Annotated in this window: 46 protein-coding genes and 1 pseudogene (1 of these 47 running past the window's edge); 20 read left to right on the forward strand and 27 right to left on the reverse strand. The window is 42.0% G+C overall.

All coding sequences use genetic code 11. The features are described 5' to 3' along the window. Positions 1-413 precede the first annotated feature (413 nt). A complete protein-coding gene (locus V7K27_RS25845) occupies positions 414-932 on the reverse strand; it encodes a phosphoribosyltransferase (protein ID WP_334951089.1) in 519 nt (172 codons plus the stop codon). A 125-nt stretch (positions 933-1,057) separates the two neighbouring features. On the opposite strand from V7K27_RS25845, the gene V7K27_RS25850 reads away from it, so the two are divergent. Then, positions 1,058-2,509 (forward strand): MFS transporter, encoded by a 1,452-nt coding sequence (locus V7K27_RS25850; RefSeq protein WP_334951091.1) that lies wholly within the window; start codon positions 1,058-1,060, stop codon positions 2,507-2,509. An 807-nt stretch (positions 2,510-3,316) separates the two neighbouring features. Here the strand turns inward: V7K27_RS25850 and V7K27_RS25855 are convergent. Then, the gene (locus tag V7K27_RS25855; protein WP_334951093.1) at positions 3,317-4,921 is read right to left on the reverse strand and encodes a peptide ligase PGM1-related protein; all 1,605 of its coding nucleotides are present in this window, start codon (positions 4,919-4,921) and stop codon (positions 3,317-3,319) included. A 483-nt stretch (positions 4,922-5,404) separates the two neighbouring features. Here V7K27_RS25855 and V7K27_RS25860 point away from each other — a divergent pair, with 483 nt between their 5' ends. After that, a complete protein-coding gene (locus V7K27_RS25860; protein ID WP_334951094.1) occupies positions 5,405-6,286 on the forward strand; it encodes an SDR family oxidoreductase in 882 nt (293 codons plus the stop codon). A 250-nt stretch (positions 6,287-6,536) separates the two neighbouring features. Continuing rightward, complete coding sequence (locus tag V7K27_RS25865; RefSeq protein WP_334951096.1) at positions 6,537-6,794, forward strand: hypothetical protein; 258 nt, start codon at positions 6,537-6,539, stop codon at positions 6,792-6,794. 195 nt (positions 6,795-6,989) lie between these two features. On the opposite strand, the gene V7K27_RS25870 is transcribed toward V7K27_RS25865, so the two are convergent. From V7K27_RS25870 to V7K27_RS25895, 7 genes are all read right to left on the reverse strand, one after another. Continuing rightward, positions 6,990-8,540, reverse strand: a complete 1,551-nt coding sequence (locus V7K27_RS25870) for a mercuric reductase (RefSeq protein ID WP_334951098.1) — start codon at positions 8,538-8,540, stop codon at positions 6,990-6,992. A 787-nt stretch (positions 8,541-9,327) separates the two neighbouring features. Next, positions 9,328-10,101, reverse strand: coding sequence for a TVP38/TMEM64 family protein (locus V7K27_RS25875; RefSeq protein ID WP_334951100.1), 774 nt, complete (start codon positions 10,099-10,101; stop codon positions 9,328-9,330). Between the two features lie 467 nt (positions 10,102-10,568). Then, positions 10,569-11,279, reverse strand: coding sequence for a TIGR04283 family arsenosugar biosynthesis glycosyltransferase (locus V7K27_RS25880; protein ID WP_334951102.1), 711 nt, complete (start codon positions 11,277-11,279; stop codon positions 10,569-10,571). 187 nt (positions 11,280-11,466) lie between these two features. Beyond that, complete coding sequence (locus V7K27_RS36580; protein ID WP_442947648.1) at positions 11,467-11,574, reverse strand: DUF433 domain-containing protein; 108 nt, start codon at positions 11,572-11,574, stop codon at positions 11,467-11,469. Continuing rightward, complete coding sequence (locus tag V7K27_RS25885; RefSeq protein ID WP_334951103.1) at positions 11,575-11,796, reverse strand: hypothetical protein; 222 nt, start codon at positions 11,794-11,796, stop codon at positions 11,575-11,577. A gap of 60 nt (positions 11,797-11,856) precedes the next feature. Further along, positions 11,857-12,420, reverse strand: a complete 564-nt coding sequence (locus tag V7K27_RS25890) for a DUF2808 domain-containing protein (protein WP_334951105.1) — start codon at positions 12,418-12,420, stop codon at positions 11,857-11,859. Positions 12,421-12,442: 22 nt separating this feature from the next. Next, entirely contained in the window at positions 12,443-12,880 is a 438-nt protein-coding gene (locus tag V7K27_RS25895) for a DoxX family protein (RefSeq protein ID WP_292765289.1), read from the reverse strand. Between the two features lie 505 nt (positions 12,881-13,385). Between V7K27_RS25895 and V7K27_RS25900 the strand changes: the two genes are divergently transcribed. Next, the gene (locus tag V7K27_RS25900) at positions 13,386-15,560 is read left to right on the forward strand and encodes a DEAD/DEAH box helicase (protein ID WP_334951108.1); all 2,175 of its coding nucleotides are present in this window, start codon (positions 13,386-13,388) and stop codon (positions 15,558-15,560) included. Positions 15,561-15,826: 266 nt separating this feature from the next. Here V7K27_RS25900 and V7K27_RS25905 read toward each other — a convergent pair whose 3' ends face one another. After that, entirely contained in the window at positions 15,827-16,696 is an 870-nt protein-coding gene (locus V7K27_RS25905; RefSeq protein ID WP_334951109.1) for an SMP-30/gluconolactonase/LRE family protein, read from the reverse strand. A 123-nt stretch (positions 16,697-16,819) separates the two neighbouring features. After that, positions 16,820-17,416 carry an SMI1/KNR4 family protein gene (locus tag V7K27_RS25910; RefSeq protein ID WP_334785146.1) on the reverse strand — a complete coding sequence of 199 codons (597 nt, stop codon included), beginning with the start codon at positions 17,414-17,416 and terminating at the stop codon, positions 16,820-16,822. A gap of 81 nt (positions 17,417-17,497) precedes the next feature. Here V7K27_RS25910 and V7K27_RS25915 point away from each other — a divergent pair, with 81 nt between their 5' ends. Then, positions 17,498-18,232: a Uma2 family endonuclease gene (locus tag V7K27_RS25915; protein WP_334951110.1), complete on the forward strand. Its 735-nt coding sequence runs from the start codon at positions 17,498-17,500 to the stop codon at positions 18,230-18,232. Between the two features lie 304 nt (positions 18,233-18,536). On the opposite strand, the gene V7K27_RS25920 is transcribed toward V7K27_RS25915, so the two are convergent. Both V7K27_RS25920 and V7K27_RS25925 read right to left on the reverse strand, forming a co-directional pair. Then, positions 18,537-19,475 (reverse strand): NAD-dependent epimerase/dehydratase family protein, encoded by a 939-nt coding sequence (locus V7K27_RS25920; RefSeq protein WP_334951111.1) that lies wholly within the window; start codon positions 19,473-19,475, stop codon positions 18,537-18,539. A gap of 18 nt (positions 19,476-19,493) precedes the next feature. After that, on the reverse strand, positions 19,494-19,697 hold the full coding sequence (locus tag V7K27_RS25925; RefSeq protein ID WP_334951113.1) for a hypothetical protein: 204 nt from the start codon (positions 19,695-19,697) through the stop codon (positions 19,494-19,496). A gap of 145 nt (positions 19,698-19,842) precedes the next feature. Between V7K27_RS25925 and V7K27_RS25930 the strand changes: the two genes are divergently transcribed. From V7K27_RS25930 to V7K27_RS25955, 6 genes are all read left to right on the forward strand, one after another. After that, positions 19,843-20,985 (forward strand): glycosyltransferase, encoded by a 1,143-nt coding sequence (locus V7K27_RS25930; protein ID WP_334951187.1) that lies wholly within the window; start codon positions 19,843-19,845, stop codon positions 20,983-20,985. 112 nt (positions 20,986-21,097) lie between these two features. Continuing rightward, positions 21,098-21,856 (forward strand): sugar transferase, encoded by a 759-nt coding sequence (locus tag V7K27_RS25935; RefSeq protein WP_334951188.1) that lies wholly within the window; start codon positions 21,098-21,100, stop codon positions 21,854-21,856. 670 nt (positions 21,857-22,526) lie between these two features. After that, entirely contained in the window at positions 22,527-23,606 is a 1,080-nt protein-coding gene (gmd, locus tag V7K27_RS25940; protein WP_334951114.1) for a GDP-mannose 4,6-dehydratase, read from the forward strand. 24 nt (positions 23,607-23,630) lie between these two features. Continuing rightward, positions 23,631-24,575: a GDP-L-fucose synthase family protein gene (locus V7K27_RS25945; protein ID WP_334951115.1), complete on the forward strand. Its 945-nt coding sequence runs from the start codon at positions 23,631-23,633 to the stop codon at positions 24,573-24,575. A gap of 323 nt (positions 24,576-24,898) precedes the next feature. Beyond that, positions 24,899-25,474, forward strand: coding sequence for a 5-formyltetrahydrofolate cyclo-ligase (locus V7K27_RS25950; protein WP_334951116.1), 576 nt, complete (start codon positions 24,899-24,901; stop codon positions 25,472-25,474). 260 nt (positions 25,475-25,734) lie between these two features. Continuing rightward, positions 25,735-26,814 carry a catalase family protein gene (locus tag V7K27_RS25955; protein ID WP_334951117.1) on the forward strand — a complete coding sequence of 360 codons (1,080 nt, stop codon included), beginning with the start codon at positions 25,735-25,737 and terminating at the stop codon, positions 26,812-26,814. A gap of 179 nt (positions 26,815-26,993) precedes the next feature. Here the strand turns inward: V7K27_RS25955 and V7K27_RS25960 are convergent, their stop codons facing one another. Beyond that, positions 26,994-28,103 (reverse strand): 2OG-Fe(II) oxygenase, encoded by a 1,110-nt coding sequence (locus tag V7K27_RS25960; RefSeq protein ID WP_334951118.1) that lies wholly within the window; start codon positions 28,101-28,103, stop codon positions 26,994-26,996. Positions 28,104-28,263: 160 nt separating this feature from the next. Here V7K27_RS25960 and V7K27_RS25965 point away from each other — a divergent pair, with 160 nt between their 5' ends. Continuing rightward, positions 28,264-29,100 carry a carbohydrate ABC transporter permease gene (locus tag V7K27_RS25965; protein WP_334951119.1) on the forward strand — a complete coding sequence of 279 codons (837 nt, stop codon included), beginning with the start codon at positions 28,264-28,266 and terminating at the stop codon, positions 29,098-29,100. Between the two features lie 89 nt (positions 29,101-29,189). Here the strand turns inward: V7K27_RS25965 and V7K27_RS25970 are convergent, their stop codons facing one another. Both V7K27_RS25970 and V7K27_RS25975 read right to left on the reverse strand, forming a co-directional pair. After that, positions 29,190-29,843, reverse strand: coding sequence for a sugar transferase (locus tag V7K27_RS25970; protein WP_334951120.1), 654 nt, complete (start codon positions 29,841-29,843; stop codon positions 29,190-29,192). Positions 29,844-30,215: 372 nt separating this feature from the next. Then, the gene (locus tag V7K27_RS25975; RefSeq protein ID WP_334951122.1) at positions 30,216-34,226 is read right to left on the reverse strand and encodes a hypothetical protein; all 4,011 of its coding nucleotides are present in this window, start codon (positions 34,224-34,226) and stop codon (positions 30,216-30,218) included. 660 nt (positions 34,227-34,886) lie between these two features. Here V7K27_RS25975 and V7K27_RS25980 point away from each other — a divergent pair. After that, positions 34,887-35,081 carry a hypothetical protein gene (locus V7K27_RS25980; protein WP_334951123.1) on the forward strand — a complete coding sequence of 65 codons (195 nt, stop codon included), beginning with the start codon at positions 34,887-34,889 and terminating at the stop codon, positions 35,079-35,081. Between the two features lie 298 nt (positions 35,082-35,379). Here V7K27_RS25980 and V7K27_RS25985 read toward each other — a convergent pair whose 3' ends face one another. Then, on the reverse strand, positions 35,380-35,715 hold the full coding sequence (locus tag V7K27_RS25985; RefSeq protein ID WP_334951125.1) for a DUF5132 domain-containing protein: 336 nt from the start codon (positions 35,713-35,715) through the stop codon (positions 35,380-35,382). Between the two features lie 1,117 nt (positions 35,716-36,832). On the opposite strand from V7K27_RS25985, the gene V7K27_RS25990 reads away from it, so the two are divergent. The 4 genes from V7K27_RS25990 to V7K27_RS26005 all read left to right on the forward strand — a co-directional run bounded on the left by V7K27_RS25990 (position 36,833) and on the right by V7K27_RS26005 (position 40,780). Beyond that, positions 36,833-37,534 (forward strand): Crp/Fnr family transcriptional regulator, encoded by a 702-nt coding sequence (locus tag V7K27_RS25990; RefSeq protein ID WP_334951127.1) that lies wholly within the window; start codon positions 36,833-36,835, stop codon positions 37,532-37,534. Positions 37,535-37,858: 324 nt separating this feature from the next. Beyond that, positions 37,859-38,599 (forward strand): DUF2232 domain-containing protein, encoded by a 741-nt coding sequence (locus tag V7K27_RS25995; RefSeq protein WP_334951129.1) that lies wholly within the window; start codon positions 37,859-37,861, stop codon positions 38,597-38,599. Positions 38,600-38,781: 182 nt separating this feature from the next. Then, a complete protein-coding gene (locus tag V7K27_RS26000) occupies positions 38,782-39,996 on the forward strand; it encodes a nicotinate-nucleotide--dimethylbenzimidazole phosphoribosyltransferase (protein WP_334951190.1) in 1,215 nt (404 codons plus the stop codon). 208 nt (positions 39,997-40,204) lie between these two features. Continuing rightward, complete coding sequence (locus tag V7K27_RS26005) at positions 40,205-40,780, forward strand: PEP-CTERM sorting domain-containing protein (protein ID WP_334951131.1); 576 nt, start codon at positions 40,205-40,207, stop codon at positions 40,778-40,780. Positions 40,781-41,190: 410 nt separating this feature from the next. Here the strand turns inward: V7K27_RS26005 and V7K27_RS26010 are convergent, their stop codons facing one another. Further along, on the reverse strand, positions 41,191-43,281 hold the full coding sequence (locus V7K27_RS26010; RefSeq protein WP_334951133.1) for a di-heme oxidoredictase family protein: 2,091 nt from the start codon (positions 43,279-43,281) through the stop codon (positions 41,191-41,193). 211 nt (positions 43,282-43,492) lie between these two features. Continuing rightward, positions 43,493-43,864, reverse strand: coding sequence for a hypothetical protein (locus V7K27_RS26015; protein ID WP_334951135.1), 372 nt, complete (start codon positions 43,862-43,864; stop codon positions 43,493-43,495). Positions 43,865-44,405: 541 nt separating this feature from the next. Here V7K27_RS26015 and V7K27_RS26020 point away from each other — a divergent pair. Further along, a complete protein-coding gene (locus tag V7K27_RS26020; protein WP_334951136.1) occupies positions 44,406-45,563 on the forward strand; it encodes an extracellular solute-binding protein in 1,158 nt (385 codons plus the stop codon). Positions 45,564-45,729: 166 nt separating this feature from the next. Here V7K27_RS26020 and V7K27_RS26025 read toward each other — a convergent pair whose 3' ends face one another. Together V7K27_RS26025 and V7K27_RS26030 are read right to left on the reverse strand one after the other, a co-directional pair. Beyond that, positions 45,730-46,278, reverse strand: coding sequence for a hypothetical protein (locus V7K27_RS26025; protein ID WP_334951138.1), 549 nt, complete (start codon positions 46,276-46,278; stop codon positions 45,730-45,732). A gap of 62 nt (positions 46,279-46,340) precedes the next feature. Then, entirely contained in the window at positions 46,341-47,117 is a 777-nt protein-coding gene (locus tag V7K27_RS26030; protein WP_334951139.1) for a class I SAM-dependent methyltransferase, read from the reverse strand. 311 nt (positions 47,118-47,428) lie between these two features. On the opposite strand from V7K27_RS26030, the gene V7K27_RS26035 reads away from it, so the two are divergent. Continuing rightward, positions 47,429-48,340, forward strand: a complete 912-nt coding sequence (locus V7K27_RS26035) for a LysR family transcriptional regulator (RefSeq protein ID WP_334951141.1) — start codon at positions 47,429-47,431, stop codon at positions 48,338-48,340. A gap of 111 nt (positions 48,341-48,451) precedes the next feature. Further along, entirely contained in the window at positions 48,452-50,038 is a 1,587-nt protein-coding gene (locus V7K27_RS26040; RefSeq protein WP_334951142.1) for an NCS2 family permease, read from the forward strand. Positions 50,039-50,401: 363 nt separating this feature from the next. Here the strand turns inward: V7K27_RS26040 and V7K27_RS26045 are convergent, their stop codons facing one another. The 6 genes and pseudogenes from V7K27_RS26045 to V7K27_RS26070 all read right to left on the reverse strand — a co-directional run. Beyond that, on the reverse strand, positions 50,402-51,067 hold the full coding sequence (locus V7K27_RS26045) for a glutathione S-transferase family protein (protein WP_334951143.1): 666 nt from the start codon (positions 51,065-51,067) through the stop codon (positions 50,402-50,404). A 156-nt stretch (positions 51,068-51,223) separates the two neighbouring features. Continuing rightward, the gene (locus V7K27_RS26050) at positions 51,224-52,345 is read right to left on the reverse strand and encodes an aryl-sulfate sulfotransferase (protein ID WP_334951144.1); all 1,122 of its coding nucleotides are present in this window, start codon (positions 52,343-52,345) and stop codon (positions 51,224-51,226) included. 361 nt (positions 52,346-52,706) lie between these two features. Next, positions 52,707-53,744 carry an NADP(H)-dependent aldo-keto reductase gene (locus V7K27_RS26055; protein WP_334951145.1) on the reverse strand — a complete coding sequence of 346 codons (1,038 nt, stop codon included), beginning with the start codon at positions 53,742-53,744 and terminating at the stop codon, positions 52,707-52,709. Between the two features lie 460 nt (positions 53,745-54,204). Beyond that, positions 54,205-54,414 (reverse strand): annotated as a pseudogene (locus V7K27_RS26060) (magnesium-protoporphyrin IX monomethyl ester (oxidative) cyclase); the annotation flags it as partial. A gap of 742 nt (positions 54,415-55,156) precedes the next feature. Then, the gene (locus V7K27_RS26065; RefSeq protein ID WP_334951146.1) at positions 55,157-56,947 is read right to left on the reverse strand and encodes a GmrSD restriction endonuclease domain-containing protein; all 1,791 of its coding nucleotides are present in this window, start codon (positions 56,945-56,947) and stop codon (positions 55,157-55,159) included. A gap of 108 nt (positions 56,948-57,055) precedes the next feature. Then, positions 57,056-57,671, reverse strand: the 3' portion of a protein-coding gene (locus V7K27_RS26070) for a 1-aminocyclopropane-1-carboxylate deaminase/D-cysteine desulfhydrase (protein WP_334951147.1). Its footprint extends 344 nt past the window's final position; only the last 616 of its 960 coding nucleotides appear in the window; its start codon lies off the right edge, out of view; its stop codon occupies positions 57,056-57,058.

The raw sequence follows: 57,671 nt of genomic DNA on the forward strand, positions 1-57,671 counted from the left end.
GCTAATTATAAACAACAAAAGCTTATCTTTGATTTTGCTTGAATAACTAGTCAACCCAAAAGAATTGCTTTTTCATACTTTTTCAGCAACCCCTACGATAGATGTGGTTCAAATAAATGAAAACTGCTGTAACTTTCATTCGGTGGGTTTAAGTTTCATACCAACTAACAAGCCGCAAGTATGTAAGTCTTGTTCTGTCTTACAAAGTTGCTCAAGAGGGGAGACCCCAAGACCGCAATGCAGCGCTAAATCCCCTATACATTACTGTACCCAACGGCTACGCTCAGGGCATCGCTTCCGACTTCCGACTTCCGACTTCTTTAATCAATGATAGTGCCACTCAAAAGGAATGATCGCTGGAGGAGAGCAGGCGATCGCCGATCTATGTAAAATTAATTTTGTTTAGGTATTTATCAACACAGATGATTTACCTTAGCCGCGAGTTGTGCAGGGTTCATCTGCTCGTAGTGTTCAAAGGGTTGGTGAATCCAGGGGTTGTCAGCCAAGTAATCGACATAATAATCGGGTGCTATAACTGAGCAGGCTTTATACCAAAGTACGGCGGTGCGAATTTCCTCAATCGGAAAATCAATATTTTGCTTGAGCCAAGGTATAGTCTGTTGCAGTGTGATCCCAGAATCTACTAAGTCATCCACTAGAAGAATGCGCGAATCTAACTTTTCGGCGGTCATTGTCAAGTGGCGCGAGAAAATTAAATTACTTCTTTCTTGCTTACCAGCGCCACTGTAAGATGAGGTTGCTAAAATTGCCAGTGGTTGCTGGTATATACGGGAAAGAATATCTCCAACTCGTAGTCCTCCTCTAGCAAGACAGATAATCTGGTTAAATTCCCAACCGGATTCATAAATCTGAATAGCCAGTTGTTCAATTTTTTGGTGATAATCTGACCAAGAAACATAAAGGTCTGGCATAAGTCTAACGGGAGTGGTAGATAACTAGTATTGAAGGCGATGTCTACGATGGTCACTGAGCTTGCGCCGAAATGCGGGGTGTTCGGTGACGCAAACTTTATATTTTAGTATGAGTGCAAGTTATTATGAACGATTCTGCTACTGATGGCGATGCCCAACGAGATCCTAAGAGTCAAAAACTCGACTTTAAAACAAAACTGGCTTACGGTGCTGGGGATTTAGGCCCAGCAATTACTGCAAATATCTCCGTCTTTTATCTGCTGTTTTTCTTTACCAATATCGCTGGTATCCCTGCGGGTTTAGCTGGCGCTATTTTGATGATTGGCAAAATCTGGGATGGGATAAATGATCCGGTTATCGGGTTCCTGAGCGATAAAACGAAATCTCGTCGCTGGGGTCGTCGTCTTCCTTGGATGTTTTATGGAGCAATTCCCTTTGGAATTTTCTTCTTCTTGCAGTGGATTGTACCGCAATTTAGGGCAAATCAGAGTGATAATATTTGGCCACTGTTCTGGTATTACGTGGCGATTGGGGTGCTATCTCAGTCCTTTTTCACGGTTGTGAATTTGCCTTATACGGCGATGACTCCAGAACTAACTCAAGATTACGACGAACGCACCGGTCTTAACAGCTTTCGATTTACATTTTCCATTGGTGGTAGCATTCTGTCGTTGATTTTAGCGCAAATTGTTTTTTCCCAAATTGCCGATCGCCAACAACGATATCTCGTTTTAGCAGCAATTTGTACCGTAATTTCGATTTTGGCATTATATTGGTGCGTTTTTGGAGTCCGCGATCGCATCCTGGCTTTTGAGGCCAAACGCATCCAAGCCGAAGAACCTGCATCTCTCCCCTTCTTAGAACAGCTAAAAATTGTCTTTAGCAACCGACCTTTTCTATTTGTTATTGGTATATATCTTTTTTCTTGGCTAGGTGTGCAGATTACAGCCAGCATTATTCCCTATTTTGTAGTCTATTATATGGGTCTTAAAGAATCAGATGTGCCCACACTGCTGATTGCAGTCCAAGGAACTGCCCTGCTGATGCTATTTGTCTGGGGGGCGTTGAGTAAAAAAATCGGGAAAAAACTTGTTTATTTTCTGGGAATGAGTTTATGGATTATAGCAGCAGCCGGACTATTTTTCTTACAGCCTGGTCAAATAGTTTTGATGTATGTGATGGCTGTGATGGCGGGTGTTGGTGTATCCACAGCTTATCTAATTCCCTGGTCGATGATTCCAGATGTGATTGAATTAGATGAACTCCAAACCGGACAACGCAGAGAAGGCATTTTTTATGGCTTCATGGTTTTGCTACAAAAATTTGGTTTAGCTTTCGGGCTGTTTTTGGTAGGAAATGCTTTGCAAGTATCGGGTTTCAAAGCATCTGTAGCCGGAAGTCCACCACCCATCCAACCGGAATCGGCACTGTTTGCTATTCGCGTTGCTGTTGGCCCCATACCTACAGTTTGTTTGATTCTGGGCTTAGTTTTAACGTATTTTTACCCGATTACCCGCGAGATGCACGCAGAAATTATGCTGAAACTCAAAGAACGGCAAGAGAAGAAGGGGAGTTAAGGAAGTCGGAAGTCGCAAGTCGGAAGTCGCAAGTAAGTTTTGTGACTTGTGTTGAGCGAAGTCGAAATACGGGGATTTCAATTAGGCTTCAATTCATGCTGCCGTCGTTAGGCAGGGGAATTAAACTGAACATACTTTGTTAAGGAAGTCGGAAGTAAAGTTTTGTCATGGGGATTTAACCCCAACACAAAACTTGCCGCTTGATAGTTGCTTTTTACTTACAGCAATTTTCATTAGACATAGGAGTGAAAATGAATGTAGAGACGTAGCACTGCTACGTCTCTACAAGGGTTCTGGGTAACGCATATTTAATTTCTACCAGATGTCTATAATTTAACAAAATCTGCGTAGGTTGGGTGGAGGAACGAAACCCAACATTTTCGTGGGTTTGTTGGGTTTCACTACGTTCCACCCAACCTACGATTATCCTTAACCCAAGCGTATTGAAATAGGTTGTTTCAGGCTTTTGTTAATTATCCTTTGGTCGTAAATAGACGATGCTGTAGGGGAAAAGCCATGCTCATTGGTGTCAACTTAACGTGAAAGCCTTTTAAAACCTCGTTTCTAGCCAGAGGCTAGAAATGCACCTCATAGCGGCTCTGCCGCAAGTCTTGAGGCGGAGCCTCTCGGAATGCATTCCCAGTCTCCGACTGGGAACGAGATAATCTCTAAAAGCTGGTTCTAGGCTGGTTTTCACCTTAAGTTGACACCAATGAGCATTGCGCTTTACCCCTACGAAAGATGTGGTTTTTCACCTGATACATATTTGATATTTCTTGTCAATGCGTAAGTCCTGTTAATTACGAATTACGAATTATGTTCATCCCAAGCCACGGGAAAGGAATAATCTGAAAATGCCGAGAAATCATGATTTTCGCTGCGGGTTTCTTCATCCAGAACTTTGACAACTTTGTTATAAATGTCTTGTGCTTGTTGCGGGGAATCACCGATGCTGGTTAATCCCAACTTGCCAAACTGCGAAAGGCAACCCATAAGATGAAACACTGTGCCCGTTTCAGTCCCACTGTCGAAGTGTAGTCTCTGGTCAGCGATAATATCCATCAAATCATTCGGCAATAATCCCTGATAGCGCTCTTTTTGGAGATTATCAGTGGCAATGTAGTATTTTGGACGACCTTGCTGACTATAAAATAAGCCCGTGGAAAGGTCATAGCGACCGTTTGTTAATAATTTCAGGGTCATGAATGGATGAGTTGTGCCGCCTTTACGCAGGTTAATTTCGATCGCCTGAATATCCCAATCTTCGTTACCCTTGTCAACGGCGATGAAATCTACGCCATATCGCTCTAAAGTGCCTTTCTCTGCTAGCTTTCTGCCAACTTGTAATCCCAATTGCTGTAATTGGAATCGATAGCTTTCATCAGCCGGGAAGCGACAACCAAGGTAAATCTGACCGTCTGGGCCGCCGAGAATTTGGTCGTGGGTTGAAAGAATTTCGACTTCGCCATTGGGTGTGATCCGTCCTTGGACACTGGGCGATCGCTTAATTTTCCCTTCCACAAATGCTTCGGAAATTGCCCCTAATTCCGTGATTCTTCCCGAAAAATTGTCCCAAGTCTCTTGTTTTGCTTGAAAGCGCATTGTTGAGAAGCGATCGCTAATTGCTGCTACCCTTTGGGCATGAGTACCTTTATCAGGTGCTAAATTCTGAATCGGTCTGAGATCGAGCAATGCATTCCCCTCTCCAGAAATGCCTTCATTAAGTTTTACCACCACCCGTTGTAATGTTGGTTGTCGTTCCCATAAATCACTAGTAGCTTCTGCCAAATCTGTGTGGTTCCAAACTTTTTCGCTGCCATCTGGATGTGGTACTTTGCTTTCGGCAAATATTTGCCGACTACCACTTTTTGTCCCCCAAATCTGTAAATCTGGTGCGGCAGCATACAGGGGTACACCTAATTTTAAAGACAATTCGCCTTCCCAGTGCGAAGAGTTGTAGCAGATCATAAATGATTTGTCTAGTCTCAAAGCTTGACGAATTCGCTCTAGCAGGCGGGGGCGTTCTAAAATCTTTTGGCTTAGAGGCTTAAGGGAGGAATCGTAAGTAGAAAGTAGCAGCAAGCGATTGCGAGCATGAGAAAAGGGAATTCCTGGCAACAGTTGCAGATAATAATCAATGATACTAGGATGTAGCGGTACTGATGTCACATAAACTAGTCTAGTCCGGGGATTTTGCAACCGAATTAAGGAAAATAGTAATCTTTCTTCATAATGTTCGCAGCCTTCAATCTTTTGGAGTTCGCGCTGGTCGATACTCAGGGAGGGAATAATTAAAATATCTGCTTCACTATTGTCAAATAGCTCGCTCGTTTTCCAGCGATCGCGCAGGGTTAATTGTAAGTGGCGAAACTTTTCAGCCTGCTCTAACTCGGAAATATTTAGTGTTGCCATAACCCTTGCTCTCTAATAATCCCAATGTAGCGTACCATGCCGCTTTTGGACAATTAGTTGGGAGTATTGCTATATATGTTTTGTAATGTTAAATATTGAGATTTGCTCGTAGTAAGTGACAAGAGATAATTATAAACCTAATTTAGTAACTCTGATTTCCTTAATTTATTTTCCGTCTTAAGGGTGAGTAAATTCCAGCTTACTTTACCTCTAAGGAGCGATAAAGTAGAACAACATAATAGTTAACTTGAAAGCAGATGAAAAGGATAAATTCTTCATCAGATGCGAGTTGTGTACTTGTTTTTCGTGGTCAGGTGAATAGCTGTTGTGAGTATAAATACCTGAAATTGCTAATGGCTAGTGGGAGCCAAAGCGAAAAATAAACCTTGGGTTGAATTTTCGATCCAAGGTTTACTTCTGCAATGAGGAGCAGGGCGAAATAACCAATGCCCAATTCAATATACAATTACCAAGACAAAACCTATGGCTAAATCAAAAGAGCAAAAAGAGCAAAAAGAAAAAAAATTACAACCGCCACAGGAACAAGAAACACCAGGTGTTGAATCAGAAATGACACCAAAACCCAAAGCAGATGATGCTCAGTATCGGGGTAGTGGCAAGTTGCAAGATAAAGTAGCATTGATTACGGGTGCAGATAGTGGTATTGGACGTGCTGTAGCGATCGCATTTGCTAAAGAAGGTGCAGATGTAGCGATCCTTTACCTTAATGAACACGACGATGCCAAAGAAACAAAACATTTGGTAAAAAAACAAGGGCGTCGCGCAGTAACCATTGCAGGCGATATTGGCAATGAAGCTTTTTGTCAGCAAGCTATACAACAAACAATTGATGAGTTTGGCAAACTCGATATTCTCGTCAACAACGCCGCCGAACAACATCCCAAAGAAAGTATCGAGGAAATCACCGAAGAACAACTAGAGCGCACTTTTCGCACTAATATATTCTCGATGTTTTTCATGACTAAAGCTGCACTCAAGCATTTACAAGCGGGCAGTTCTATCATTAATACCACATCGGTAACAGCTTATAAAGGCAACCCACAACTACTAGATTATTCGTCTACAAAAGGTGCGATCGTTGCCTTTACTCGCTCCTTATCACAAAATTTGGTGTCAAAAGGAATTCGGGTTAATGCTGTCGCGCCAGGGCCAATTTGGACACCTTTAATTCCCTCAACTTTTCCCAAAGAGAAGGTTGAAACTTTTGGCAAACAAGTACCAATGGAACGAGCCGGACAACCAGAAGAAGTTGCTCCTAGCTACGTATTTTTAGCATCTGATGATGGTTCTTATATCTCTGGACAAGTGTTACATGTCAATGGTGGAGAAGTTGTCAATGGGTAAGTAAAAGAGTTAGGAGTCATTCAATTTTGGATTTTGGATTTTGGATTTTGGATTTTAGATTTTTCTTTCAATCCAAAATTCAAAATCTATCTAAAACTGGTAGAGTTTGGAGTGAGAAATTTTTACTTCTTCATTCTTCACTGCTAACTCCTAACTCTCCCCTAATTGTCTTCCATTGGAGGGATGAGTGAATGTTCAAATATTGATAATCTATCTAGCAGCAAACATTTAAGAAATAATAACTACGTCTATGGCATCTCCTACACCACTGCATGGCACGGAACTAGTAGATTGTGCTAGAGCAAATGCCAAGGAAGGAATTGAAACTGCTGCTTATCAGTGTGGCTATGGTCAAGACCTCAACAAATTTGCACAACAACTCAGACAAGCTTGTGAAGAAATGAATTTACAAGTGAAGGAACTTAGCGGATTGATTACTGATCAGGACTTGATACTACAATTGGGTACTGGCGAAATTGTTGCTCCAATAACGGAATCAGAATTGTAAAAGTTAGTCATTTTTGATTTTTCATAGCAGATTAGTGCCTATAGCGATCGCTACTTCTAATCTTCCTTACAGAAAATAAACCTTAGACAGTAGCGATCGCATCTAACATTCCTCCCAATAATGCCCTAGCGTAGACGCAAAGCGGACTTTCGTCAGACATCCCCTCCTAGCCTATTCTGAATTCTGCATTCTTCTTCAAGATAACTTTGTTAGAAATCCCAACAATTTTTTGGTATTTGATGTCAGGAGTGTACGACGATAAGCATCAGCTGCTTTTTTAATCGCTTCAGCTTGAGTGGGATAAGGATGAATTACACTGCTTAACTTACTCAAACCGATCTTATTTACCATTGCCGTAGTCACAACTGATATCATCTCACCCGCGTGACTGGCGACAATAGTTGCACCGATAATTTCATCAGACCCCTTTTTATGGTGGATTTTGAGAAATCCTGACTCTTCACCATCAGCGATCGCTCGGTCTACACTATTAAAAGGTATCTTGATTGTCGTCACCTCAATACCCAATTTCTCCGCCTCGTGTTCGTACAACCCGACATGGGCAATTTCTGGGTCAGTATAAGTTACCCACGGCATCACCAGACTACTGAGTTTGGAGCGTCCTAAACCAAAGGGAGAAAACAGCGTATTTTTAATTACAATCCGCGCTGCGGCATCAGCAGCATGGGTAAACTTCCAATTCATACAGATATCGCCAGCTGCATAAATCTTGGGATTGGTTGTCTGGAGGTAATCATTTACTTTTACACCTTGGCGCTTGTCGTATTCTACACCCACTGCTTCTAAATTTAAACCTTCCACATTCGGCGATCGCCCCGCACCGACTAAAATTTCATCTACTGTCACCGAATCTCGATGACCATTGGAGGAAAAGTAAAGCCGTTTACCTTGGGTAACTGTCACCACTTCTTCTAATTTAGAATTCAACACCACGCGAATTCCTTCGCTAATCAAAACCTTTTGGAGAATTTCAGCCGCTTCAGCATCTTCTTTATTCAGAAGATGAGAACCGCTATGGAAAAGTATCACCTCACAACCCAAGCGCCCGAAAGCCTGCGCCAATTCGCAACCAATGGGGCCGCCACCAATCACTGCTAAATGTTCCGGTCGTTGAATCAGCGAAAAAACCGTCTCATTAGTTAGATAACCCGCCTTTTCAATTCCCGGAATCGGGGGTTGTGCAGCTCTTGCGCCAGTAGCAATTACAGCTTTTTTAAACCGGAGAGTTTTGTCGCCAACTTCCACGGTATTTTTACTTGCAAATCGAGCGCTACCCAAAAAGACATCGACACCCAACGATGAGAAGCGTTCAGCCGAGTCGTTATGACTAATATCAGCTCTTATCCGCCGCATCCTGGCCATGACTTCAGTAAAATCAACATCAATATTATGTTGGGGAATATTAATTCCTAAGTCTTCAGCATCCCAGATTTCGCCAACGACGCGGGCAGACCGAATAATAGTTTTAGATGGTACGCAACCAACATTTAAGCAATCTCCACCCATGAGATGCTTTTCAATTATCGCCACTTTTAAACCCAAATCCAGACCCGCCGCGCCAGCCGCCACTACTAATCCCGCCGTCCCAGCACCAATTACTACCAAGTCGTAAACATCGGCGGGTTGAGGATTAACCCAATTTGGCGGATGGACGTAAGACACCAACTTTTGGTTATACTCATCCATTGGGCGAACTGTGACTCTCTCGAATTCTGAATTGGTCATTAGTGGAACCTCATTTGAGAATTAAAAATGCTCAAGTCAACGCCTTTGCGGTATTCAAAATTAAGAATCCCGATAAATTTAGGCGGCTCAATCTTTTATTTTTAATGCTTATTTAACAATGAATACAGCCTTTGAACTGTTTTGTCCGTCTGGAATTGACAGATACTATTAAAGCTTTCCTGTATAAAGGTTTTAGAGGGAGCATCTCAATGAGTGTAAAAAGCCTTGTAAAACCTCACCCCAACCCTCTCCGTGGTAAGGCTACGGTGTATACACAAGTCTGAAATAGTTTACTCACCTCGTTTTTCACCTCAGTTTTACCCCACCCTAACCCTCCCCGATGGATTGGGGAGGGAACTAGATTCTTGTTTCCCCCCTTTATAAGCTATCCATTACCCGGATCTTTCTTAACATTTGCGATCGCTAGCTCACCAAATCCCGAAGCCTTAAAGCTACGTCGTCTATTCTCAATAAAAGTGAGTTTTTATCGAGAACAATAAGTGCTAATTTGTCAAGCTAGCAATAAAATCCAAGCCTTGTGAACCTTATAAAACAATGGTTTCAAGATTGTTAAGAAAGATGTGACTAATGGATAGCCTTGGAAAGGGGAGGGAACTAGATTCTTGTTTCCCCCCTTTATAAGGGGGGATTAAGGGGGGTAATTTGACTTGTGTATACACCGTAGCCTTGGTAAGGAGAGGGAGCAAGAATCTTGTTTCTCGTCTGGTATATTTGCTTTCACTGAGATGCTCCCGGTTTCAGCAAGGAATAATTTATCTTTAGCATTTTAATTGCTATTTACCTGCTCTTCTAAAGCTTTGCGTGCAATCTGGGTTACATAAACTGTCACAGCGACTGTTGCAATCAAACCCAAGATGCGAATTGCCCATTGTAAAGTCGGGTTGGTAGGTTGAGCCTCAGTGCCAATCATGGCCAGATTACCCGCAAGGGAACCAATATAAACGTACATCACAGTTCCGGGAATCATACCTACAGAGCCGATGAAGTAATCTTTAAGTGAAACTCCCGTGATGCCAAAGGCATAGTTTAATAAATTGAAAGGAAATATCGGGGATAGTCGCGTTAACAGGACAATTTTTAATCCTTCTCTACCAACAGCTTGGTCAATGGCGGCAAATTTTTTATTATCTGCAATTTTACCAGCAACCCAGCCTCTTGCTAAATAACGTCCCACAAGGAAAGCAGCAGTAGCGCCAAGGGTTGCACCAATAAACACGTAGAGAGAACCCCAAACGGCACCAAAAATTACACCCGCTCCCAAGGTGAGAATAGAACCTGGGAAAAAAGCGACGGTAGCGATAATGTAAAGGGCAATAAAAGCGATCGCTCCTACTGTACCAAGGCTATCAATCCACTGCAACGCATTCGCTAAAATAGCTTGAGGATTAAAAGAATTTGAATTTACAGATTCTTGTGCTAAGGCAAAGTCAGTATTTAACAAAAAAGCAAAGCTAAGTATTAGTAATATTAATACAATCAATCTAAAAAACTTCCGCAAATCTCCCGGATTAAATCGATTTGCTATAAATTGCTTGTTCATAACTTGCACGGGATGAATTTTTGACCTTCTGAGGCTCGACGTTGACCTTCTGAGGCTCGACGTTGACCTTCTGAGGCTCAATGTTGACCTTCTGAGGCTCAATGTTGACCTTCTGAGGCTCAATGTTGACCTTCTGAGGCTCGATGTTGACCTTTTGAGGCTCAATGTTGACCTTCCGAGGCTCAATGTTGACCTTCCGAGGCTCGATGTTGACCTTTTGAGGCTCAATGTTGGCCTTCCGAGGCTCAATGTTGATATTTACACCTTAAATCTAATATCTCTAAGATATACTACCTGACTTTTCACTGTATCTGGAAAACCTCACTTCTATTTCTCTCTCCTACAAGGAGAGAGACTTTGAATTTTCCCCCTTCCCCTGTCGGGAAGGGGGCTAGGGGGTTAGGTCTTTCATCGGTTTTTCCACATGACCTGAATTGTCAGGATATACTACCTACATCAGAAATAGCTTAAACCTTCTTAAATTTTTCTCGGCGATACCAGCGACAAATTCGCTGAGGTGAAATACCGAGTAAATAAGCAATAATTACTATTTGATTAAGTAGCGTAGTTTTGAATACTCCTTTTTGTAACCATCTACGGGCTGAGGTAACAACTGGTGTGGGAATAATTACAATGTATCCGATGCCTTTTAAACGACGTATGAGTTCAAAGTCTTCCATGATAGGCAATTCGGGAAAACCACCGATTTGCTGAAATACTGCCTTTGTTAAAAAAATTGCTTGGTCGCCATAGGGCATTTGGCAAAAATGCGATCGCGCATTTACTCCCCACTCCACCCATCGTAAACTTAAAACTGATGCATCAATCCGCAAGTTAAACGCACCAGCCACAGTCCCCGGTTGTTGTAGCGCTGTGCGAATCATGTTATCAAACCCGGTCGGTAAACGAGTATCTGCATGCAGAAATAATAGAATATCACCACTAGCAGCTAAAGCACCCGCGTTCATTTGCACAGCCCGACCGGGAGACGATGAGATAACTTTGATACCTAATAACTGAGCAATTTCTAATGTGCCATCTTCTGAGCCAGCATCTACGACAATTATTTCTATATCTTTACTGGGTTGAGTAGTTGCGATTGCTTCTTTAATATTCCCCGCTTCATTGAGAGTTGGAATAATAATAGAAATTCTGGTACTTCCAATATTCTGATTCATGATTGCTGAATTTACTGGTCTAAAACTACTGAGTTTTATAAGAAGAATTCAGAACTCAGGAGTCAATTAGCTCATCTGGAATTCGGTTACGCTCAATATAACTGTTGATTTCATTTTGGTGATCAAGATAGTAACTCAAAGCATCAAACACTTGAGCTAAAGTAATATGTGGTAAGCCTTGGGGAATTTATTCCGGTGCAACTCCCATGCGCCAAGTTTCCACAATTGCTCTCACAGGTGTGCGTGTTCCACCAATAATCGGTTCACCACCCAGAATTGCATCATCCCTAACTATCTAAATATGCTCTGTAGCTTGAACCATAACTAAATCTCTATTTACTTTTTCATGTTTATCTCCAATGGGCGACATAATTTCTAAGATTCCTGACAAATAAGACAGTCTGACATTGCGGTTGTCTTGAAGTTGTGCCTCAATCCCTTTGAATTGCTCCCAAGAAACATCCTTGAGAGTTACCAGTTTTTCTTCTGTAGGCTGGTCTACAAGTGGGATGCTCATAAAAAACACTTTCCTTATACGCGCACTAATTCTATTTTTTCGATATTGACCTAATGCACCCTATGGAAACCAGCTTCCCCTATTGCTGTAGAACTGAAACCGTCCAAAGCCCAGAAATTGGCCGTGGGATTTTTCACCCACCGGGAACGCTGTGACACCTAATAAGTAGACACCAGAAAAGCTGGGATTACTCACAGGGCGGAGGGCAATTGTGATAGTCTGTCCCGGAGTTACAGGTGGGTCAAAGGTAACAGAAACCGTGCGTGTCTCGCGCTCATTTGTGACTGGGCCTAGTGGAAGTTGCGTTTCCTTGCGATCGCTCGTTCCGACAAAAGCGCGGGTATCATTAAGATTGTAGTCGATGTTTTCTGCTCCCTCCTTTTGTGCGATCGTTACCTTCTGGAGGGATTCTCCAGCATTCTCCGGCACGTTGATAGTAAAATAATAAGTCCCGCCCCAAAAATTCACATCTTTGTAAGTAGTTGTAGCTTTAACAAGTTTTGGCGGTTCGACAAAGTAGACAGTACCATCTCTGAGTTGCACTGCTTGAGTCACCGTCACGGCAACTCCTCCAATGCTTATTGCTAACGAGAGTGTTATCCCAAATAAAGTTGCAACGCGCATGATTCAAATATAAAAAACGCACTCATTTCAATTTTAGTCCTTTGGGAATCAGTGATTTAGGAATGATAGAAGCTTGTTTTTCCCAATCAGAAGATTTCGTATACCACCAAGCCCAAGCAATTAAAACTGCTTGAAAGGGAAGTCTAACTACGTGTACCCAAGGTGAGTTTGGTATATGTTCTAGCTGAATATGATTAACCGCCATGTTGATATTGGCAGGGAAAACCGCAATAAAAAGAGCAATAAGTCCCCAAGCAGCAGCTTGACTTACAGGCGGGACTAATAAACCGATACCACCCAAAATTTCATAAAAGCCACTGAGATAAACTAATCCTAAAGGGTAAGGAAGTTGCGGCGGCATAATTTTGACATAGGGTTCTGGAATAACAAAGTGTGTCACTCCAACCACAATGATGGATATGGCAAGGACGACACGTAAAATTTCCTTATACTTATTCATAGGTTTTGCCTGATTATATACTTACCCCTATTACTTCAGTTTGACTTATAAATGTTAATCTGCCTTGAGTCAATAGGAGGAAAAATCGATAAAATTTTCCAAAATACCACTTTTTCCGAACTCACCAGAATTCAGATTTAGTATTTGATGGTGCAAGTTTTACAAGGTTATCTCTTATCAATATTCCTTCATTACCTACATTCTTTATGTAATAAGCTAGTAGTCTGTCAAGTTTAAATTGATGGATAAGCAAGTTCGTAGTAAGGACTTCAGTCCTTATTTTCTAAGCACTTTAGTGCTTACTACAAACCTTCAAAAGACGTAGACGTAGGTTGGGTGGAGCGGAGCGTAACCCAACATATATCAGGATGTTGGGTTACGCAAAGCCTCCACCCAACCTACAATTTTTTTGCAACATTTTAGGCTAGAGGGTCCACTACAAGACTACCGAGATTTTTTCAGAAATCAAATATGATTCCTATATTATTAATTACCCATAAAAAACATGAGTGATGCCTTTAGCCGACTTGCACCCTTCATCCAAGAATATATTTATCATCACCAGTGGACTGAATTACGCCCAGTTCAAATTGCCGCTTGTCAAGTTATATTTGATACTGATGCTCACTTACTAGTTACTGCTGCAACTGCTGCGGGTAAAACAGAAGCAGCCTTTCTGCCAGTTTTGACTCTATTACATACTAACCCGGCTGCAACTATCGGGGCATTATATATTAGTCCAATCAAAGCTTTAATTAATGATCAATTTGAGCGCCTCAACGACTTACTCAAAGAAGCAGATATTCCAGTTTGGCACTGGCACGGTGATGTTTCTCAAAGTCGAAAAAACAAGCTTTTAAAGAATCCTCAAGGCATTCTCCAAATTACACCAGAATCTCTAGAAAGTTTGTTAATTAACAAAAATAACGACCTACTTCGCTTATTTGGTGATTTAAGATTTGTAATCATTGATGAAATTCACGCATTTATGGGTTCAGAACGCGGTTGTCAAATTATTTGCCAATTACAACGTTTAGCAAAGTTGACGCAAAAACAACCACGCCGGATTGGTTTATCAGCAACTCTTGGTGATTACTCAACAGCTGAAGAGTGGTTGCGTTCTGGAACAGAGAAGCCAGTGATTACACCGCAAATTGACGATAGAAAACGCCAAATAAAACTAGCTGTAGAACATTTTTATATTACTGATGAAGTGGATGAATCAGAGGCGACAGCTGATGAACAATATCTTTTCAACCTCAGCAAATCTCGCAAATGCCTGATATTTGCTAATAATCGGACGCGTACCGAATCTGTAATAGCATCATTGCGAAAAATTGCCACCCAACAAGGACTACCAGATATATATCATGTGCATCATGGTAGTATATCTGCTAGCTTGCGGCAAGCAGCTGAAAATGCGATGCGTGAACCCAACAATCCAGCTGTTACCGCCGCGACTCTGACTTTAGAATTAGGCATAGATATCGGTCATTTAGAGCGAGTTATTCAGTTAGAATCGCCCTTATCTGTAGCTAGCTTTTTACAGCGATTGGGACGTAGTGGCAGACGAGGTGAAGCTGCCGATATGCGTTTTATCTGTGCTGAAGATAAACCCTTACCAGAAGCTTCTCTACCAGAGCAAATACCCTGGCAACTTTTGCAGTCTATCGCTATCATTCAACTTTATTTAGAGGAGCAATGGATTGAACCAATCAGACCGATTAAATATCCTTTGAGTTTACTTTATCACCAAACAATGAGTATTTTAACAGCGACGGGGGAAATTTCACCTAATGCACTAGCTAAACAAATTTTTAGTCTGCCGCCCTTTGCTGCTATTTCCAAAGAAGAATTCCAACTATTGCTACGCTATCTAATTGATATTGGTCATATTCAGCATACTGAACAAGGTAAACTAATCTTGGGTTTGGCAGGAGAAAAGATTGTGAGAAAATTTCAGTTTTATGCTGTCTTTGCTGAACAACAAGAATATATTGTGAAGCAAGGTACAACGGAAATTGGCAGTATCGTCACACCGCCTGCTATTGGCAATCAATTTGCTTTAGCTGGAAGAACTTGGGAAGTTGTAGAAGTTGATTTTAAAAAGAAGGCTATTTTTGTCAAACAAGCTGAGGGTAAAGCTAGTATTTATTGGCGTGGTAGTGGTGGTACTATTCATACCAAAGTTTTGCAAAGAATGCAGCAAGTTTTATTTGAGAATGTCGAGTATAGTTACTTGCAAAAAAATGCTTTGCAACGTTTACATAAAGTTCGCCAATTGGTGCAGCAGGTTGGATTAGATAAACAAAATATCTTGCAATTGGAAAAAGGTAAATGCTGTATTTTTCCCTGGATGGGTACGGTTGCTTATCGCACCTTAGAAAGATTACTCAACTCCTACTGTCGGGAATCGTTGGAAATTACAAGTATTGGCGGAGTAAATCCTTATTATTTAACAATTAAATTAGGCAAGGATAAATTTAAATATCTTTATCGTGAAATTGCTTCATTGTGTGAACAAAGAGTTAGTCCAGAAGATTTAGTCAGTACTTCAGAAGCACCAGAAATTCAAAAGTATGATCAATTTATTCCTCATCCACTTTTACGAAAAGCTTTTGCTAGCGATTATTTAGATATGAGAGAACTAAAACAGCAAGTGGGATTGTGGAGAGAATAAACAATAGCACAATGGTTTAATTACCTGAAAGTTGCTATAGGACTAGTATTTGATTTTTGAAATGCACGTAGTAGACCCTCAAGGCTTTAATAGTGCATTAGACGTAGGTTGGGTTACGCAAAGCCTCCACCCAACTGATTATCAGGATGTTGGGTTACGCAAAGCCTCCACCCAACTACAATTTTTTTGCAACATTAAAGCCATGACAGTCTACTGCAAGACTACCGAGATTTTTTCAGAAATCAAATATGATTCCTATATAACTCCTAAAAATTATAAGTAGGTAATCCAGTAGCATCAGTTTTGAGAGCAAACAAATCACCAGAGTAGAAACTTTTTTCGATCTCTGATTGGCTGAGTCCAACTGAAGCAGTGGTAATGTAAAGTGTTTGCAAATCTTCGCCGCCAAAAGTACAGCTAGTTGGCAATTGTACTGGTAGCTTTATCCGCAGTATCTCTTCACCCTTGGCGTTGAAACGAATCACACACCATCCATCCCACATAGCTGACCAGATATATCCTTCACTGTCTATTGTCAACCCATCTGGATAGAAGGATTCATTAGTTAAATCAACAAAAATACGGCGATTACTAATATTTCCTGTTAGTGAATTAAAGTCGTAAGCGTATATTTTTTTATGGGGGGAATCTGTCAAGTAAAACGTCTTTTCGTCAGGACTCCACCCCAGACCATTAGAGATAGTTAATCCTATTTCTATGACATGCAATGAATTGTCAGGGTCATAGCGATAGAGGTTAGCCTGGGGTTTTTCTAAAGAACACATTGAGCCAAACCAAAAGCGTCCTTGAGAGTCGCATTTGCCATCATTAAGACGGTTATTTGGCAGATTTCCTTCAATCTCCAAAATGGGGGTAACTTCACCTGTCTGGGTGTTGAGAAATGCTAGGTGATGACGCAGCGCCATAATTAATCTATCTGCACCTGCTGTTGCGATCGCACCTACGACATCTCCCACATCAAAAAAGCAGTTTTTCCCCGTAGCAGGATGAAACTGATGCACCCGATGGTTATAAATATCGACCCAGTACAGTAGGTTTTGTGTAGAGTCCCAGATCGGGCTTTCCCCTAAGCGCGCACGGGCTTCTAGAACATTGTGGAGTGGATATTGTCCCATAAGCAGTTAATTTAAATATTAAATCAAGTATACATCTTTACCCAATGTCAACTCAATCTCTAGTATTAAGTTATTGGTTTAATTTATAATAAATGGATTTTATGCGTTGTTTTATCATTCTTTTTATTTTAAACCATTTTGATAATAATAATTCGGGTTGAAATTTACTATAATTTTTTCTTCTAAATCATAATTACATTCCAAATCTCTATCTTCATCCAAAAAATAAGCATTTTGTTTATAGCATTCCGTAACTATTAAAATAAAATCTTTAATACTTTGACAAATTATATATAAAACATCATCTTTAGGAGTCCATACAACTGATTGATCGTCTGACAAAGTTCTGACGCAATAGTAATCACCTCCGCTACCGTATAAAAAAGGAATCATATCTGGTTGCCATCCCCAACAGTCTGGATTTTTATGTACGCTATGCAAACGATTTATAACGCTATCTACTTTATCAATTTCGATTAAATCGTATCCAGGAAGGAAGTATGTAGGAAAATCAAAATTATTAGGATGTTCAAAACAACATCCTTTAACACATGAATATATAGCGATTAAACCTTCAGGAATTGGATGAGTTGTAATGCTATTCTGAATTTCATCATCGAGTAAACCTTGTTTTAAAACAGCAATGTATCCAGGTCTTTGATTTTCGAGAATTTTTAGGAGATTTATGAAATATTGTTGAATATTTTCGCGCTCATTCATTTTCAAAAATTTGTCTTTTGATTTTTGCCAAACCTTTGCCCTGATCCGTTAACTTAAAGTTAGTCGGTCAAGATTCCCCTTATGTACCAAACAGACCCGCCTCTCTCCCCCAAAGAAGTCCTACCTACCATGTATGATCTTCCCAGTGAATACCCGGAGGACTCTGGTTTGCCTGACGAATTTCACCTTTTTCAACCCCAACTTCTGCGCGAAACCTTCTATCCACCTAACTATACAGCAGAGGAGGTTTTTGTTGCCACCGACTTAAACCTTTACTATGACCTCCGGCATACACTGTGGTATAAACGCCCAGATTGGTTTGCTGCTGTGGGAGTTTCGCGTCTCTACGAACAGCAAAACTTGCGTCTGAGTTATGTTATCTGGCAAGAAGGGGTTGCTCCTTTTGTAGTGGTAGAATTGCTTTCTCCTGGCACTGAAAAAGAAGACTTAGGACAAACTCTGCGGGAGATTAACCAACCCCCAACCAAATGGGAAGTTTATGAGCGGATTTTGCGAGTTCCTTACTACATTGTGTTTGACCGCTACACTGACAAACTCCAAGCATTCCAATTAGTTGCAGACCGCTACAGCGAATTGGACTTAAGTACCCCACGGGTGTGGATGCCGGGTTTGGAACTGGGCTTAGGACTTTGGCAAGGTTCTTACCAACGAATTGAGCGATTGTGGCTACGTTGGTATGATGCATCCGGGAATTGGCTTCCCACGCCGCTAGAAAAACTAGAACGAGAAAGTCAACGTGCTAACAGATTAGCAGCACAACTGCGAGAGTTAGGCGTTAACCCTGATGAGTTTTGAAGATGCGATCGCATCAGTAGGGGCACACAGCGATGTGCATACGTGTCAACTTAACGTGAAACCCTCGCAATGAGGTTATATCAAGCCTACTCAATTACCAATTAAGTCCTCGGAACCCCACCCCGCTTTTGTCTAGCGACAAAATCTCCCCTCCCCGTTCACGGGGAGGGGATTAAGGGGAGCCAGTGCGGTCTTGGGGTCTCCCCAAGTGGAGCATCTGGCGTGTGGGGTAAAATGCCTGTGGGATAAGCATTTGACCTTAAGTTGACACGCATGACAGCGATGTGCCCCTAAACATCTTGACTCACAAGGCTTTTAAAATTTCCTCATCTACAGAAAAATCTACTTCGGCTTTGTCTTTTGCATTAGCCAAATAATCATTTTCTAAGGAGTCATTCAGCCCGGAAATTAAATCATATTCAGGTTGCCAGTTTAACTCTGTTTGCGCTTTGTTCACCGAAGCAAAGAAATGCTGCACCCGCATCGGAAAAGCTTTGCGCTTGCCAAAATCAAACTTTTTCGGGTCGTAGTGGACGATTTTGACAGCATCGGGTGATTTGCCAGCAGCTACAGCACTAGCACGGGCTAAACCATCAAAAGTGACAAAGCGATCGCCAGAGATATTATAAATCTCTCCTATGGCTTGTTTATTGCCCAAAACCTGAGTCATTGCTTGTGCTAAGTCTTTTACATGACCTAGCTGTGTGATATGCAGTCCATTTCCGGGAATGGGAATCGGGCGATCGCGCACAATTCTGTCAAAAAACCAACCTTCCAATTCATTATAATTACGAGGTCCGTAAATATAAGTAGGACGAATAGAGGTAAAGGGCAATCCCACTTGAGTCAGGTAAGCCTCTGTTTCATGTTTACCCTTGTGGCGACTTTTGGGATCTACCGGATCACCTTCGATGTGGGGCAATTGGTCAGATTTGAGATACACCCCCGCAGAACTCATATACACAAAATGTTGCACTCGGTCTTGAAAAATCTCTGCCAGTGGTTGAGTATCAGTAAGTTCCCGTCCGTTATTGTCAAAAATGACATCAAAGTTTTCTGGCGATAACTTTGCTTTTAATTGAGTAGCATCCGTGCGATCGCCTATAATTTGTCCTACTCCCTGTAAAGGAGGTCCTGGCCGATTCCCACGATTGAACAGCACCACCTCGTGTCCTTGTTCCACTAGTAGTTGAGTCAAATACACACCAATGAACCGAGTACCACCCATAATTAGAATTCGCATAAATTTCCCCTTTCTATATCAGTTGTTGTTAAGGAGTGGGGAGTGGGGAGTGGGGAGTGGGGAGTGAGGGAGTGAGGGAGATGAGGGAGACAATGAGAATAAACAATGCCCAATGCCCAATGCCCAATGCCCAATGCCCCATGCCCAATGCCCCATGCCCCATGCCCAATGCCCAATGCCCAATGCCCAATGCCCCAATCTGAGGTTATCAGGTTGCAGCATCCATCTGGAACCTCTGAAAGAAAGATTGCGTCCCATTTGCTAATCTAGGGCGCTTCCCGTTAATTAATCACAAGGAGAAACTTTTCAGTCGGAGTCTAAGAAAACTATCTTCAATTTTGAATTTTGAATTTTGAATTGTTTAGCTGTGCCCTTGAAATATGCTCTAGTTCATGAGTGGCTGACACCTAAAGCCACCGGTGGTTCAGAACTCGTTGTCCGAGAAATTTTGAATCATATTGATGCTGATTTGTATGCCCTCATCGATTTTGAATCCAGCAATAGAGAAAGTTATTTATACAAGCGTCAGATTGGCAAGACCTTTCTCCAGAACTTTCCCTATGCCCGCAACGGTGTACAAAAATACTTGCCTTTGTGGCCGTTGGCAATTGAACAACTGGATTTGCGGCATTATGACGTAATTCTGTCTTCATCCCACGCTGTCGCCAAAGGAATTCTTACCACTCCCGAACAGATGCATATTTGCTACTGCCACAGCCCGATGCGCTATGCCTGGGACTTGACCTTTGATTATCTACGCTACAGCAAATTGGGTAGTGGTTTGCCTGGGTGGATGACGCGATATATATTACATCGTTTGCGCCAGTGGGATGTATTGAGTGCCAATCGCGTTGATTACTTCATTGCCAACTCCCAGCATACAGCTCGACGGATTTGGCGTTGCTATCGGCGAGAAGCCACAGTCATCTACCCACCAGTGAATATTGCGGAATTTCCATTTCTGTCTGAGAAAGAGGACTTTTACCTGACAGTTTCCCGATTAGTGAGTTACAAGCAAATATCGTTGATTGTCAACGCTTTTAATCAACTAAAACGACCATTAGTAGTAATTGGTACAGGAGATGAAATGAAAAAGATTCGTGAGATGGCAAACTCCAATATCCAAATACTGGGATGGCAACCCGATAATGTGGTAAAAAAATATATGTCTAGGGCTAAGGCTTTTGTGTATGCAGCTTGTGAAGATTTTGGTATTGCCCTAGTGGAAGCACAAGCCTGTGGCACGCCAGTGATTGCCTATGGTGCAGGAGGTGCTCTAGAAACAGTGCGAGATATCCGCTCTGATGTGGATACAGGGACAGGTATATTTTTCAGGACACAAACAGAGGCAGCTTTGGTGGAGGCAGTAGAAAAGTTTGAAATGTATGAGAGTTTATTCAGTTCCGAGTATATGCGATCGCACGCCGCCCAGTTTTCACCGCAAATCTTTGCAACTCGTTATCTAGATTTTGTAAACAAGTGCAACGAAAAAAGACCGTTTTTGCAGTGATGGTCTTGGTTAATCTCTTATTTTTTTAGGCTTTTGGCAATTTCCCCCCAGAAGCACCTCATTTTGGCTTTAATATTGGGACTATGTGTGGTGTGGATTATTAAGGAGTATGATGACTGCCCAGAGCTCACTCCTCTCCGGCAAGCGAGGCGTACGGCAAGACACTAGAGCGTCTACGCGTACTTTCTTAAAACGCGGTCAAAAAACAAAGACGCCGAAAGTTAAACCCAAAGGTTTATCTTTTCAGGGTTTAAACGGAGAGTTTGCCAAACGACTGTTCGATATAGTGTTTTCGCTGTCGGTGTTAATTTTGTTCTTCCCCGTCTACTTAATCTTGGCCTTGCTGATTGCTTTCAGCTCCGAAGGTCCAATTTTTTATGTCCACGAACGGGTAGGGAAAAATTACAAAGCATTTAATTGTATTAAATTCCGAACAATGGTGAGCAATGCGGACGAAGTCCTCGTGCAAATGATGGAAACATCCCCCCAGTTGCGACAAGAATTTGAGAGCAGTTTTAAGCTGAAACAAGACCCCCGGATTACCAAAATTGGTCGATTTTTGCGAATTACCAGCTTAGACGAATTTCCCCAGTTCTGGAACGTTTTAAAAGGGGACATGAGTGTAGTTGGACCCCGACCCTTAGTAGCAGAGGAACTGCCAAAATACGGTTTTCACATTGATGAGATTTTAACAATCCGTCCAGGAATTACTGGTTTGTGGCAGGTATCTGGGCGTAATGACATTCCCTACCCTCGGCGAGTCCAAATAGACCTGCATTATGTCAAATTTCGGAATTTATGGCTTGATTTATGGATCATCTTGAAAACTGTTGATATAGTCATTCTGCCCAAAAATAACGGGGCATACTGAGTAACTACTTAGGGTCGATTCTGTGGGGCAGTTAATGCCCCTAAGTACCAAATTCTACCTGTAAAACGGACTGTTCATCTTTACTTTTAGTTATCTATAGGAATCATATTTGATTTCTGAAAAAATCTCGGTAGTCTTGTAGTAGACCGTCTAGGCTAAAATGCTCAAAAAAAAATTGCTTTGTTGGGTGGAGGCTTTGCGTAACCCAACATCCTGATAATCAGTTGGGTTGCGCTCCGCTCCACCCAACCTACGTATACTTACAGCAGATTTCAAGGAAAGTGAAGTACAGAAGTTAAGTCTCAAACCAAGGTATAAAGCCTATTTTACTTCTGAATCCTGACTCCTGAATTCTGAATTCTGGATTCTGAATTCTGAATTCTTCTTCAATCCGTCTTCACAAAACCAGAGATATATAAAGTTTTACCAAAAAACAACCTACACAAAAAGAATCTTTATCTAAAAAAATATACATAATTAAACAATCTTCATCTATCTCAGGTTGGTTTACGTGTTAAATTCATTTTTATGTAAGTATATTTATTTAGGGAAAAAGTATCATAACCACAATAACTCGTAGGTTTCCCATTACGCAATTCGGCAATTAGCTGCTAGGTTGGATCAGATTGCCTGTAACTTTTTAATCAAAGACAATAAAGGAGAATTGAGCATGACGCAAGAAAAGCGAGCGTTAATTACTGGTATTACTGGTCAAGATGGTTCATATCTAACTGAGTTTTTGCTGGAAAAAGGTTATGAGGTTCATGGCATTATTCGCCGAACTTCTACCTTCAACACAGACCGCATCGATCACATTTACGAAGACCCCCACAAAGAGGGAGTGCGGTTGTTTCTGCACTACGGTGACTTGACCGATGGTACGACCTTGCGGCGTATTTTAGAAGATGTCAAACCAGTAGAGATTTATAACCTGGGCGCTCAATCCCATGTCAGAGTCAGCTTTGATTCACCAGAATATACGGTGGATACTGTAGGAATGGGTACGCTGCGTCTGTTGGAAGCAATTCGAGACTACCAACAGCGTACCGGAATTCAGGTGCGATTTTATCAGGCGGGTTCTTCAGAAATGTACGGTTTAGTACAAGCAGTACCTCAAACTGAGACAACGCCCTTTTATCCGCGCAGTCCCTATGCCTGTGCGAAAGTTTACGCCCACTGGCAAACTGTAAATTATCGTGAATCTTATGGTTTGTTTGCTTGTAACGGCATACTTTTTAACCACGAGTCACCACGACGAGGTGAAACCTTTGTAACCCGCAAAATTACTAGAGCAGTGGCTGGTATCGTTGCTGGTAAGCAGAAAAAAATTTACATGGGTAATCTAGATGCCAAGCGAGATTGGGGCTATGCGAAAGATTACGTCAAAGCCATGTGGTTGATGTTGCAGAAAGACCAGCCAGAGGATTACGTAATTTCTACTGGTGAAACTCACTCGGTACGGGAGTTTTTGGAACTGGCATTTAGTTATGTGAATCTCAATTGGCAAGATTATGTAGAGTTTGATGAGCGTTACCTCCGTCCATCTGAGGTAGAGTTATTGATTGGCGATTCTACGAAAGCACGGCAGAAGTTAGGCTGGACAACATCAGTAACCTTTGAAGAACTAGTTTCTCTAATGGTAGAAGCAGACTTACAAGCATTGGGTCACACTTCACCTAATGGAAATGGTTCGCAATTTCAACATGATATTGCTACTACTCGTCAAGAACTGGGTGCTTTGCACTTCTGATTTCGCACCACAGAGAATAAAAATATGACCGCCTTAGAACTAAAAAATCAACGTATTCTGGTAACTGGTGGGTCGGGGTTTCTGGGTCGTCAGGTGATCGATCAACTGTGTAAAGCAGGGGCTGATCGTGAGAAGATTACAATACCGCGATCGCATGATTCCGATCTACGTGTTTGGGAAAATAGCCAACGTGCAGTTGACCAACAAGACATAATCATTCACCTAGCAGCTCATGTCGGTGGCATCGGTCTGAACCGCGAAAAACCCGCAGAGTTATTTTACGATAACTTGATCATGGGAACCCAGCTAATTCACGCTGCCTATCAAGCTGGAGTCGAAAAATTCGTTTGTATTGGCACAATCTGCGCCTATCCTAAATTTACCCCAGTGCCATTCAAAGAAGATGATCTTTGGAATGGCTACCCAGAGGAAACCAACGCCCCCTACGGAATTGCAAAAAAAGCGCTTTTAGTCCAATTGCAATCTTACCGCCAGCAGTACGGTTTTAATGGGATTTACTTACTGCCAGTAAATTTATATGGCCCAGAAGATAACTTTGACCCCGGAAGTTCCCATGTTATTCCAGCATTAGTTCGCAAAGTTCACGAAGCCCAAATTAACGGAGAAAAGCTACTTCCAGTTTGGGGTGATGGCAGTCCCACGCGTGAGTTTCTCTATTCTGAAGATGCAGCGCGGGGGATTGTTATGGGGACTCAATTCTATAACGAATCGGAACCAGTTAACTTGGGAACGGGTGAGGAAATCTCCATCCTGAATTTAGTAACTTTAATCTGCGAATTGATGGAGTTTAAAGGTGAAATTGTTTGGCAAACTGACAAGCCGAATGGTCAACCCCGCCGTTGTTTAGATACTGAAAGGGCGAAACAAGCCTTTAATTTCACTGCTGAGGTGAACTTTGAGGAAGGGCTAAAGAATACCATTGAATGGTACCGTCAACACGCTGTATAACGATGTATTAGTGAATGTAGGGTACTGAAGCTGGGCGATGCCCAGCTTCTTTGTATAAATTTTCATAGACAAAGCTGTAGGGGCAATTCATGAACATTGGTGTCAACTTAAGCTAAAAGGGCGGTTAGAAACCGCGTCTACACAGACAAAACCCACCTCCGTGGGTTAATAATCCTTGATTTTGTATTAGTCCACGAAGGTGGACTTCGTTTGTGTAGCCGCGAATTCCATTCGCCAAGGCTTAAGTTGACACGCATGATTCATGAATTGCCCCTACAACAGATATAGTTTTTCCAACTACACATATTTGGTCTTTCCTGTCAATGCGTAAGTCCTATCATCAATTAAATAAAGCAGAACTACGCCGCACTTTACTTAAAACACGTCAATCAATGTCCGTTGGAGAGTGGAGAGAAAAAAGCGATCGCTTATGCTCTAATTTACAAAACTCTACTTTGTTTACCCAAGCAAAAACAATACTTGCTTATTTCAGCTTTCGTCAAGAACCTGACCTCAGTCCACTATTTGCAGACACCAAATACCGTTGGGGATTTCCTCGCTGCGTTGATAAATCCCTATATTGGCATATTTGGGCACCTGAAGATTCTGTCCAAAGTGGCGCTTATGGGATTATTGAACCACACCCCGACGCTCCAATCTTAGATCCGGGCGAAGTAGATTTGATTCTCGTCCCCAGTGTAGCTTGCGACTATCAAGGATATCGTTTGGGTTATGGCGGCGGATATTACGATCGCTTGCTCAGTTTACCGCAGTGGCAGACAAAGCCGACTATCGGAATTGTCTTTGATTTTGCCTATTTGTCGCAAATACCGATTGAATCTTGGGATAAACCACTACAAGCTATTTGTACGGAAACCGGATTGACTCCGAAAGGCTGAAGGATTCAGGATGATGAAGGACAACATCATCAAATGTTTATCAGAGAAATGGGTTTAAAACCCCGTCGTTGTACGACGGCTTTATATTGTTGGTGTAATGTTGTATATTTAAGAAGTTGGGACGATAACCAAGTCCAAAACACAAACATTTTTCTTGAATACCGCTCTTCTCTTGCGGGAAGGCATAAGCCTAAACTCTGTGGAGCGAACATAAGACCGAAAAACTCCTTGAGGGTAGAGGCAGTTGCGAAACCCCAGAAATGGGAAGAAGCAGAAACCTAAATCGTGAGGTTTGGGAATCTTCGCCGTTCTACGGCGGAGAGGATGTCAAGACTAATCCAACGTCATCTACCACTGAACAGGAAGCAATAATCGACGAGATTATCGCAGGTAGTCTCCAAGCTCAACAAAAAACAGGCCCAGACCTCCGCCAAATTCATAGCAAAAGTCATGGACTCCTTTGGGGAGAGTTTATTATTGAACCCAATCTTCCTGAAGACCTGAAAGTAGGTTTGTTCAAAACGCCTCAAACCTATCCTGCGTGGATTCGGTTCTCAAGTGGTGGTTCGCCTGAAAAACGTGGTAAATTCCGCTCCGATAGCCAGCCTGATGTTCGCGGTATCGCCATCAAGGTGATGAATGTGGACGGGCAAAAAGTGCTGGATGATGAAGAAAAAACTCAAGATTTTATACTCAACAATTATCCTATTTTCTTGACCAAAGACGTTCGTGATTACGCCGATCTCTCCAAAGCAGGTAGTGGAGAACTTACCCCAGAACGGCTGGAGGAACTTGGTTACGCCTTTGCTATCTTGCAAAAAATTGGCAGCCAGAAGGTAGGAAATCCGCTTTTGATTCAATATTGGAGTCAGGCTCCGTTTAAGTTTGGTAGTCGAATTGTAAAATTGTCTCTCAAATCTCAACAACCTGAACAACCACCAGAAACACTTCCAGAATCAGAAAATTACCTCCGAGAAACGCTGGTCAAATATTTGACTGAAGAAGGTCGAGAAGCGTCTTTTGACTTCCTGATTCAGTTTTATGTAGATGATGAGAAAACGCCGATTGAAGACCATATTCAGGAATGGCAAGAAGCAGATTCACCGTTTATTAAAGTTGCAACTGTCCGCATTCCCAGTCAGAAATTTGACTTTGAAGAACGCAAACGTTTAGATGAGGGCATATTGTTTTCTCCTTGGCATACACTGTTAGAGCATGAGCCTGTTGGAAGTGTGAATCTTTCTCGCAAGAGGCTTTACAGCGAACTTGCAAAATATCGGCGAGAACAAATTGCCCAACGCTTGCGGGAACCACAACCTTATGAAGCGGTTGAAGATTAACCACTGTGAATTAGCTTCAAACTGTAGGATGATCGGCTATCAGCCTACTTGATTAGATCCGATTTTTTGCTTTGCTGATTTGATGTATCAAAGTTATAAGTTTTGCAACCAAAACTATTGTAGAGACGTAAAATTTTACGTTTCTACATTAACGTACAAACGTACAAATTTTTTTACTTCTAATCACCATCAGTATTATCGAGTATAACGTACTTGCTATTTTCCTCCCGTAACCGAGCATCTTGATCATTGTAAAAGAACGACAGGAGAACAAAACGCCGTCCACTTGTGACAGTAGTAGCTTCGTGCAGTAGAGAGCAAGAAAAAATCACCGCTTCTCCCACATTGGGACTGTAAAGCTGGAGTCCATACTCTGGAAATCGTAATTCTCCACCTTCGTAAGCACCAGTATTGAGATTCAGCGACATAGCAAATCGTCGGTGCGCCGTACCGTTGGTAGTATTATCACGATGACGATTAAAGAAGCTTTTATCAGCTGCTTCGTAACGGGATACCAGGTAGCGTTCAAAGCGAGTAATGCTAAACTGGAACACCTTCTCAATTTCTGGCTTAACCCGTCGCACGATCATTTCATTGATTTGGTTTAATAGTTGAGGATTAGAAATTAAATAATCTCGGCGTTTTTTAAATTCATAGTCATAGACTCCGATTGTTTTGCCATCTATTTGTCGCATGAAGCCAGAATCCTGACCACCATCTGCTTCGTACAACTCAATTAAATGTTGACAAAAGCTTTGATTCAGCACATTGGGTATAAATAAAACAGGTGCTTGTCTGGCTGCTGGAATATTTTGTGAGATTGCAGGTAAGCTATTGATAAACTCAAATACTTGCTCCCAAGGTTGAGTAGTAGCTAAGATTGGCAAAACCTTTATAACTCGTAAATTTTCATCCAAAATAAAGATTGTTGGTCTGTATTGCAGCTCCTTGCCTACCTGATCACTTGGTTGACAAACCCCATATTGGAAACTGACTTTTCGTTCAAAATCCCAAAGAAATTTGAAATAAGTTTTATTCTGTATTAACTGTTCCAGGAAAGTGTCGTCTGGGTCTATACTCACACCAAAAAATGGCACTTTATATGCAGCTAACTGCTGCTGTCGATGAGATAACTCATCAATAATCTTCTGAATATAGTTATTTTTAGAACTTCCGAAAAAAAACAAAATACTACGGTATCCGCCAACCGAATTAAAGTGAAAGGCTGGATTTGAAGTTGAGGGAAGAATGAACCAGGGAATCGGGTCGCCAACAGTAAGAGGTAGCATAAGATATCAAATTATTTATTTTATATTTATGCGATCGCAGCAATTAGCGTGAATGTTTACATCATCTTAAATTATAAAATAAAATTTGCGATCGTTTTGCTGATTTTTGTGGTTACTGTGCAAAAATTTTTCAGAAAAGACAATTTCCCTTATTAATCAAATGCTGAATTGGAAAAAATCACGATCGCAAAGTCTGCTAATGTATGTATTGTTGGGAGCGATCGCACTGGTGATGCTCTTCCCATTACTATGGCTAATTAGTACATCCTTAAAATCGCCTACGGAAAATATTTTTCAGTCGCCGCCACAGTTATTGCCCACTCAACCAACACTAAATAACTTCTCTAGTGTGTGGAACTCTTTACCTTTTGGACAATACCTGTATAACAGTACTTTGGTGTCAGTGCTGACTGTGGGCTTAAATCTGCTGTTTTGCGCTTTAGCTGCGTACCCGTTGGCAAGATTATCATTTGTGGGGCGAGACTGGATTTTTGTAGCGATCGTCTCTACGATTATGATTCCCTTCCAAATCGTGATGATTCCCCTGTATATTTTGACAGTCCAGTTGGGTTTGACAAATAGTTATTTAGGGATGATTTTTCCGAGTTTAGCTTCTGCCTTTGGTATTTTTCTGTTGCGTCAAGCTTTCATGAGTGTCCCCAAAGAAATAGAAGAAGCCGCCCGGATGGATGGCAGCTCGGAGTTAGGTTTGTGGTGGCATATAATGTTACCAGCAGTTCGCCCAGCACTGGTAACTTTAGCGATTTTTGTATTCATTGGTGCTTGGAGTGACTTTTTATGGCCTTTAATTATCATCCAAGACGAAAATTTATACACTCTTCCCTTGGGAGTCGCAAAGCTAGCAGGGACATTTTCTCTTGACTGGCGGTTGGTAGCTGCTGGTTCAGTGATTGCGATCGCGCCAGTATTATTACTATTTTTATTTGTACAACGTTACATTGTACCCACAGAAACAGGTAGCGGCGTCAAGGGGTGAACAAGAAAGTGGGGATGAGGGAGATGAGGGAGCAGGGGAGGTAGGGGGAGAAATAACCAATGACAAATGACAAATGACTAATGACAAATTCAATAAGCACCAGTCTTTTTCAATACTACCCAGATAGTTTTAATAATCAGACTCAGATCATAAGTTACAGACCACTTGTTTTGATAATCTATATCCATCTTGACAATAGTTTCAAAGTCTGTAATGCTAGAACGTCCATTAGCCTGCCATTCTCCAGTCATGCCTGGTTTGACTCGCAATCTATCCCAGTGGTGTAGATCGTAATGGCTAACTTCATCAAGAGTCGGTGGGCGAGTACCAACTAAACTCATGTCCCCTAACAAAACATTCCAAAATTGGGGTAACTCGTCCAAGCTAGTACGCCGCAAAAATTTACCCACAGAAGTAATGCGAGGATCGTCAACAGATTTAAAAATGTGACCTTTGGCCTGGTTTTCAACCAAATGCTTGAGTTTATCGGCATCGACGACCATCGAACGGAATTTCCACATCCGAAAAGTTTTTCCGTTCAAACCACAGCGAATTTGGGAATAAAGTATTGTATTTGGATCATGTATAAAGGTAACAATTGCTACGGGGATTGCTACTATAAGTGTAATAATCAGCCCCACAATAGCTCCAACAATGTCAATTAATCGTTTTCTGGCGCTTAAAGTTGACGGGTGTGAAAGGTGTTCCGAACAATTAACTGAATAAAGATAAAAATTATTCACAAGGGCTAACTTATCTACAACAGGATTTTTTGCATCAGTAGTGTAGACATGGACATCATTTTTAGGCGATTTTTACGTGTTTTGTCACTCCTACTGAGTGTTAACATACACAAATTTTCAACAATATAAAAACCGAAAACCCAAAGTTTACAGAATCTTTCAATTAACATGGGAAATTATAAATCTACAGTATTTTTAGCATTATTTTTCCATCAGATAAAAAATATAGTCTTATTCGTACACATCCAAAAAATTACAATTATTAGAGTAGAGAGCCAGATGAGGATGTTGCCGACGTAAAATCGGCGTATACGTCGTTTGGGCATGGGGATGCCAGACGAGAGCGACCGTAAACCCGGCTACATCCCTGGCTTATAAATGCGTTGCACCTTGATGAACCTCTAAAACGAAATTCACCGTATATGGTTCCTCCAGCGATTGCTGATTACTAGCCTTGATCGCATCTAAATAGCGACGCAAAGACAACAGTTGTTGGTAATTCGGACGATAAGTGAGACTTCCCTGTTTTTCAAAAAGTGGTGCTGTAGCGATCGCCTGATAGTCGGGATTTTCTTGCGAACTCTGGGTAAGCCACGCTGAGTCTGTAACTGAAGGTATCAAACCGGAAGGCAATTCACCTGACAAAAAAGCCAGCAGCCGTTGCTGACAAGTGCGAGTATTGATCCCACGACCCTCAAATAACTGGATAACTTCACCGAAAGATAAGGGTCGATCTGGTAGTAGCCGCAGCAATTCTGTAAATAGGAAATAATCAGTGTATTGTTGCCTGGGTATATCTAAAATCTGGGGATGTAGAGGCAGCATCGCCAAACCATAAGCAACGCGACTGCAATTCGGAGCGCCGTTTTCGCCGAGATATAAATCTTGAATAATCTTAGCGCTGGGGAGTTTTTGCCGTAGCCATCGGTTCACCGTCCCGATACAAGCCACCCCACCAGTCAGGATAGCTTGATTAATTGCTTCTGTAGGGATACCACGAGCTACCAATAATTTGTTAAGTTCTCGGTTTAAGCGGCGCACAAAGGGGATAAATACCTGACTTTCTAAGTCTCGTCGCTGCAAAATCCACTGCTGATCGGCCAATTCCAGGGTAAAAGAGTCTTGGTGTTGCAAAATCAGCTTTAGGGCTAGTGCCGCATCTAATACCGCCTGTCCTAGTAGAGAACTTTCTAGACGCTGCTGAAGGCGAATCCGAGCGATGATATCTGGTTCTCCGACTCTGGGTAATTCTAATTCTTCCAACCCTAAACTCTGCCAACGCATTTGATCTAAACCCGGAATTGAGGGTTGCCATTGCCAAGGATTAGTGGTAATAGTTTTGCTATCGCTTGGTGTTTCTGGGCGTGATTGCCGAGATTTAGGTGGCAAAAGCAGCTGGCAAATTATATCTTGTTCAATTCCCTTGCCAGCATAGGCAAAACTGTGGAGCATGAAATCATTGTATGTCAATTGCAACAAGCTTTCTGGTACATCGACCAGCAACATTTCTGTGGCAGTTGTCCCAATGTTAATTACAAGAGTGTTGCCAAGAATGGGATGTTCGCTAGTTTTTGCCGAATGAGAACCTTGACTATCGCTTAATTTTACTTGCTCACCGTTAGCACCATCCAGTTCTGGGAGTAGACTAGCGATCGCTTCTTCCACAAAAAAGACTTGTTGCGGATGTTGGATCAGTTTGCTAGTGAGTAAAGCTTCCCGCACGTTGAAGCGGTATTGTTCCGACCAGCTAGATGGACAGGTACAAATTACACCAGCAATATTATTGATAATCTGCGGAAAATTTTGTTCGCTGATCCCAACAGCAGCAGCCATTAAACTAGGGGTGGTACTAGTATGATCAGATTTCAGGGTTAATAGTAGCTTAGATAGCGATCGCACCACCCAAATCAAAGGGCCTGCCGAAAATTCATTTAATTGCAAAACAGGTTCCCATTTTTGCTGTTCACTTTTGTAGGGAATGGCTACTTGTAAATAGGGCTTCAACTGCGCCGAGTAGAGATTATTTCTGATCGGTTCTGCTGTTGATATCGGTGTTGCAGGAGTGGTAGCCGAGCGATCGGGCACTTTATCTTGGGCAACAGCCGCAGGTGCTGTCTGCTCATGTGCTTCGATACTTTCGTTTTCACCTTGGGGTATAGAAGCTGTAGGCAGATAAACCTCTGTTGGTAAACGAAACGATTGCTGGAAGGAAGTCGTTCCCGGCGGATTTTCTGCTGACCAGTAGATAGGATGTACAACAAAAGTCGAGCGATTTAATAATGTGGCAGAAATTCCTGTTGTACCTAAATCAATTCCTAAATACCAGACTGATTCGAGAACATTGAGCGAAACTTCTGGATTATTTATGGAGTTGAAAATTGCAGGTAAAGAACCTTCTTGAACAGGAGTTGTGACTTCATTTTTTTCAGTTTCTACCAGGGGAACTGCCAAACTTGAGAAAGCAGCAGTTGAGGTATTTTCTGCTATTTGGAGATTTTCTGTTTGCGGCTCAGGGGAAGTTGTGGCGATCGCGTCTTGAGTGTTACCAATCACTTCCGGGTAAATATCCAAGTTAGTATCTGGCTGCAACTCAGAATTTAGCTGCCGATCAAAATTAGCCAAATCCCGATCTAATTGCTGCAACTGTTCTTCATCTAAAGAAATATCAGGTACGGCTGGAGACTGGTTTGACTCAACAGAAAGCAAGTTTTCCTGGGATGAAGCAGTAATGTAGTTATCTGAAGACGGTTCTGGCTGATCATCGTTAATTAATATTTCCGATGTGGCGGTGGCAATTTCTGCTACTTCTGGAGTAACTGGGGCTGTAGTTGTGGCATCCTCCACAGAGAATAATACTTCCAGGAGTTCCTGCTCACTACCCGTATCAGGTAATAGCTCAGTTAGGGTATTAATTGTATCAACACTAACTGGCTGAGTGTCGAGTTCCACAGCCAAACTTTCTGTTGGTGGCACAGAGTTGCTAAGAAGGGAGTCTAGGTCAGTATCCTCTTCAAAAAATAATTCTTCCTGTGGTTCGGATGATGAATCTGTGGTTTCTGCTAAAGTTTCTTGGGTTGAAAGACCCATATCCAGGGCTGGAGGCACAGGTGCGCCCTCAGCAATGTTTAACGGTGATGGGGAGGCTATAAAAGCAGATAAGTCAACATCGAGGCTTGAATTATTAACATCATCAGTACCAAACAAACTGGCGTAAAGTTGGTCTACTTCATCACCAATTAACGCAGAAATATCTTGCGCTAATTCGGTCGGGGTTTCAGAAGATTGAGACGAGTGTAAACCCAGCTGCAACAGCGCTGCATCTAAATCCTCCGTGAGGGTAGTCTCCTGTGGCTCAGAATTAATTGTCAGTGAAGATGAAGTTTCTGGCTGTATAAACTCCAACGGCTGGGGCGTAACTTCAGCTGCGATCGCCACCGGGTCAGCCAATGAAGGTAGTGTCTCCGATTCTACCCCCAGGAAAGATGACTGAGAACTAGGGGATTGTTGCTGCAAATTCTGAGTCAAATTGTTGAGAAAGCTGGCCATCAGCTGTTCGCCTTGCATCCCCTTGCTATGCATTCTTGCGATCGCTTGCGACAGGGATTCGTAATAAGTATTAATGTTGCGCTGTAGTGCCTCAAAGACTACATTCACCGTCCCATCTAGTGATAATAGGCGTTGATCCAACTCCCTGGACAGCTGGGTTAACCGCTCCCCACCCTCTGATGATTCTAAAAAAGGTTGAGTTGCAGAGGTTCCGTGATTCGTTACTCCTGAAGAACTGGCGGAATTTTCCCCCGTCTGTCCTACCAGTGGCGTTAAAGTTGGCACAAGACGACTCATCAGTACCTGTAAAAACTCGGTAATTATCTGATCCTGGTTTGTCAACTGCTGCGCTAAGGAGTAGTTTTGCAATCGCCTTTGCTCTAGCTGCCGAATTTCCTGTATGAGAGTGGCTCGCTCTTGCAATAGTCCTTCTAATTCCGATCGCAATGGCCCAATCAATCTCGAAAATTCACTTTTTAATTGTCCGGCTTCAACAGCACTCTGTTCCTGACTGGGTTCGAGCTGCGGTAGTGGATACTGGTTATGACCTTGATCAACTAATTTTGTTAACAAAGGCGATGGCGGAGCCAACGCCTGCCGTAGGATGCCCGAAGGGCTGTAGGGCGATCGCGGTTCTTCAGAAGACTGATTTGGGATGCCCCTCTCTAACGCTTCTTTTTCTTGTAACCTCACCAAGAAATCACGAATTCGTTCTAGAACTTCTTTAGGCTCTTGCGCCTGACCAGACAGAAATTTAGACAGGCGCTTGCCACCGTTGGCAAGTAAGTTGTCAATGTCTGCGATCAGCCTTTGAATTTCATCTGCACTGGAAGTCACTTTTATTACCTTACCTATAAATGTATGTCAACTAATATCACAATTACTTTACAATCACCGTACCCATATCGGGAAGCAAGCTACGCACAGCCTCAACCAGATGAGAAATTTTGAGTGGCAAAAGCCGCTACTTGGACTTGTGACTGTCATTATGTTATGGATTACTGGGAGTCGTGGCAATCTTCAGTCAGCATTTGTTTAATAACCTTAGCTTGATTCCTCAAAATCGCTAAAATATCTGAGCAATAATTTACTAGCTTGAGTATAATCAGTAGTTTTTGCCTATATTCTGAAGTAATCAAGTTTGCAGTGCAGCTAGCCCCTAACCAATACTTCAGCAGGCTATAAAACAGGAGTCAGAATACAGAATTCACCAATTGTGAATACTCTACCCATAAAGGGATAGAGTTTTAAGGCGAGAAGATTTTAATTGTTTTCGCTTGACTTCGGGCGAGGTTTTAAGCAATATTCAGACGCTCGCGGACTCGCTACCGCTACGCTATCATCCACTCGTACAGAATTCAATTCTGAATTCTGACCGGAGCTTGTCGTTTGTCTCCGGCTCCGCTCCTGAGTTCTGAATTCTTCTTATAAACTATTTAATCAACAGAGCAATTATTGTAGAATAATCCTGAAAACATCGAGTCAAAGAGCGAAATTATGAGCGACGTGTTGAATGGAATCAAAAAAGCTGTGTTTATCACTGTAGGAACAGTTAGCTTAGTAATTGGTGTTGTAGGTTTAATTCTCCCCTTGGTGCCTGGAATACCATTTTTAATAGCGTCTGTGCATATTCTGTATCAACAGCTAATCTTGGAAGGTAGATGCGTAACCGTCGCTCGTTACTGTGAATAACTTTGCAACCCAGTTTATCCAATTCTTCATAGATTAATGGAACTTTCCCCTGCGTTATACTGACCATCTTTTCGTGCCTTGCTACCATCTAACAGCTTTGATTCAGGTGTTTCTATGCTACATTTTGCGAGGTATTCGCACTTGTTTTAATAGCATGAATACCTTGCAATTCATTTAAGACCTTATTGATACAATTACAAACAGGTGTTCAAAATCAACACGCTAAAACTTTGGCTCTTAATTCAGGATAAAACTTTTCCGAATTAAGAGCCTAATATTATTCAAAAAACCGATGTTCTCAGTTATTTACTTCTTCGACTATCTCGACTTCATGCGCCTGTGTTCTTTCAGAGTTCTCAGTATGATCCTTTTTCTGCAAATGCTCAGTCTTAGCATCTGCAAGCAAATCGCGGAATGATTCTTCTGCTTCTGAAAAAATTGTTTGGGCGCTTTCTAAAACTTCAAAACTCCATACTATTCCTTTCTTTGTGACTTCTCTTGTACTTTCTAATAAAGATTCATTCAAATTAGAATCTTTACCTAACGCTGAACCTATAGAAGTAACAACAGGTGCAAGAATAACTGCTCCTACCCCTACTGCAAGTGCGGTTATTGGTTCTAATCCGAATGGCACTAAGAAAAGCCCAAAGGCTTGTGTAACCTCGTTCCCAGTCTCAAGACTGGGAATGTATTCCCAGAGGCTCTGCCTCTGGTCAAGAAACAGGAGGCGGAGCCTCCCAGAGTGGTTTCCCAGCCTAGAGGCTGGGAACCATTCAGGGTAAGGGCTGTATCATAACTTAGTGCCATTCGGTTCTAATCCAAGTAATAAAGCTTCCAGTTCCATTGTTGTTTTCCTCTGGGTGTATATGAACAAATTTCCTGAGTAATTATACTTTGCTCACGGCATAAAAATTAACGTTTTTCATAAAAATACTATATCTTTATCGGAATTATGTACAATGCTCGTTGCTATACCATAAGCTAGATCAATTTAAAAGCTGGATACTAAAAATAATAAATTGGCTGCGTGAAATGGTATTAAGTGAGGAAGTTATTTTTATGCATATCTTAATTACCCAAATAAGCGAATTTCTGGCTAAATAAGTAAAAAACATTACTGGATAAGGAATACACCCATTTGTTTTGTCTGGTAAAATCAAAAATTTCCCCAGCCTCCCCAATCTCACAAAATCGCATTGCTACCCAGGGTAAGCGCATCTCAAATGGGATTGACAAAAAATACATTTGATGTATTAAGGAGAGAACAGGAATTTATGGTTCGGTTTATTTCTAGAGGCTAAAAGCGATGTCTAGTATATTATCAATAAGTAGGGCTTAATGCGATTATTTGGGTCTTTATTGAAAGCGGCGGGAAACTCCATCCCCTCCCTTCGGGACGCTCCGCGAACGTGGGTGGTCGAGGTTGCTCCCCCCAACCCTTGGGGCATAGGGCATGGGCCAAACAGGTAACTTCTTCCCCATGCCCAAAAACTCCACCCACAAGGGGATGGAGTTTTTTATTGATATTAGGGCTTTCTTATTGACAAGATGCGCTTGCCCTGGATTGCTGCCACTTTTACCCTGTTTAAATTTATAGATAGGTAAAGATTGTTTAGAAAAACACTCTTATTGCTTTTTTATGTAGCATAGTTTAGTTTTCCCTTTGAAAGGGAGCTGTGCAATGATAGCTTAGGCTGAAAATGGCGCTCTTGTTTGTTGTGTGTATATAGCAGCTTAAATAAAATGTCGTAATGGAAGACCGATATAGCTTGCAAGCACAGGCTAATCCCTGGATGATCACCTCGGCTCCCTTTTTTCAAGGGTTGCCAGAAAGTGCTGTGGAATCAGCCTTGATCCATCTTGTCACCCGCACTCACCCAGCCAATCAGGTGATTCTGCTGGAAAATGACTGGGGCGGTTCTGTCTATTTTATTTTGGACGGATGGGTAAAAATTCGCACCTACAATCTGGAAGGAAAAGAGGTAACGCTGAATATTCTTGGTAAAGGCGAATTGTTTGGTGAAATGGCCGCACTAGACGAAGTACCTCGATCCACAGATGTGATTACCTTAGCCCCGACGGTAATTGGCAGTATGCCTGCTCAAGATTTTGTCAAGTTGCTTCAGATAGAACCCTTAGCGGGAGTTCGATTGGCGCAACTAATGGCACGACGTTTGCGGCAAGTAAATCGCCGATTGCGGTTGCGGGAATCTGATAGTCAGTCAAGGGTGGCAGATACGTTGCTATTTTTGGCAGAAGGACAGGGAAAAAAAGGGCAAACAGGAACCGAAATCCCCAATTTACCTCATCGGGAATTGAGCAGTTTGAGCGGACTGGCGCGGGAAACGGTGACACGAGTGTTGACAAGGCTAGAAAAAAAAGGCTTGATTAGACGGGAGCAAGACAGTCTTTGTATTCCCGATTTGTCAGCATTGGAAAGAATGATAGTGTGAAGTATCAAGCGGGGGACTTACGGCAATCAGTTAATAAAACAGGAGTCAGAATTCAGAATTCAGAATTCAGAATTCACCAATTGTGAATACTCTACCCATAAAGGGATAGAGTTTTAAGGCGAGAATATTTGAATTTTTTTCGCCCACCCAACTCTTGGAGACGCACTCGCGTTCGACAAAGCTCAGGGCATCGCAATTCGGCTTGGTTTTAACCAATATTCATCACCCACTCGGACTCCAATTCATACTGAATTCTGACGCCTCGCTTTCGCCCTGCTCCGGCTCCGCTCCTGAGTTCTGAATTCTTCTTATAAATTATTAGATATGAGTATTTTAGATTCTCTACCAGATGAGCCGGAGGAAGATCCATCGATTGAATCTCCAACTCCCCAGAATCATTGGTTAGACAAAGAACAGCAGTTAATGCCTCCTCAACTTAAGGCTGATGCGCCTTTGAGGATGGTGGAAACGGCATTTTTAGCCAGTACCGCTAGCTTAATTTGGTTTATTAATTTCTACTTTCCCTTGGGTCCAGTTTTGCGGATATTTTTTCCGGTGCCGATCGCTCTAGTTTATCTGCGTTGGGGCAAACGGGCTGCATGGATGGCAGCGCTCACCTCCGGGTTACTGCTGACGGTACTGATGGGACCAGCCCGCAGTTTGCTGTTTGTCATGCCCTACGGGTTTATGGGCGTACTTTTGGGGGCGACGTGGTATCGTCGTCGTCTTCCCTGGATTGTTTCTATCACCTTGGGTACGCTGTTGGGTACTTTGGGAGTCTTTTTTCGGCTGTGGTTGCTGTCTGTTTTGTCGGGTGAAGACCTATGGATTTATGTGATTACCCAGGTGACTGAGTTCATTGAGTGGGTATTTTTGAAGCTGAGTTTATTGGCGAGTCCCAGTGTGTTTTTGATTCAAGTGGGAGCGATCGCTCTAATTGTACTCAACAACTTTATCTACCTTTTTGTGGTACATCTGGCAGCATGGTTGCTTTTTGACCGTCTGGGCAACCCTATTCCCCGTCCACCACGCTGGGTGCAAGTCCTCATGGATTATGAAGGATAGTCATTTGTCATTTGTCATTTGTCATTTGTCATTTGTCATTTGTCATTTGTCATTTGTCATTTGTCATTTGTCATTTGTCATTAGTTTTTGGTTAAATGATGAGTCCTAACTAATCACCAATGCCCAATGCCCCATGCCCAATGCCCAATGCCCCATGCCCCATGCCCCATGCCCAATTCCCAATGCCCAATGCCCAAATCCGTATTTATACTCAAAAAGAACAGGGTGAAGAATGGCTACGACGGTATCGTGGCTGTCTACCCGTATTTGCCTGTGTTTTAGGATTTACTGAAACTGGTTTAATTCCAGGGATTTCAGCAGCTGGTCGCACTCCAGAGGATCGGAAATATACTGCTTGTGCCGATGCCGAGTTTTTGTATTACGGGGCAGAACATAAAGCCCAATATCCCTTACCACCATTAGCGGCTGGGGCTTCGCCTGTGCTGATTTCTCGCGCTGTCTTTGAATCATTAAAGATCCCAGTTCATTTGTTTAATGCTGGTTTACCCCAGTCTCCGGCTGTGCCAGTAATTGATTTGGGTGGCGCTCCTGCTAAGTGTTTAAGTGGAGGTGCTGCTATGGAAATCACAACGGTACACCACTTGTTTGAACAAGGGCTACTTTGGGGAGAACGCCTTGCTGCTAATATCCAACAGGGGTATCTGATTGTCGGTGAGTGCGTCGTTGGAGGCACTACAACTGCCCTGGCAATCTTAACTGGTTTAGGTATAGAAGCTGCCGGAAAAGTTAACAGTAGTCACCCTATTTGTAACCACGCGCAAAAGTGGACACTAGTGCAAGTTGGGCTGGAGAAGATGAGGGTAAACAGGGAGCAGGAGGAGATAAACTTCCAAAATCCAAGTTGCGCTGAAAGCGCACCAAAGGTGCGACCCAAAATCCAAAATTCCGTAGATCCTCTACAACTCGTCGCCGCCGTGGGCGATCCCATGCAAGTGGTGGTAGCTGGGATGGCGATCGCAGCTAGTCGTAGTTGTGGTGTAATGCTAGCTGGTGGGACGCAAATGCTGGCGGTTTATGCGCTGATCAGTGCGATCGCTGAAGCTTACACTTTATCATGGGGACCAGAAGCAGTAGTTGTAGGCACAACCCGATGGGTGGCAGAAGACCCCACTGGGGCTACAGTTGACTTAGCCCTCAGCTTAGGAAAAGGCAGCTTAACTCAGAGTGGAAGAACCCCTCCCCTATTAGCAACTCATCTGAGCTTTGCTGATTCTCGTTATCCCCAACTGAGAGCTTACGAGCAGGGCTTTGTGAAAGAAGGTATTGGTGCTGGAGCAGCTTGCATAGCCGCCCATCTTAGCCAAGATTGGCAGCAACACCAACTTTTGGCAGCCATTGAAGCCCAACTTGAACGGCTAAGTACAGCATCTCATTGATTTGTAGCGAATTCTCTGCATAACTCTGCGCTCCTACCCTGCGGGAAGGCGCGTAGAGTTATGGGTTTAAATTTTAACCCTCAATTCGGTACAATTTTACCAAAGCCGTACTTAGGCAAATCAACAGTTAATAAGCTATAGCGCTTCTTTCTAGCAATTTGAATTATGCAACTTTGTTTACCTTCTTGTTTTTCAGGAGAATTATCTGATGAAAATAGTCGAAAAGCTTGGTATTGCTACCGCTAGTGCTGTTATAAGTATCACTGGTGTCGGTGCATCTTCTGCGGCACAAGCTGTACAGTTATTTGATTTTCAGTATTCTTTTCCCAGTTATCAGGCAAATGGTACACCGATTTCCGCTAGCGGCATCCTTACTACTACCGATCTAGATCCCATAAAAAACAATTACACAATCACAGGAATCAGTGGCACAAGGAAAGCCCAAGGAATCTCTGAGACAATCATCGGGTTGCTCTCACCAGGTACATACGGAATCAGTGATAATCTCTTAAATGCGAGTACGCCCCTGTTAACCCAGAACGGTTTTTCTTACCTGGTTTCTGGAAGCGGAGAAGACGGAAATGGGAAGGTTAACCTCTTCTACAGTAGTTTCAATGAAGGTTATTCAGAGCTTTCAAGCGATGTAGATTTTGGCAGTTTTAGTGTCATACCACGTCCTGTTCCCGAACCCTACACAGTAAGTGGCTCATTGCTTGCTCTTGGTTTTGGCTGGTGGACAAAGCGAAGGCAAGCAGTAGCTTTTCAGAAGAAGCCGCTCGGTTAAACTTACCCAAAACTACCCAAGTCTAGACTCAACTGGACATTTGTAGTTTTGGTCTTAACTTCCTGTTTCATCGCGGTCTTAGAATGACTTCTAAGAGGTTTCTCCGCTCCGCAGGCAATCTCGGTAGAGCTTACCCAAAGGGAGAGCAGTCGCTCTACTTGGGGAGACTCCAAGACCGCGCTGCTTACCGTTTCTGACCGTTCAGGAATAAAAATATTCTCAAACCATCGGTCAATGTTTTGAGCCGCGTTTAAGTCTCTATCGGCTTTGTAGCCATAAATTATTGAACAGTTTCAAACCCCATAAAGGTATTTATCTGTAATATTCTTACTTAAAGTAATACCAAGTCGCCTTCATGATATATCACTAGACGACTTGGTATTAACATAAAATATTAGCTGTAGCTAAAATTAAAAACTTCCAGGATTGTCATCAAGTGCCAGCAAGAAATTAATCAGGTCTGTTTGCTGGTTGGAATTAAACCCAGCCTGTCTATCTACGTAGAAGTAATGACCTGTGCCATCAAGGTTACTACGCACTAAACTAGGGTTAGCTTTGTTGGCTTTCACAACTAAGGCACGAAGATCACGATCAACCAAGGCACGCAAGCTGCTAGCTGCATCGGCGGGTATACCTTGGCTTAGAGTGCCAGAAAGCCCTAAGCCACTCTTGTTAACAACTGTGAAACTACCATTTGAGTCAACTTTCAGGCTTCCTGCCCGTACTGCTGCACCACCATCATGCAAATATGGTGCGCTTACATAAAGACCACGCAAGGAAGTAGTTTTATAACCACCTTTTGGCAATATTCCTTTGGGTAGAGTTGTGGGAGTATCGGAGATACCCTGCGTTGGTAAATCCAGCACTTCAGCATTCGCAGGTATGGGAACTGGAGTGTTAAAAGTGTATAGCTTGGGTGGTACTAACAACTTACTCAGCGCCAAGCGAGACTGGGCACGGGCTGGGTTAGTATGAATTTCATTAATTGGATGAATTTTGTTGTCAGTGAAGAATGGTGGAATATGGCAAGTTGCACAATTGGCTTTCTCAAATATTTTTGCGCCACGCTTAACAGAATTGCTGTTCAAAGCTTGCCAGTTGTCCGAAGTCTGGTTAGCAGGTGGTACTAAGCTATTTTGGAAAGCAGACATGGCGTTGTCTGCAAATAGGAAAGTACCACTAGCAATATCACTGGGGTTTCCAGTATTTGGGCTGAAAACCAAACCGTTGTAAGTAAACAAACTAGGTCGTAGGTTTGGGTAAGTTCCTGTGCCAGGGGCAGGAATTTGGGCTTCTAATTCTGCTTGTGTAGGATTTGGTGCGATCTTCCGTAGCCACTCTGAGGGTTTTACTATCACTCCTTCCGGTAAACGTAGGCTCTTAACGGCAGCGTTTTGCAGAAATGTACCAATATAAACCTCTGGGTCAATGCCAAGGGTTTCTGGACTGAGTTGAGCAGCTGCTAACAGATTGTTTTCTGAAGAATGAACACCATTGCTGACAGCGCTGAGTCCTGCAAACGGACCTACAGCAAACTGTCCATCAAGGAAATAAGGATGATTCTTAAATGTGAACATACTGGGAATTTGAGTAGTATCGTTGATACTATCTGATGAATTCTCAGAATTACCAAAAGGCACATCCAATACTGCATCGTCGAAAGCTTTTTCAAACTTTTCAGGATCAGGTAATTCTACTTTATTACCTTTACTGTCTAGAATAATTTTCCCATTGCCTTTGTATTGTGGATCTAGGGGATTGAAGTTTAACCGCGCAAACCCTGCGGCTGAATTTGGTGATAAGGCAACGAAAAGGAAGACAGCAAGTTCACCATTAGGTACTCCTGAAAGAGTTTTACCATCACTAGAAAGGCTTGCATGACAGATCGCACAGGTAATGTCGCCGTTAGGTGCGCTTCCTATTGCAACACTCTGTCCCTTTTGAATTTTTAAACCTGTAGGAATAACAGTCCCTTTGGGAAAAGTTCGACTACCTATAGTTAAATTCTTCTGGAGGGTAATTTTTAGGTTTGTCGTTGATCGCCCGTGCAAATTAGCGATCGCTGCACCTATTTCATCTGATATAACATTGAAGCCTTGTCCTAAACCAAATACTCCTTGCAAACCAAACGTGTCGCCAATCTTACGGTTGAGGAATATATTTTCGCCTTGCGCGATTAATTCCTGAGTAATTTTAACTGCTCCTACCCGTTGATAGGAAATGGGGTTATTAGGATTGAGTCCCTTATTTACAACCAGTTGTGATGCTTCTTGAGGACTCAGCAGTTTGCCGAAATAGTCGTAATAGCCTAGCGGTTGAGTCGGAGCAGGTTGCAAAAAGTCAATTTTTGCGAAAGCTGTCTGGCTTGTCATCAACCAATTTGATAACAAGATGCCAAAAACACTAATGATAAAAACGCAGATTAATAAGAAAATCTTGGTTTTTGAACGATACAAAACCCTAAAGACACCAGTCTTAGGGTTGTTGTTTTTTTGTTTCATAGTGAGGTAATGACTAAAAGCCTATAGGTAGATATATCACACTCTTACGTAAATATATGTAATAGCGTGTTTAAGTTTTTTATCAATTTGATGGCTGAATTAGTTGCTTATACTTATATATCTGCCCATAAAGCGATCGCTCCACATTGAACCTAAAGGTTTGCCTTTCCTACCTCCAGCCATTTTTTAATTCATTCAACTCAGGTTAAATTTAATGAATTCTCTCTCTAAGTAATTGTTCTTCTAAAGCAGCAATGCGATTGTATGCTGCTGTTAATTGCGCTGTCAGTCGTTGTATTTGAATTTCTGGTGTTATATGATCTCCACCTTGACGATGCATATCTAGATAAATGCCATCTGTCAATACATCCTTGTGTGCCATTTCTGGATTTAAACTGCTACGTCCTTTGAACTGGTAGCCCCCAGCCGCGCCATTTTCCTGATAATTATCCTTTGCTTGTGTATTCGCTAAAGAACACTCTGAGAAAGCTTGAGTGACTTTAGCATCAAGCTGCTCAATTACTTGGCACAGGGCATCCAGTTTTTCGCTTAAAGTCAGGATTTGCTGCTGTAATAGCTCCATTTAATACCCTCATCCATACATTTTCTTTATGTTATTCAATTTACTCGCAAGCTTAATTATACTTAGGGATTATTTAAGTATTGATAATTTTTGGTGGAAATGTGACATTTAAATCATTTTATCGAATAGCCCAAAGAAACCTCACCCTGGTTATGCTACGCAAAACCTGTCCCTCTCCTTAGTAAGGAGAGGGATGTCCGTCAGGACTCTTTGAGGTTTTGGGTAATTCGATGACTTGTGTGTACACCATAGCTCCCATATTTGGGAGAGGGATTTAGGGTGAGGGCAAAAACTACGGTTCTCAACTTAGATGAGGTTTATAAGTAAAGTATAAGTACCACTAAGGAAATTTATGGAGAAAAATTAATCTTTAGGTAGTGATTTGCCGAAAAAATCGCTAATTTGAGTCAAATATTCAAATTTATCGATATTACCAAGAAAAAATACCGATAATTTTCCAACTTGACTTTTTCAGTTAGTCAGTCTCTGGTGAATCTCTGCTTAATATTAGGTATAATTAAAAATCTCAAATCCAAAATCAATGGATCGACGGTCTTTTTTGCTAAGTACAAGTACACTGGCACTTTCACAACTGCTTTTTGGCTGTGGTGGAAACAACCAGACGCAACTAAAAGTACAGTTATTAAAAGGTTCTATACCTGGTCAGGTAGTTAATCAGTTTCACAAAAGTTTGCAGCAACAGGTGCAGTTAAAGTTTGCTCCAGTTGAGCAAATACAGGATTTATTTCAGCAATTACAAAATTGGCAGCAGAAACCAAAAGCCACTGATGAGCAGGGATGGAGTCGCTTTATACCTTTTAGGCAAGATCAAAAAACGGCTGACGCAGACCTAGTGACATTGGGAGATTACTGGCTAAAAGCGGCTATTGAGCAGAAATTGATTCAACCACTCCAAGAGGTTGAGGGAAACCAATTAAAGCAGTGGTCTGCTTTAGAGCAAAGGTGGAAACAACTGGTAACGCGCAACGACGAAGGTAACTTGGATGCTCAAGGGAAGGTGTGGGGTGCGCCTTACCGTTGGGGTAGCACAGTGATTGTTTATAACCGTGACAAGTTGCGAAAATTGGGATGGACACCCAAAGATTGGAGTGATTTGTGGCGAGATGGAGTGCAGCAGCGCATTTCCCTACTCAATCAACCACGAGAAGTTATTGGTCTGGTCTTAAAGAAGCTAGGAAAATCTTATAATACAGACAATCTTGACCAAGTACCAGACTTGGAAAAGGAATTACAGACATTAAATCAACAGGTGAAGTTCTACAGTTCCAATAACTACTTGGAACCTCTAATTATGGAAGACACTTGGCTAGCGGTTGGTTGGTCAAGCGATGTACTGCCAGTTCTGGGACGTTATCCGCAACTTGCCGCAGTTATCCCCCAGTCAGGAACAGCAATCTGGGCAGACTTGTGGGTACGTCCCGCAGGTGTTACTAAGGGTACTTTATCAGATCAATGGATTGATTTTTGTTGGCAACCAAGCACAGCTAAACAAATTTCAGTGCTGACTAAAAGTAATTCGCCAATTTCTACAAATATTGCTGCTTCCGATATCCAAGAATCATTACGGAGTCTTTTGCAAAGCGATAGCGAAGTTTTCGATAAAAGCGAATTTTTGCTTCCCTTACCCCCATCAACAATAAAACAATACGAGTCTTTATTCGCCAAAATTAAAGTTTAATTAGGCATTGGGCAATTCAATTTTGGATTTTGGATTGGCGATTTTGGATTAAATTTCAATTCTTTAATCCAAAATCTAAAATCTAAAATTCTTACTCTCCCTCATCCCCCTCATCCCCCTCATCTCCCTCATCTCCCTCATCTCCCCACTCCCCACTCCCCACTCCCTACAAAGAACGCAGTAACCCTATCTTATTCTTAACAGTCGTTTGGATATTGCATAAAGCTGGACTTGTATTAAAGTTGCAAGTGTAGGTTGCCAAGGGTTCTTTTTGATAATTAAATACCCGGACGTTGTAACCAAAGTTCCGTGCAGCACTACCCAAGCGATTTACGAAGTCGTAGCGCTCTACATACTCTAGTAAGCTCCAAATTTGCTGATTCACGATTAAGTCTACTCGTGCAGGTTCTTTGTCAGAAGCTGGATATGCTATCCAATTATCCAATAGCTTTTTCTCAGAGTTTTGCTGTGCCCACCATAAACTGGGAACGGTTAATCGTTCTGGGTTTATGGTGTTAGCTGTGATTACATAGTTTTTTGGCTTGGTTAATAAGTCTAGTTCTAGAGGCGCACTAGAAGGCAACGGTATTGGGCCGGGTTGCGCTAGTGAGGGGGGGACGACTAAAGTGGTGAGGCAAATGGTTAGTAGTAATGAAAATGATATCTGGCGTTGGCGCAGCCCGCCGCAGCGATCGCACAATTTAGGTATATGCATAACTAATTCGTAATTCGTAATTCGTAATTCGTAATTAAGGCACAAGTCAAAACTCGCATAATTTAAGGTTTAATGGCAACTATGCGAATTCTTCGATAGTCTGCTGTCCAAGTTCCTTGTTGATACAGTGTTGGTTTAAGTTGCTCCTTTACGGCGCGAATTACTTGTGTTTGTTGCTCACCAGAAAGCTCTGCTAAAAAACTGCTGGCGAACATCTGAATCCAGTTTGCCATACCTGCTTCTCCCTCTGCCAAAGGAGTTGGACGAGTAAACAGGATGGCATAAATGACATCAAAGCCTTGCTGTTCTAGTAGGGTGGCGTACTCACCAATGCTAGGAAAATACCAAGGATTTAGGGTTTGTGCAGAAATATTAAATGCTTCTAAGGCGCTTTCTAAAGCTGTGACGATCGCCTCTACATTCCCTTTACCACCAAATTCTCCCACAAAACGTCCCCCTGGTTTTAGTGATTGATGTATGGAGGCGATCGCACTATCTGCTTCTTTCACCCAATGTAGTACAGCGTTGGAAAACACAGCATCCAATAGCTTGTCTACTTGAAAGTTCGTAGCATCAGCAACATCAAAGCGGATATGGGGATAGTTTTGTCTGGCCTTTTCGATCATCGTGGATGCATGATCAACTCCCATTACTTCAGCCCCAGCTTGGGCAATTTTTTCTGTGAGTTGCCCAGTACCACAACCAAGATCCAAAATCGATTCTCCTGGCTGAGGATTGAGGAATTTTAGTAAATCCTCACCATACTGCCAAACAAAGGCGTGTTTATCTTCGTAAAGGGAAGTATCCCAATAATTATTAGGTATTGAAAGATTGTTCATAACTGGTTAAATTACAGAGTGTTGATTTTCCGATAATCAAGCATGTGCCTTGGGTTGACTCATTATCTTGCACCAAGCCCTAGCGACTGGAAGTCGCGGCTATACAAACGAAGTCCGCCTGCGCGGACTAACACTAAATTAAGGATTTGAAACCCACGTAGGTGGGTTTTGCCTGTGTAGCCGCGACTTCTAGTCGCCTGGTGATGTGTGTTGATCACCGCCTATTCATCACAGTAAAAAAGATTTTTAATTATGTCCAATATATATTTTCACCTTAACTAATATTTTAAAGATATTAATTCAGATAACAGATGGAACTACGACACTTGCGCTACTTTGTCACCTTGGCAGAGGAACTACACTTTGGACGGGCAGCAGAACGATTGCACATTGCCCAACCTCCCCTAAGTCAACAAATTCGGCAGCTAGAGAAGGAATTGGGTTTTGAACTGTTTCACCGCACGAAACGAAATGTGCAGTTAACAGAAGCGGGGCAAGTATTTCTCGATGAAGTTCAGCAAATTATGAGGCAATTACAACAGGCAATCCAAGTTGGGCGGCAAACCAGTCGGGGCGAAATTGGACAGTTGGTGGTCGGCTTTGTTAGTTCTGCGGCGTATAATATTTTGCCAACTATTCTGCGGACTTTTCGTAGTTCCGTTCCTGGTGTGAGCATCGAGTTGCATGAACTGACTACAGATCAACAGTTAGAGTGGTTACGAGAAGGTCGAATGGATGTGGGATTCCTCCGTCCACCTGTTGAAGAAAATAGATTTAGTTGCGAAACAATTTTTCAAGAGCCGCTAATGGTGGCATTACCTGAAGCACATTTACTAGCAAGTCAATCTAATGTTTGTTTAACATCCCTTGCCAATGAACCGTTTATTTTATTTCCCAGAATATTAGCACCAGGACTTTACGACTTAATTATCAGTCTTTGCCAACAAGCAGGCTTTAGTCCCAAGGTTGCCCAAGAAGCTATCCAGATGCAAACGATTGTCAGCCTAGTAGCAGCCGAGATGGGCGTTGCGATCGTGCCAGCATCTTTGCAAAACCTGCAACGGATTGGGGTAGTTTATAAAACTTTACAAGAACCTATGTCGAAAGTAGCGATCGTTGCAGACGTTGGCGTTGCGATCGCAATAATTTGGCGAAAAAACGAGATATCCCCAACCGTGCTGAGGTTTCTGGAGATAGTTAAACAAGCTGCCCAGGAATGGTAAGTGTAACAGCTTGATCAATCTGAGCGTTAACATATCACCTTCACTACCATTGCTGGTATTCTGAAAGCGGCAAGACCATTGCCAGAAAATTGGCAAAGCAAAAGTAAAACAATGGAAATCGCTACAACCAGAGTACCCCGTTGGTTCGTTCGCCGAGACATTGATGGTTTATTTGGGCTGGCGCTTGATAATTTTATTCAAATTTTATTGATTGTCAGTTTGTGCCAAGGAGTGCTAGGCTTTCCGGCCTCGTTAGTCTACGAACGCATTTTGCCAGGAGTTGCAATAAGTTTGATTGTCGGCAACTTCTATTACGCAAGGCTAGCCAAAGAGCAAGGCAAACGTGAACAACGAGATGATATTACTGCTTTGCCCTATGGTATTAACACCATCAGCCTTTTTGCTTATATTTTTCTCGTGATGTTGCCTGTAAGATTGGCCGCAATTTCTGGTGGTGCATCTAGTGAACAAGCTGCTGAATTAGCTTGGCAAGCAGGACTGGTGGCTTGCTTTGGTTCTGGTTTGATAGAACTTGCCGGGGCTATTGTTGGCGAGAGACTCCGCAGCCTCGCCCCCCGTGCGGCACTGCTTTCCACTTTGGGCGGTATTGCCATCACTTTTATTGCCATTGGTTTTCTATTTCGTACCTTTGCCAATCCCGTAGTTGGCTTGGTGCCTTTAGGGGTGATTCTGCTGACTTATTTTGGAGGAGTCCGATTTGGCATCCCCGGCGGCTTGTTGGCTGTTCTGTTGGGAATTGCCCTTGCCTGGGGAACAGGTTTGGTAAGTTGGGATAATGCCAAGTTTGCTGCTGCCTTGGAACCAATAAGGCTCTATCTACCTTCTTTGTGGCTGGGAAAATTGTGGAGCGGTCGTTCAGTCTTGGTCGAATATTTCAGTATCATTCTACCAATGGGGTTATTTAATCTTGTTGGCAGTCTCCAGAATTTAGAAAGTGCAGAAGCTGCTGGTGATACTTATCCTGCTGCTCCCTGTCTGGCGGTAAATGGTATTGGTACATTGGTTGCTGCTATTTGTGGTTCCTGTTTTCCGACTACTATTTATATTGGTCATCCTGGCTGGAAAGCTTTGGGAGCAAGAGTCGGTTACTCTATCCTCAATGGGATAATCATGGGCTTGCTGTGCCTAACTGGAACTGTGGCAATGCTGGCTTATTTTGTCCCCATTGAAGCTGGGATGGCAATTGTGTTGTGGATTGGGATTGTGATTGTCGCTCAAAGCTTTACAGCCACCCCATCGCACCATGCACCTGCTGTGGTTGTTGGTCTATTACCCGGCATTGCTGGTTGGGGTGCGCTAATTGCGAAAAATGCACTCCGGGCAGCAGGTTTGGGTACACCAGAAAGACCTTTCACACCAACCTTGATTGAGCAGTTTCGGTTGAGCGATACCTATATTGATGGCGCTTTTGCTCTTGAGCAAGGGTTTATTTTTTCAGCGATGATTTTAGCTGGTATTACAGTTTACATTATTGAGCGAAAGTTTCGCCAAGCTGCCTATTGGTCTACGATCGCTGCTGTAATTTCCTGGATTGGGTTAATGCACAGTTATCGTTGGACTGTCGCAGATACAGTTGTTAATTTCGGCTGGGGAACTGGTTCGCCTTGGGCTATTGGCTATATTTTGCTTGCAATTCTCTTTTTCTATGTCGATTGGCAAGAAAGACGTAAGGCTTGATACCAGAGACTTTCAGAGCTTGTTGGTAATAAGCGATCGCTTGCTCTAAATTATCAGCTTTATCGAACAGAATTCAGGAGTCAGGAGTCAGAACTCAGAATGAATTAGCGGGGCAATTTTTTTTAGTTTTTCGCCACTCAAAAAGATTTTGCGCGGCGAAAACTTAGGGAAAGATAAAATTATTTTGACTAGCAAAAAGCAGTGCTAGAGCATCGATTCAGTAATCAAAAACCTAACCCCCCAGCCCCCTTCCCTACTAGCGTTGGGGGAGCCAAACTCCCCTCTCCGCTTGCCTGACGGCAGGCTGACGCCAACGGAGAGGGGTTGGGGGAGAGGTTCTTCGAGGATTGCTGAATTGGTGTTCTACACAGCAACAGGAGTAGCGAATCTAGCATATCGCTCTATGTAGAACTCCTTGCTATTAGCGATCGCCACCACAGAATCACGTTGTTTTAAAGCCTTTTTCCATTGACGTAGACGAGTAAATTCCTCTGGTATCCCAAAGCCTCGATAGTGCTTCAGTGCAGGCCAACGCTCAAACCAGGGGTAAAAGGTGAAATCAACCAGGCTGACGGATTCGCCAAACCAGTAAGGACCTTCTTCTGATAACTTCCCTAAAGCTTCATTCTCGATAAATTCCAGATGTTTGTATAGTTCTTGTTTAGCTGCTTCTTGCTGTTGAATATCGGGACTACGCAAGAGAGCAGAAAAAGCCGGAACAAATCGAGTATTAGCAAAATCAATCCAGATGCGAGCCTGGGCTTTAGCAATGGGACTACTGGGTAAAAGCGGCGGATTAGGAAATACCTCATTGAGATATTCGTTAATTACTGCCGATTCCCAAACTCGGTGATGATTATGTGCGATCGCAGGCACTTTTCCATAAGGAGAAATATCTGTAAATCCCTGCGGCTTGTTCTGCAAATCAATCTCAATCAATTCAAAATCGATGCCTTTTTCTTGAAGTACTAAACGCGAACGGTGAGCATAAGGGCAAACCACTGCGCTATATATCTTGATTTCAGCCATCTTGATCTTCCTGTATAAATATGATTGGTTTATTAGCTTTGGCAATTAATTCAATCCAAAATCCAAAATCCGTCTTGAAAAGTTTGCTACGGAGGGAAACCCTCCTTACAACTTTTGTCTCCGACACGCTACGCGAACGCAAAATCTAAAATTGAACTAGAGCCAAGGCACTTCTTCAGGTGCATAACGAAAGGCACGGAAGACTGAATTTTGCTCCCCACTAGCTACTGCTGATTTCTCACCAAGATTCCTCACGGCAAAGTGAGGATTGACATATTCCCAAACAATTTCTCCTGTAGCTGTCACCTCAAATATGCGACCGAAAGCACCTTCTGTAATTAAAGTGTTGCCATTAGCTAGACGCTGTGCGCCTGATATATACGAACTGAAGAAGTTTTGAGGTGGGTTGTCAGTGTACTCCCAAACTATCTCTTTAGTTTGACGGCTTACTTCAATCACACGAGAGAAATTGAGAGCAGTGTGACGGCGATGTGCGCCATTATCAAAAATTAGGATATTGCCGTTAGCTAATTCGTTAGGAAAGTGCTGCTGTGCTAATACGTCATCTCCAAGTGTCCAGATAATCTCTCCTGTTTGGCGATGGACAATTACTACGGTAGAGATGTTACGAAAGCTAACTATAATATTGCCGTCCGCGAGTTCGCCTACAGTATTACCATGAGTCCATTCATGTCGTTGATCTTGGGGAGTGATAGTAAAAATATCTGGATCTAGATGTTCGTGAGCATGCCAAGTCCAAACAATCTCACCCCCAGGGGTAACTTCATAAAGTACATCAGCATAGATATCACCGTCTGCTTCCGTTCCCGTTACACCGCCTTTGATCCGGGGAATCAAAGACTGAGGTATCTTTTCAATGGCTAATAAAATCGTGTTACCGTTGCGTAGTCTGCGTCCGTCATGATGATGATCTGGATGTTTATACTCCCAAATAATATTTCCCTTGGGATCTGCTTCTAAAACAACGCCACCTTTAAAAGCAGCCCACAAAGGAAAATGTGGCGGAATATCTAACGTCTTACCATTATAAAAAAGGTTGCCATTGGGTAAAAGATAACCATATAAACCCGGTGAATATGGCAGATTCCATTGATGTACTACTTCTCCTTCTAGATTCAGAAGATATACTTCTCCGTTACCTGTAAGTGGTGTAAAAAGTGTATAACCCTTGAATACTTTGTCGGGATTATAAGCTCTTAAACCAGTACCACGGCGACGAATAGTATTTTGCTCAACTGATGCTGTTGCGATCGTCATAATTTTAAATGGCTATCATGAATTGTGTAAATAAGGGATTAGGGATTAATACCAATTCTGTATGAAGATGCGCTAAACCATATTTAAGTACAAGAAAGAAAAACGAACCGCAAAGGAGAGGCAGCGCGTTGCGGGGGTTCCCCCCGTTGTAGCGACTGCCGTCGCAAAGGACGCGTTCGCGTAGCCTCTCGCAGAGAAGAAAGAAAGAAGTTAAAAGGGTCTGGCGCAGCTTTACAAAGAAATGGTATAAGGGCTAGAGACTGTTTTCAAACCCAAAATTTACGTTGCTTTGTTGGGTTGCGCTGCGCTTAACCCAACCTACTTTTCTGCACTCAAAACTTAGCACGGGCTAACATGACTCCTATGGTGCTGGATTCGGATATTGAGTATGAACTGAATCCAATTCAGCCAAGATATCTTGATCAAGAACTACGTTGATACTGTCTATATTTTCTTTGAGTTGTTCTAGTGTAGTAGCACCAATAATTGTACTAGCGACAAACCAACGACTCCGCACGAATGCGATCGCTAATTGTGCAGGATTTAGTTGATGGCGTTTGGCAATTTCTACATAAGCTGCTACTGCTTGCCTAACATTTGGTTTTAAATATCGCTGACCAAAGTTTTCAAACAAAGTAACTCTTGCTTTCTCTGGTTTCCCGTTGAGGTATTTACCAGTTAAATAGCCAAATCCCAAAGGGCTGTAAGCTAGTAAAGGAACGTTTTCGTAATAAACTGCTTCTGCAAGTGCGCCATCAAAAATTCGATTGAGTAAATTATAGGCATTTTGAATCGAGACGACTTTAGGTAATCCTAATTGTTTCGCTGCTTGACTAAATTGTGTAACACCCCAAGGGGTTTCATTACTTAAGCCAATATAGCGAATTTTACCTGCATTAATGACATCAGCAAAAACTTCTAGTTGCTCAGTGATGGTAACTGCTTCTCCTACCTGATCTGGGTCGAAAACTGTTTGCCCAAAACGTGGTACATAACGATCCGGCCAATGGATTTGATATAAATCAATATAGTCTGTCTGCAATCTTTTCAGACTATCATCTACAGCTTGTTTGATGTTATCCCGATCAATGGCTTTAGCTCCACCGCGTACCCATTTAAAGCCGCGACCCGGCCCCGCAATTTTAGTAGCAACTATTAGTTGATCTCGCTGCTGATGTTTTAACCATTCTCCAATGTAAGTTTCGGTTAAGCCATAGGTTTCAGCACTGGTTGGTACTGGGTACATCTCAGCCGCATCAATGAAGTTAATTCCCTGTTTAATCGCATAATTTAGCTGCTGATGGGCTTCTTCAATAGTATTTTGCTGCCCATAAGTCATTGTGCCAAGGCAAATTTCGGAAACTTTTAGGTCACTATTACCTAGCTGATTGTACCGCATATTTCTGGTTTATGTTTGTTCTTAAATTGACAAGATTTTTACGCAATTAATATTAGAAAATAAATTACTCCTTGTTCAGTAAGTTATTGTTGTTTACAGAATTGAAGAAGAATCCAGAATTCAGAATTCACCAATCTTTCAGTCGGGGATTGGGACCGGCGCAGGAATTGTTGCACCACCAAATCATAGATTTGGTGGGGGTGCAAAAACTCCGGTTATTCATCCGCTTTTTCGGTAACAATACCCAACTGAATTCTGACGACTGGCGCCAATATTGCTGTTCGATAATCAGAATTATTTAGATAATACTACGGTATTTGCATCAAATTACCGTATTTAAATAAAATTTACAAATTTATACTCAAAATACTTTGTCTAAATACTTGATTCTGAAGCCAAGGCGCAGAGCGTCTCCGCCTCCGCTCCTGACTCCTGAATTCTGACTTCTGACTCTCCAAATTTAACGCACGGTTCCCCGCAAAGCCTCAGTATCAATGGGTTTGATCAGGTAAACCAACACTAGATTCCAAACAATTGCTGCAATCAAAGGTAGTTTGCGAATCAATTTCACAACTTTAGGCAGAGAACTTTCCTCAATCTCGGCAATTTTCAAGTTGTAACCTGCACAGCGTTGCAGACGTGGGAAAAATTTGGGATGTTCGGTATCGGCGCTGACACTAATAGCTATATAACTATTAAATTATGTTAAATGTGGTTCTTTGTCTAGACCTCTTTACAATCCTTCAGTAAAGGAGAAAATTCACCATGGCCGAATGCACTAAATAGGACTTACGCACTGTACAAATGCATCGTGATGTACATTAACGATCTTGAGGTTGTTTTAGGCTTTTCTTAATTATCCTGCGATCGTAAATAGATCATGCTGTAGGGGCACAGCAATGCTGTGCCCTTACGAAAGATATGGTTTTTAACCTTGATTCATATTTGGTATTTATTGTCAATGCGTAAGTCCTATAAAGTACAAACCCAAAGCATTTCAGGACTTGGGCTTAAATAATGTATTAAGTTTTGAAACTTCTCTAGACTAAATCAATATCATCGCTTTATGGCTATATAGTTAGTTTAATTACCCCTAGTGAAAGTTTCAGAGGTTTTAACATGGTCGTCATTCCGATAATTCTCTGCAAGAATCTAGAAATCACCCAATATTGCTGACATCACCTACCAACACGATACCCCAGGATTCACGGGTGCGATCGCAGCAATTCATGCTGAACTTAGAGGTTTTGATTTGTGGGTTGAGAGTCAATTTGGATAAGGTTTTCCGACTTGTGTATACACGGTAGCCCCGCAAGCGGGAAGGGGATTAAGGGGAGCCAGTGCGTTGGGCGGCGAGCCACTCTTGTTGCATCTGGTGTGTGGGGTGCAATGACTGTGGGAATCATAACTAATTATGCGGACATGATATTCTCTGTGCGATTAGCCATATCAAAAACATTAAATTCAATGCCTTCTAACTTCAGCCTCAAAGCCTCTAGTAAGAGGTTTACCCTTTCTTCAATAAAAATAGTCAGGGCGTGTTCAGGAAGTGCATCGGCTCTTGACCATTCAAGAATAATCGTAGGTATAAGATGAGAGCGTAGCACTTCTTCTAAACCAGGCTCGTCATATTCTTTGAGATAATCTAATGGATTTTTATCGCTAATTTTAAGATTAGTTATTTGAGACAGATAGGCAATATTCATCAAGCTGTCAGATTCTATTTGACTAGCAATACTACTCTGTTTAATAAAGTTAACTGGAAATATGTGGTGCAAGTTAGGTTTATCTGTTAGCTGATAATAAACATCAGACAAAACATCTCTGTGAGGTTTTGCCCAATCTTGCGGCTTTTGATTTGCGTAAAGTGATAGTATTGCTCTGGATAAGCGACCTCTATAACTATAGAAAGATTTTCTGAGTGAATTCTTATCAATATCAAATTGATTGAATGAGTAAGTACTATTAGCCTTTTGTTGATTAACAAAGTCTATATGTTTCCAGAGGTGAGTAGTGTTTGTTAGTAAGTCTGCATTATGAAAACTATAATACCAAAAATATTTATCTAAAAAACTATAATCTGGTTTAGAATTACGATAAAAATATGCTGTGATAGTCAGGTATAAATATCGGTAAGGAATTAATCTTCCACCCTTAATATGCAAAATATTATCAAAAAAATCAAAAGTTTTAGCGATCGCTTTCTGAAAATTAGACCATACAGCTTCAATATGTTCTGTTTTTAGCTTATTAAGATATATATCAGTAATATTTTGTATCCCTGCATCGGGGAATTCAAGTTTTACTACTACAGCTAACATCTGAAGTAATGTCCAATCATCAACACTCGTATACAGACTGTTAGCAATAGACTCTCTAAAATTATTAATCAATTCCCGAAGGTAAAACCCAGAAATATTATTCTTTTTGTCTTCAATACGAAAAGTCTTAGCTACCACAATATCAAAGATATTCAAAGGTTTGCCAGCTTGATTAATCCGCTCAAATATTTGGCATACTTCTGCAACTTCAATACCTCGTAACTCAATAAAGGACATTCTATAATTATCTAAAACTTCTTTACATTTCGCTAGCTGTTGTCTATAAGGATGCTCAAAGTCACCATAGCCACATTTATGAAGATTTCTTTCAATATTGCCATAATCATTTTTAATATCTTCTAACTTGACTATCAGTTTTTCCTCATAACGTTTATTTTTAGCCTTGTTTAATTTATTTTGCCCATTGTTATCATCTATTTCATCCCAAAATAGAAATCTTTCGATATAACTTGTATCATCTGTAGGATCAGTAAATTTAATAGTCAAGTCTACATATAACGCTGGGTTAAACTTATTTTTACAATAAATATTATTCTTATCTCCATATATTGAGGTTAGAAGTGCTGTTGTTCTTTGTTGTCCATCTAAAATATATTGGTATTCGTTAGAGGAAAAATCGTCAGCAAGCTTAATACCCCCTATTTCTCTATGACTTTCAAGCTTGGTACTAGTTTTCCAAATTAAAATACTTCCTAAAGGGTAAAATTTATAAATACTATCCCAGAGCTTTTTAACATTCTCTTTCTCCCAAACAATATCTCGTTGAAAAGTGGGAATTTGATACTTTCTAGCTAAAAGATTATCTAAATAGGTAGCAATGGCAGAATTAGTTGGCTGAATGCGATCAGTGTATGTAGACATTAAATTAACCTTACCTAACGTTGAGTAAATATCAAGGTTGATGTGTGAATTTAACTTTTTTCAGTAAAATTCCATACAAAGGTAACTGATATTAAATTAAGTGGCAACTCAGATTTGAGAAAATCTCTGCAATCTTCCTTCCATGCCAACGTTGCCCTGTAAGCCTCCTGTGTGTATCAGCAACAAGCGATCGCCTCTACAAAAAAATCCCTGCTTTAGTAAATTCATCACTCCGTAAAACATTTTAGCCGTATATACGTAATCAAGGGGTACGCCATGTTCCTCCCTGAACTGCTGGCTGAACTGTAGCAACTCGTCGTTCACTTTTGCATAGCCGCCAAAGTGGTAATCACACACTAATTCCCAGTCAGCCGGTGAGGTATATGGTGCGGGTAAATCAGATGCGAGGTAATTTGTCAATAAACTTTCGATTTCTTGTGCAAGAAAAGCCGCATTTTTCAATACGGGAAAAGCGATCGCTCTTTGGTTTTGATGTAACGATAGCGCAATACCAGCCAGTGTGGTAGCCGTACCGCAGGCTACGCATATATAATCAAATGCGTAGGCGTAGCCAGCCGTAGGCATCGCATTACTAACTATCTCTGTGCAGCCGCGCACACCATTTAAATTACTACCACCTTCGGGAATGATAAACACCTCACCGAAGCGTTGTTGCAGATATTCCTGTAGCGCTACTGTGTTGCGCTGTCGATACGTTTCACGG

The organism is Nostoc sp. (assembly GCF_036919575.1).
GTDB lineage: Bacteria > Cyanobacteriota > Cyanobacteriia > Cyanobacteriales > Nostocaceae > Nostoc.

Bases quoted from the DNA above. Each gene is read 5' to 3' on its own strand.
- V7K27_RS25845 (WP_334951089.1), bottom strand. From the start codon at position 932: ATGCCAGACCTTTATGTTTCTTGGTCAGATTATCACCAAAAAATTGAA.
- V7K27_RS25850 (WP_334951091.1), top strand. From the start codon at position 1,058: ATGAACGATTCTGCTACTGATGGCGATGCCCAACGAGATCCTAAGAGT.
- V7K27_RS25855 (WP_334951093.1), bottom strand. From the start codon at position 4,921: ATGGCAACACTAAATATTTCCGAGTTAGAGCAGGCTGAAAAGTTTCGC.
- V7K27_RS25860 (WP_334951094.1), top strand. From the start codon at position 5,405: ATGGCTAAATCAAAAGAGCAAAAAGAGCAAAAAGAAAAAAAATTACAA.
- V7K27_RS25865 (WP_334951096.1), top strand. From the start codon at position 6,537: ATGGCATCTCCTACACCACTGCATGGCACGGAACTAGTAGATTGTGCT.
- V7K27_RS25870 (WP_334951098.1), bottom strand. From the start codon at position 8,540: ATGACCAATTCAGAATTCGAGAGAGTCACAGTTCGCCCAATGGATGAG.
- V7K27_RS25875 (WP_334951100.1), bottom strand. From the start codon at position 10,101: ATGAACAAGCAATTTATAGCAAATCGATTTAATCCGGGAGATTTGCGG.
- V7K27_RS25880 (WP_334951102.1), bottom strand. From the start codon at position 11,279: ATGAATCAGAATATTGGAAGTACCAGAATTTCTATTATTATTCCAACT.
- V7K27_RS25885 (WP_334951103.1), bottom strand. From the start codon at position 11,796: ATGAGCATCCCACTTGTAGACCAGCCTACAGAAGAAAAACTGGTAACT.
- V7K27_RS25890 (WP_334951105.1), bottom strand. From the start codon at position 12,420: ATGCGCGTTGCAACTTTATTTGGGATAACACTCTCGTTAGCAATAAGC.
- V7K27_RS25895 (WP_292765289.1), bottom strand. From the start codon at position 12,880: ATGAATAAGTATAAGGAAATTTTACGTGTCGTCCTTGCCATATCCATC.
- V7K27_RS25900 (WP_334951108.1), top strand. From the start codon at position 13,386: ATGAGTGATGCCTTTAGCCGACTTGCACCCTTCATCCAAGAATATATT.
- V7K27_RS25905 (WP_334951109.1), bottom strand. From the start codon at position 16,696: ATGGGACAATATCCACTCCACAATGTTCTAGAAGCCCGTGCGCGCTTA.
- V7K27_RS25910 (WP_334785146.1), bottom strand. From the start codon at position 17,416: ATGAATGAGCGCGAAAATATTCAACAATATTTCATAAATCTCCTAAAA.
- V7K27_RS25915 (WP_334951110.1), top strand. From the start codon at position 17,498: ATGTACCAAACAGACCCGCCTCTCTCCCCCAAAGAAGTCCTACCTACC.
- V7K27_RS25920 (WP_334951111.1), bottom strand. From the start codon at position 19,475: ATGCGAATTCTAATTATGGGTGGTACTCGGTTCATTGGTGTGTATTTG.
- V7K27_RS25925 (WP_334951113.1), bottom strand. From the start codon at position 19,697: ATGCTGCAACCTGATAACCTCAGATTGGGGCATTGGGCATTGGGCATT.
- V7K27_RS25935 (WP_334951188.1), top strand. From the start codon at position 21,098: ATGACTGCCCAGAGCTCACTCCTCTCCGGCAAGCGAGGCGTACGGCAA.
- gmd (WP_334951114.1), top strand. From the start codon at position 22,527: ATGACGCAAGAAAAGCGAGCGTTAATTACTGGTATTACTGGTCAAGAT.
- V7K27_RS25945 (WP_334951115.1), top strand. From the start codon at position 23,631: ATGACCGCCTTAGAACTAAAAAATCAACGTATTCTGGTAACTGGTGGG.
- V7K27_RS25950 (WP_334951116.1), top strand. From the start codon at position 24,899: ATGCGTAAGTCCTATCATCAATTAAATAAAGCAGAACTACGCCGCACT.
- V7K27_RS25955 (WP_334951117.1), top strand. From the start codon at position 25,735: ATGGGAAGAAGCAGAAACCTAAATCGTGAGGTTTGGGAATCTTCGCCG.
- V7K27_RS25960 (WP_334951118.1), bottom strand. From the start codon at position 28,103: ATGCTACCTCTTACTGTTGGCGACCCGATTCCCTGGTTCATTCTTCCC.
- V7K27_RS25965 (WP_334951119.1), top strand. From the start codon at position 28,264: ATGCTGAATTGGAAAAAATCACGATCGCAAAGTCTGCTAATGTATGTA.
- V7K27_RS25980 (WP_334951123.1), top strand. From the start codon at position 34,887: ATGAGCGACGTGTTGAATGGAATCAAAAAAGCTGTGTTTATCACTGTA.
- V7K27_RS25990 (WP_334951127.1), top strand. From the start codon at position 36,833: ATGGAAGACCGATATAGCTTGCAAGCACAGGCTAATCCCTGGATGATC.
- V7K27_RS25995 (WP_334951129.1), top strand. From the start codon at position 37,859: ATGAGTATTTTAGATTCTCTACCAGATGAGCCGGAGGAAGATCCATCG.
- V7K27_RS26000 (WP_334951190.1), top strand. From the start codon at position 38,782: ATGCCCAATGCCCAAATCCGTATTTATACTCAAAAAGAACAGGGTGAA.
- V7K27_RS26005 (WP_334951131.1), top strand. From the start codon at position 40,205: ATGAAAATAGTCGAAAAGCTTGGTATTGCTACCGCTAGTGCTGTTATA.
- V7K27_RS26010 (WP_334951133.1), bottom strand. From the start codon at position 43,281: ATGAAACAAAAAAACAACAACCCTAAGACTGGTGTCTTTAGGGTTTTG.
- V7K27_RS26015 (WP_334951135.1), bottom strand. From the start codon at position 43,864: ATGGAGCTATTACAGCAGCAAATCCTGACTTTAAGCGAAAAACTGGAT.
- V7K27_RS26020 (WP_334951136.1), top strand. From the start codon at position 44,406: ATGGATCGACGGTCTTTTTTGCTAAGTACAAGTACACTGGCACTTTCA.
- V7K27_RS26025 (WP_334951138.1), bottom strand. From the start codon at position 46,278: ATGCATATACCTAAATTGTGCGATCGCTGCGGCGGGCTGCGCCAACGC.
- V7K27_RS26030 (WP_334951139.1), bottom strand. From the start codon at position 47,117: ATGAACAATCTTTCAATACCTAATAATTATTGGGATACTTCCCTTTAC.
- V7K27_RS26035 (WP_334951141.1), top strand. From the start codon at position 47,429: ATGGAACTACGACACTTGCGCTACTTTGTCACCTTGGCAGAGGAACTA.
- V7K27_RS26040 (WP_334951142.1), top strand. From the start codon at position 48,452: ATGGAAATCGCTACAACCAGAGTACCCCGTTGGTTCGTTCGCCGAGAC.
- V7K27_RS26045 (WP_334951143.1), bottom strand. From the start codon at position 51,067: ATGGCTGAAATCAAGATATATAGCGCAGTGGTTTGCCCTTATGCTCAC.
- V7K27_RS26050 (WP_334951144.1), bottom strand. From the start codon at position 52,345: ATGACGATCGCAACAGCATCAGTTGAGCAAAATACTATTCGTCGCCGT.
- V7K27_RS26055 (WP_334951145.1), bottom strand. From the start codon at position 53,744: ATGCGGTACAATCAGCTAGGTAATAGTGACCTAAAAGTTTCCGAAATT.
- V7K27_RS26065 (WP_334951146.1), bottom strand. From the start codon at position 56,947: ATGTCTACATACACTGATCGCATTCAGCCAACTAATTCTGCCATTGCT.